52 protein-coding genes, 1 tRNA gene and 1 pseudogene (1 of these 54 cut by a window edge) are annotated in these 56,714 nt (G+C 73.6%); 42 read left to right on the plus strand and 12 right to left on the minus strand.

The window, feature by feature from the left end:
• Positions 1-517, minus strand: the 5' portion of a protein-coding gene (locus tag PATMI_RS0113630) for an NAD(P)H-binding protein (RefSeq protein WP_026911289.1). It extends 404 nt beyond the left edge of the window; 517 of the gene's 921 nt are visible here — the first part of the coding sequence; the start codon lies at positions 515-517; its stop codon lies off the left edge, out of view.
• A 413-nt stretch (positions 518-930) separates the two neighbouring features.
• Here PATMI_RS0113630 and PATMI_RS36725 point away from each other — a divergent pair, with 413 nt between their 5' ends.
• The 9 genes from PATMI_RS36725 (at position 931) to PATMI_RS0113675 (ending at position 10,333) form a co-directional block, all read left to right on the plus strand.
• Positions 931-1,185, plus strand: a complete 255-nt coding sequence (locus tag PATMI_RS36725) for a hypothetical protein (RefSeq protein ID WP_157260767.1) — start codon at positions 931-933, stop codon at positions 1,183-1,185.
• Positions 1,186-1,510: 325 nt separating this feature from the next.
• A complete protein-coding gene (locus tag PATMI_RS0113640) occupies positions 1,511-2,731 on the plus strand; it encodes an acetyl-CoA C-acetyltransferase (protein WP_026911290.1) in 1,221 nt (406 codons plus the stop codon).
• A gap of 43 nt (positions 2,732-2,774) precedes the next feature.
• On the plus strand, positions 2,775-4,994 hold the full coding sequence (locus PATMI_RS0113645; protein ID WP_026911291.1) for a 3-hydroxyacyl-CoA dehydrogenase NAD-binding domain-containing protein: 2,220 nt from the start codon (positions 2,775-2,777) through the stop codon (positions 4,992-4,994).
• Positions 4,995-5,172: 178 nt separating this feature from the next.
• Positions 5,173-5,508 (plus strand): MBL fold metallo-hydrolase, encoded by a 336-nt coding sequence (locus PATMI_RS38535; protein ID WP_026911292.1) that lies wholly within the window; start codon positions 5,173-5,175, stop codon positions 5,506-5,508.
• Positions 5,493-5,963 (plus strand): MBL fold metallo-hydrolase, encoded by a 471-nt coding sequence (locus PATMI_RS38540; RefSeq protein ID WP_084269941.1) that lies wholly within the window; start codon positions 5,493-5,495, stop codon positions 5,961-5,963. The genes PATMI_RS38535 and PATMI_RS38540 overlap by 16 nt, the downstream gene beginning before the upstream one ends.
• A gap of 20 nt (positions 5,964-5,983) precedes the next feature.
• On the plus strand, positions 5,984-6,472 hold the full coding sequence (locus tag PATMI_RS30050; protein ID WP_084269942.1) for an Hsp20/alpha crystallin family protein: 489 nt from the start codon (positions 5,984-5,986) through the stop codon (positions 6,470-6,472).
• Complete coding sequence (gene lon / locus PATMI_RS0113665; protein WP_026911294.1) at positions 6,469-8,940, plus strand: endopeptidase La; 2,472 nt, start codon at positions 6,469-6,471, stop codon at positions 8,938-8,940. The genes PATMI_RS30050 and lon overlap by 4 nt, the downstream gene beginning before the upstream one ends.
• A 117-nt stretch (positions 8,941-9,057) precedes the next feature.
• The gene (locus PATMI_RS0113670) at positions 9,058-9,597 is read left to right on the plus strand and encodes a hypothetical protein (RefSeq protein ID WP_157260768.1); all 540 of its coding nucleotides are present in this window, start codon (positions 9,058-9,060) and stop codon (positions 9,595-9,597) included.
• A 127-nt stretch (positions 9,598-9,724) separates the two neighbouring features.
• Entirely contained in the window at positions 9,725-10,333 is a 609-nt protein-coding gene (locus tag PATMI_RS0113675) for a TetR/AcrR family transcriptional regulator (protein WP_026911296.1), read from the plus strand.
• On the opposite strand, the gene PATMI_RS0113680 is transcribed toward PATMI_RS0113675, so the two are convergent.
• Complete coding sequence (locus tag PATMI_RS0113680) at positions 10,330-10,980, minus strand: class I SAM-dependent methyltransferase (protein WP_026911297.1); 651 nt, start codon at positions 10,978-10,980, stop codon at positions 10,330-10,332. The genes PATMI_RS0113675 and PATMI_RS0113680 overlap by 4 nt on opposite strands.
• Before the next feature lie 227 nt (positions 10,981-11,207).
• Here PATMI_RS0113680 and PATMI_RS0113685 point away from each other — a divergent pair, with 227 nt between their 5' ends.
• A complete protein-coding gene (locus PATMI_RS0113685; RefSeq protein WP_026911298.1) occupies positions 11,208-11,666 on the plus strand; it encodes a hypothetical protein in 459 nt (152 codons plus the stop codon).
• A gap of 162 nt (positions 11,667-11,828) precedes the next feature.
• Here PATMI_RS0113685 and PATMI_RS0113690 read toward each other — a convergent pair whose 3' ends face one another.
• Positions 11,829-13,202 (minus strand): glycine--tRNA ligase, encoded by a 1,374-nt coding sequence (locus PATMI_RS0113690; protein ID WP_026911299.1) that lies wholly within the window; start codon positions 13,200-13,202, stop codon positions 11,829-11,831.
• 103 nt (positions 13,203-13,305) lie between these two features.
• Between PATMI_RS0113690 and PATMI_RS30055 the strand changes: the two genes are divergently transcribed.
• The 3 genes from PATMI_RS30055 (at position 13,306) to PATMI_RS30060 (ending at position 15,360) form a co-directional block, all read left to right on the plus strand.
• Entirely contained in the window at positions 13,306-14,511 is a 1,206-nt protein-coding gene (locus PATMI_RS30055) for an alpha/beta hydrolase (RefSeq protein ID WP_051471614.1), read from the plus strand.
• A gap of 113 nt (positions 14,512-14,624) precedes the next feature.
• Positions 14,625-15,044 (plus strand): FmdB family zinc ribbon protein, encoded by a 420-nt coding sequence (locus PATMI_RS0113705; RefSeq protein WP_026911300.1) that lies wholly within the window; start codon positions 14,625-14,627, stop codon positions 15,042-15,044.
• A 4-nt stretch (positions 15,045-15,048) separates the two neighbouring features.
• Entirely contained in the window at positions 15,049-15,360 is a 312-nt protein-coding gene (locus PATMI_RS30060) for an FmdB family zinc ribbon protein (RefSeq protein WP_169738300.1), read from the plus strand.
• Between the two features lie 30 nt (positions 15,361-15,390).
• Here the strand turns inward: PATMI_RS30060 and PATMI_RS0113715 are convergent, their stop codons facing one another.
• Complete coding sequence (locus PATMI_RS0113715; protein WP_026911301.1) at positions 15,391-16,734, minus strand: LCP family protein; 1,344 nt, start codon at positions 16,732-16,734, stop codon at positions 15,391-15,393.
• Between the two features lie 20 nt (positions 16,735-16,754).
• Between PATMI_RS0113715 and PATMI_RS0113720 the strand changes: the two genes are divergently transcribed.
• Positions 16,755-17,720, plus strand: a complete 966-nt coding sequence (locus tag PATMI_RS0113720; RefSeq protein ID WP_084269943.1) for an ROK family protein — start codon at positions 16,755-16,757, stop codon at positions 17,718-17,720.
• Positions 17,717-18,535, plus strand: a complete 819-nt coding sequence (rsmI, locus tag PATMI_RS0113725; RefSeq protein ID WP_026911303.1) for a 16S rRNA (cytidine(1402)-2'-O)-methyltransferase — start codon at positions 17,717-17,719, stop codon at positions 18,533-18,535. The genes PATMI_RS0113720 and rsmI overlap by 4 nt, the downstream gene beginning before the upstream one ends.
• 6 nt (positions 18,536-18,541) lie before the next feature.
• Here the strand turns inward: rsmI and PATMI_RS30065 are convergent, their stop codons facing one another.
• Positions 18,542-19,927, minus strand: a complete 1,386-nt coding sequence (locus PATMI_RS30065; protein ID WP_036725841.1) for an FAD-dependent oxidoreductase — start codon at positions 19,925-19,927, stop codon at positions 18,542-18,544.
• Positions 19,927-21,615: an acetolactate synthase large subunit gene (locus PATMI_RS0113735; RefSeq protein ID WP_026911304.1), complete on the minus strand. Its 1,689-nt coding sequence runs from the start codon at positions 21,613-21,615 to the stop codon at positions 19,927-19,929. The genes PATMI_RS30065 and PATMI_RS0113735 overlap by 1 nt, the downstream gene beginning before the upstream one ends.
• Positions 21,616-22,707: 1,092 nt before the next feature.
• On the opposite strand from PATMI_RS0113735, the gene metG reads away from it, so the two are divergent.
• From metG to PATMI_RS0113840, 17 genes and pseudogenes are all read left to right on the plus strand, one after another.
• Positions 22,708-24,258 (plus strand): methionine--tRNA ligase, encoded by a 1,551-nt coding sequence (gene metG / locus PATMI_RS30070; RefSeq protein ID WP_036725843.1) that lies wholly within the window; start codon positions 22,708-22,710, stop codon positions 24,256-24,258.
• Positions 24,255-25,010, plus strand: a complete 756-nt coding sequence (locus PATMI_RS0113750; RefSeq protein ID WP_026911306.1) for a TatD family hydrolase — start codon at positions 24,255-24,257, stop codon at positions 25,008-25,010. The genes metG and PATMI_RS0113750 overlap by 4 nt, the downstream gene beginning before the upstream one ends.
• A 116-nt stretch (positions 25,011-25,126) precedes the next feature.
• Positions 25,127-25,861: pseudogene (rsmA, locus tag PATMI_RS38245) on the plus strand (16S rRNA (adenine(1518)-N(6)/adenine(1519)-N(6))-dimethyltransferase RsmA); the annotation flags it as partial.
• A gap of 145 nt (positions 25,862-26,006) precedes the next feature.
• A complete protein-coding gene (locus PATMI_RS38250; RefSeq protein WP_245604321.1) occupies positions 26,007-26,936 on the plus strand; it encodes a 4-(cytidine 5'-diphospho)-2-C-methyl-D-erythritol kinase in 930 nt (309 codons plus the stop codon).
• Positions 26,933-28,525: a DedA family protein gene (locus PATMI_RS38255; protein WP_051471618.1), complete on the plus strand. Its 1,593-nt coding sequence runs from the start codon at positions 26,933-26,935 to the stop codon at positions 28,523-28,525. The genes PATMI_RS38250 and PATMI_RS38255 overlap by 4 nt, the downstream gene beginning before the upstream one ends.
• A complete protein-coding gene (locus PATMI_RS0113780; protein WP_026911309.1) occupies positions 28,522-28,737 on the plus strand; it encodes a hypothetical protein in 216 nt (71 codons plus the stop codon). The genes PATMI_RS38255 and PATMI_RS0113780 overlap by 4 nt, the downstream gene beginning before the upstream one ends.
• 111 nt (positions 28,738-28,848) lie before the next feature.
• Positions 28,849-30,090: a PucR family transcriptional regulator gene (locus PATMI_RS0113785; RefSeq protein WP_026911310.1), complete on the plus strand. Its 1,242-nt coding sequence runs from the start codon at positions 28,849-28,851 to the stop codon at positions 30,088-30,090.
• Between the two features lie 63 nt (positions 30,091-30,153).
• Positions 30,154-30,942 (plus strand): MTAP family purine nucleoside phosphorylase, encoded by a 789-nt coding sequence (locus PATMI_RS0113790; protein ID WP_026911311.1) that lies wholly within the window; start codon positions 30,154-30,156, stop codon positions 30,940-30,942.
• A gap of 208 nt (positions 30,943-31,150) precedes the next feature.
• On the plus strand, positions 31,151-32,809 hold the full coding sequence (locus PATMI_RS37945; protein ID WP_026911312.1) for a hypothetical protein: 1,659 nt from the start codon (positions 31,151-31,153) through the stop codon (positions 32,807-32,809).
• Between the two features lie 113 nt (positions 32,810-32,922).
• Entirely contained in the window at positions 32,923-34,077 is a 1,155-nt protein-coding gene (locus PATMI_RS0113800) for a hypothetical protein (RefSeq protein ID WP_026911313.1), read from the plus strand.
• A gap of 113 nt (positions 34,078-34,190) precedes the next feature.
• A tRNA-Gln gene (locus tag PATMI_RS0113805) sits at positions 34,191-34,262 on the plus strand.
• Between the two features lie 23 nt (positions 34,263-34,285).
• Positions 34,286-35,692, plus strand: coding sequence for a bifunctional UDP-N-acetylglucosamine diphosphorylase/glucosamine-1-phosphate N-acetyltransferase GlmU (glmU, locus tag PATMI_RS0113810; RefSeq protein ID WP_026911314.1), 1,407 nt, complete (start codon positions 34,286-34,288; stop codon positions 35,690-35,692).
• Between the two features lie 287 nt (positions 35,693-35,979).
• Positions 35,980-36,960, plus strand: coding sequence for a ribose-phosphate diphosphokinase (locus PATMI_RS0113815; RefSeq protein WP_026911315.1), 981 nt, complete (start codon positions 35,980-35,982; stop codon positions 36,958-36,960).
• Positions 36,961-37,162: 202 nt separating this feature from the next.
• On the plus strand, positions 37,163-37,453 hold the full coding sequence (locus tag PATMI_RS0113825; RefSeq protein ID WP_026911316.1) for a helix-turn-helix transcriptional regulator: 291 nt from the start codon (positions 37,163-37,165) through the stop codon (positions 37,451-37,453).
• Positions 37,450-38,499, plus strand: a complete 1,050-nt coding sequence (locus PATMI_RS0113830) for a hypothetical protein (RefSeq protein WP_026911317.1) — start codon at positions 37,450-37,452, stop codon at positions 38,497-38,499. Before PATMI_RS0113825 ends, PATMI_RS0113830 begins: the two co-directional genes overlap by 4 nt.
• 109 nt (positions 38,500-38,608) lie before the next feature.
• Positions 38,609-38,923 (plus strand): hypothetical protein, encoded by a 315-nt coding sequence (locus PATMI_RS0113835; protein WP_026911318.1) that lies wholly within the window; start codon positions 38,609-38,611, stop codon positions 38,921-38,923.
• 182 nt (positions 38,924-39,105) lie between these two features.
• Positions 39,106-40,176 carry a cellulase family glycosylhydrolase gene (locus PATMI_RS0113840; RefSeq protein WP_026911319.1) on the plus strand — a complete coding sequence of 357 codons (1,071 nt, stop codon included), beginning with the start codon at positions 39,106-39,108 and terminating at the stop codon, positions 40,174-40,176.
• Positions 40,177-40,225: 49 nt separating this feature from the next.
• Here the strand turns inward: PATMI_RS0113840 and PATMI_RS0113845 are convergent, their stop codons facing one another.
• Positions 40,226-40,513: a DUF4235 domain-containing protein gene (locus PATMI_RS0113845; RefSeq protein WP_026911320.1), complete on the minus strand. Its 288-nt coding sequence runs from the start codon at positions 40,511-40,513 to the stop codon at positions 40,226-40,228.
• Positions 40,514-40,563: 50 nt separating this feature from the next.
• Between PATMI_RS0113845 and PATMI_RS0113850 the strand changes: the two genes are divergently transcribed.
• From PATMI_RS0113850 to pth, 3 genes are all read left to right on the plus strand, one after another.
• Positions 40,564-42,675 carry a glycoside hydrolase family 2 protein gene (locus PATMI_RS0113850; RefSeq protein ID WP_026911321.1) on the plus strand — a complete coding sequence of 704 codons (2,112 nt, stop codon included), beginning with the start codon at positions 40,564-40,566 and terminating at the stop codon, positions 42,673-42,675.
• A 47-nt stretch (positions 42,676-42,722) separates the two neighbouring features.
• Positions 42,723-43,400, plus strand: coding sequence for a 50S ribosomal protein L25 (locus PATMI_RS0113855; protein WP_026911322.1), 678 nt, complete (start codon positions 42,723-42,725; stop codon positions 43,398-43,400).
• A 100-nt stretch (positions 43,401-43,500) separates the two neighbouring features.
• Positions 43,501-44,112, plus strand: a complete 612-nt coding sequence (pth, locus tag PATMI_RS30085) for an aminoacyl-tRNA hydrolase (protein WP_036725849.1) — start codon at positions 43,501-43,503, stop codon at positions 44,110-44,112.
• Positions 44,113-44,168: 56 nt separating this feature from the next.
• Here the strand turns inward: pth and guaB are convergent, their stop codons facing one another.
• Positions 44,169-45,707 (minus strand): IMP dehydrogenase, encoded by a 1,539-nt coding sequence (gene guaB / locus PATMI_RS0113865; RefSeq protein WP_245604168.1) that lies wholly within the window; start codon positions 45,705-45,707, stop codon positions 44,169-44,171.
• A gap of 416 nt (positions 45,708-46,123) precedes the next feature.
• Here guaB and mfd point away from each other — a divergent pair, with 416 nt between their 5' ends.
• From mfd to PATMI_RS30100, 3 genes are all read left to right on the plus strand, one after another.
• Positions 46,124-49,540, plus strand: a complete 3,417-nt coding sequence (gene mfd / locus PATMI_RS30090; RefSeq protein ID WP_036725852.1) for a transcription-repair coupling factor — start codon at positions 46,124-46,126, stop codon at positions 49,538-49,540.
• Between the two features lie 170 nt (positions 49,541-49,710).
• Positions 49,711-50,835 (plus strand): peptidyl-prolyl cis-trans isomerase, encoded by a 1,125-nt coding sequence (locus tag PATMI_RS34650; RefSeq protein ID WP_169738373.1) that lies wholly within the window; start codon positions 49,711-49,713, stop codon positions 50,833-50,835.
• A gap of 115 nt (positions 50,836-50,950) precedes the next feature.
• Positions 50,951-51,853, plus strand: a complete 903-nt coding sequence (locus PATMI_RS30100; RefSeq protein ID WP_051471623.1) for a MazG nucleotide pyrophosphohydrolase domain-containing protein — start codon at positions 50,951-50,953, stop codon at positions 51,851-51,853.
• A 44-nt stretch (positions 51,854-51,897) separates the two neighbouring features.
• Here PATMI_RS30100 and PATMI_RS0113885 read toward each other — a convergent pair whose 3' ends face one another.
• Positions 51,898-52,245 carry a peptidoglycan-binding domain-containing protein gene (locus tag PATMI_RS0113885; protein ID WP_026911324.1) on the minus strand — a complete coding sequence of 116 codons (348 nt, stop codon included), beginning with the start codon at positions 52,243-52,245 and terminating at the stop codon, positions 51,898-51,900.
• 297 nt (positions 52,246-52,542) lie between these two features.
• Between PATMI_RS0113885 and eno the strand changes: the two genes are divergently transcribed.
• The 4 genes from eno to PATMI_RS0113905 all read left to right on the plus strand — a co-directional run bounded on the left by eno (position 52,543) and on the right by PATMI_RS0113905 (position 55,048).
• Positions 52,543-53,826: a phosphopyruvate hydratase gene (gene eno, locus PATMI_RS0113890; protein ID WP_026911325.1), complete on the plus strand. Its 1,284-nt coding sequence runs from the start codon at positions 52,543-52,545 to the stop codon at positions 53,824-53,826.
• A 134-nt stretch (positions 53,827-53,960) separates the two neighbouring features.
• Positions 53,961-54,182: a hypothetical protein gene (locus tag PATMI_RS0113895; RefSeq protein ID WP_026911326.1), complete on the plus strand. Its 222-nt coding sequence runs from the start codon at positions 53,961-53,963 to the stop codon at positions 54,180-54,182.
• A gap of 73 nt (positions 54,183-54,255) precedes the next feature.
• Positions 54,256-54,597 carry an FtsB family cell division protein gene (locus tag PATMI_RS0113900; protein ID WP_157260771.1) on the plus strand — a complete coding sequence of 114 codons (342 nt, stop codon included), beginning with the start codon at positions 54,256-54,258 and terminating at the stop codon, positions 54,595-54,597.
• A gap of 127 nt (positions 54,598-54,724) precedes the next feature.
• A complete protein-coding gene (locus PATMI_RS0113905; protein WP_026911328.1) occupies positions 54,725-55,048 on the plus strand; it encodes a hypothetical protein in 324 nt (107 codons plus the stop codon).
• Positions 55,049-55,148: 100 nt separating this feature from the next.
• Here the strand turns inward: PATMI_RS0113905 and PATMI_RS0113910 are convergent, their stop codons facing one another.
• The 3 genes from PATMI_RS0113910 to PATMI_RS30105 form a co-directional block, all read right to left on the minus strand.
• Complete coding sequence (locus tag PATMI_RS0113910; RefSeq protein WP_026911329.1) at positions 55,149-55,757, minus strand: hypothetical protein; 609 nt, start codon at positions 55,755-55,757, stop codon at positions 55,149-55,151.
• A gap of 106 nt (positions 55,758-55,863) precedes the next feature.
• Positions 55,864-56,118, minus strand: coding sequence for a hypothetical protein (locus PATMI_RS0113915; RefSeq protein WP_026911330.1), 255 nt, complete (start codon positions 56,116-56,118; stop codon positions 55,864-55,866).
• On the minus strand, positions 56,115-56,711 hold the full coding sequence (locus PATMI_RS30105) for a thermonuclease family protein (protein ID WP_051471624.1): 597 nt from the start codon (positions 56,709-56,711) through the stop codon (positions 56,115-56,117). Before PATMI_RS30105 ends, PATMI_RS0113915 begins: the two co-directional genes overlap by 4 nt.
• Positions 56,712-56,714 lie beyond the last annotated feature (3 nt).

The following is a 56,714-nucleotide window of genomic DNA, read 5'->3' on the forward strand; positions in this document are numbered from 1 at the left end:
TCCGCCAAGGCGGCAGCGGGAGCACCGGCACCCGCTCGACGAGCCGGACGAGGAAGCGGAACGAGCGGGACCCCGGCCCGATCGCGATCGACGCCCGCAGGGCGACGGCCTCCGGGGTCGCGGCGACGACCGACCGCTCCACCGCGAGCCGGCTGCGGAGGTGCGACGAGAGCGGCCGGGTCTCGTCGACCATCACGCCGAGATAGACCGTCCGCCGGACGTCGGCCGCCCGCGCGGCCTCCGCGAAGTGCTCCGCGGAGCGCCGCTCGCGCTCCTCGAACGGCAGGCCGTCGGTGGACGCCTCCATCGAGTGGACGAGGTAGTAGGCCACGTCGACGCCGTCGAGCGCCGCATCCAGGCCCTCCCCGGTCAGGACGTCCCCACGGAAGGCGGGGACGTCGTGCGCGACCCGGGAGGGGTCGCGGGCGAACGCGCGCACGTCGTGGCCGGCGGCGACCAGTGGGGGGACGAGCGCCGACCCCGCGAACCCGGTGGCGCCGGTGACGAGGGTGCGCATCACGGCCCATCATGGCGGACCGGTCCCGGTGGGGCGGCCCACCGGCGCCGGACCCGATCCGCCGGGCGGACCGCGCAGCACGACGCGGGGTCCGCGTCAACCGGGACGGACGGACGTTCGTGCGCGACCGGGGCCGACCCTGCACGTTCGCCGCCCCCCGTGCCGGTCCTGCAACGGGCTGTGAACGAAAAGTGACCAACTAGCGGGAACAAGGGTCGCGCTGGGGTGGCGGGTGTGGTTCTATGGCCCTCGTGCCGCAGGACGCGTGTCCTGCAGCACGGAGCAGTACCCACCTCGGCGTCCGTCGAAACCGCGATGCGGTTCGGCAACGCCTCATGCACCCCGACGTCCGGACCCGCAAGGGGACCGTGCGCGGCCCTGCCCGTACCCGACCCAGCACTCGGACCCATTACGTGACCCCTCGTCCAGACGCCCGCACCCGCTCGCGCAGCACCGCCGCAGCCCCCAGCTGCGACGACTGCTTCTTCCGTCGCCACATGCTGTGCGCGCTGGATCGCTCCGAGCCGTGTGCGACGTACCGTCCGGACCGGGACCAGGGGCTGCACCCGCCGCGGCAGATGACGTTCGCGTTCCGTCCCGAGCGCATCACGGGAACGCCCTTCGCGTTCCCGACGGCCGCCGAGCAGGCGCGCCGGTACGCCGCCTGACCCCGCTCGTCGGGCCGCCCCGCGCGGCCTCGCGTGTGTGAAAGCCTGGGCTCGCCGTCCGACCCGGACGGCGAACCTGATGTCCCGATCGAGGGGGAGGCCGGCCGACGCCGCCGTGCCCCGGATGGGCGTACGCGCACCGGCCAGCATGGGCGTCCCGGGTACCGCCGTGGTCGGGCTCGCCCGCCCGGTCCGTGGGTTGGCCAGCCAGCCAGGTAGTATCCGGTCCGCCACCGCCGGGACGCCCGGTGGCCGCATCGCGGACGACGGGGACCCGTACGGGGCCCGGGTGGCAGTCGAGCACAGGCGAGCACAGGAGTTCCACATGGGCAGCACCGAGGCGCTGGTCTTCGAGGCCATTCGCACCCCCCGCGGCAAGGGCAAGAGCAACGGGTCCCTGCACGGGACCAAGCCGGTCGACCTCGTCGTCGGGCTGATCCACGAGACGCTGGGCCGCAACGCGCAGCTCGACCCGACGCAGATCGACGACGTCGTCCTCGGCGTCGTCTCCCCGGTCGGCGACCAGGGCGCGGACATCGCCAAGACGGCGGCGCTGAAGGCCGGCCTGCCGAACACGGTCGCGGGCGTCCAGCTCAACCGCTTCTGCGCGTCCGGCCTCGAGGCCGTGAACACCGCGGCGCAGAAGGTCGCGTCCGGCATCGGCGACGATCTGATCCTGGCCGGCGGCGTCGAGTCGATGTCGCGCGTCCCGATGGGCTCCGACGGCGGCGCCTGGGCGATGGACCCGGAGACGAACTACGACACCCAGTTCGTCCCGCAGGGCATCGGCGCCGACCTCATCGCGACCGTCGAGGGCTGGACCCGCGAGGACGTCGACGCGTTCGCCGCCCGCTCGCAGGAGCGCGCCGCCGCGGCCGAGGACGCCGGGTACTTCAAGGACTCCGTCGTCGCGGTCAAGGACCTCAACGATCAGGTCGTGCTCGACCACGACGAGTTCATCCGTCGTGGCACCACCGTCGACAGCCTGGGCAAGCTCAAGCCGTCGTTCCAGATGATGGGCGAGATGGGCGGCTTCGACGCCGTCGCGCTGCAGAAGTACCACTGGATCGAGGAGATCGACCACGTCCACCACGCCGGCAACAGCTCCGGCATCGTCGACGGCGCCTCGCTGCTGGCGATCGGCAACGCCGAGGTCGGCGAGCGCAACGGCCTGAAGCCGAAGGCGCGCATCCTCTCGACCGCCGTCTCCGGTGCGGACCCGACGATCATGCTGACGGCCCCCGGCCCGGCGTCGAAGAAGGCGCTGGCGAAGGCCGGCCTCAAGGCGTCGGACATGGACCTGATCGAGATCAACGAGGCCTTCGCGGCCGTCGCCCTGCGCCTGATCAAGGACCTCGACATCGACCCCGAGATCACGAACGTCAACGGTGGCTCGATCGCCATGGGCCACCCGCTCGGCGCGACCGGCGGCATGATCCTCGGCACCCTGATCGACGAGCTGCACCGCCGCGGCAAGCGCTACGGCCTGGCGACGCTCTGCGTCGGCGGCGGCATGGGCATCGCGACCGTGATCGAGGCGATCTGAGTCCCGGCTCGGATCCGACGAACCCCGTAGCGAGGAACACCGCATGAGCTTCACGAACACGATCCGCTGGGAGGACGCCGGCGACGGCGTCGTCAACCTCGTCCTCGACGACCCGAACCAGTCCGCGAACACGATGAACGCGGACTACGTCCAGTCGATGATCGCGGCCGTCGACCGTCTCGAGTCCGAGAAGGAGCAGATCAAGGGCGTCGTCATCACGTCCGCGAAGAAGACCTTCTTCGCGGGTGGCGACCTCAACGACCTGCTGAAGGCGACGAAGGCCGACGCCCCCGCGATCGCCCAGAACCTGAAGGACGTCAAGGGCACGCTGCGCCGTCTGGAGCGGCTCGGCCGCCCGGTCGTCGCGGCGATCAACGGCGCCGCCCTCGGCGGCGGCCTCGAGATCGCGCTCGCCACGCATCACCGCGTCGTCGTCGACAGCCCGAAGATCCAGATCGGCCTGCCCGAGGTCTCCCTCGGTCTGCTGCCCGGCGGCGGCGGACTGACCCGCGTGATCCGCATGCTCGGCATCGCCAACGGCCTGATGCAGGTCCTGCTCCAGGGCCAGCGGATGAAGCCGGGCAAGGCGCTCGAGGTCGGCGTGATCTCCGAGCTGGTCGCCACGCCGGACGACCTCCTCCCTGCCGCGAAGAAGTTCATCTCCGAGAACCCCGAGGCCGTGCAGCCGTGGGACGTCAAGGGCTACAAGATCCCGGGCGGCACCCCGAGCAACCCGAAGCTCGCGGCCAACCTCCCGGCGTTCCCCTCGAACCTGCGCAAGCAGCTCAAGGGCGCGAACATGCCGGCGCCGAAGAACATCATGTCGGCGGCCGTCGAGGGCGCCCAGGTCGACTTCGACACCGCCATCGAGATCGAGGGCCGCTACTTCGTGGACCTCGTCACCGGCCAGGTGGCGAAGAACATGATCCAGGCGTTCTTCTTCGACCTCCAGGCCGTGAACGGCTCGCGCGGCCGGGCCAAGGACCGCGAGCACGCCTCCTTCTCCAAGGTCGTCGTCCTCGGCGCGGGCATGATGGGCGCCGGCATCGCGTACCAGTGCGCGAAGTCCGGCATCGAGGTCGTGCTGAAGGACGTCTCGCAGGAGGCCGCGGACCGCGGCAAGGGCTACTCCGAGAAGCTCGTCGCCAAGGGCATCGAGAAGGGCAAGGTCACGCAGGAGAAGGGCGACGCCCTTCTCGGTCGCATCACCGCGACGGACGATCCGGCCAAGGCGCAGGACGCGGACCTCGTCATCGAGGCCGTCTTCGAGGATCCGAAGGTCAAGGCGCAGGTCTTCGCCGAGATCGAGCCGTTCCTGAAGCCCGACGCCCTGTTGGGCTCGAACACGTCGACGCTGCCGATCACGGAGCTCGCCGAGGGCGTGTCCCGCCCGGAGGACTTCGTCGGCGTCCACTTCTTCTCGCCCGTCGACAAGATGCCGCTCGTCGAGCTCATCAAGGGCGAGAAGACGAGCGACGAGACGACGTCGCGTGCGCTGGACCTCGTGAAGCAGATCGGCAAGACGCCGATCGTCGTCAACGACTCGCGCGGCTTCTTCACCTCGCGCGTCATCGGCACCTTCATCAACGAGGGCATCGCGCTGCTCAAGGAGGGCGTGCCCGCCCGCACCATCGAGCAGGCCAGCCTGCAGGCCGGCTACCCGGCCCCGGTGCTCCAGCTGTCGGACGAGCTGAACCTCAATCTGATGGCCAAGATCCGCAAGGCGTCGAAGGAGGCCGCCGGCGACGCCTGGGAGCACCACCCGGCGTTCGACGTGATCGACGACATGATCGCCGCCGAGCGCTCGGGCCGGCTCGCGGGCGCCGGGTTCTACGACTACGAGGACGGCAAGCGCGTCGGTCTCTGGTCGGGCCTGAAGGACAAGTACGGCGCGAAGGACATCGCCGGCGACACGGACCCGGCGACGCTGTCGCTCGTCGACTACGAGGAGCGCATGCTCTTCGCCGAGGCGCTCGAGACCGTCAAGTGCGTGGACGAGGGCGTCCTCGAGACGGTCTCCGACGCCAACATCGGCTCGATCTTCGGCATCGGGTTCCCGGCCTGGACCGGTGGCGTGCTGCAGTACATCAACGGCTACACGCCGGCCGGCGCGAAGGAGGCGACCGGCGTGGCCGGCTTCGTCGCCCGCGCGAACGAGCTCGCCGAGCAGTACGGCGAGCGCTTCACCCCGCCGGCGTCGCTGGTCGCGAAGGCCGAGGCCGGCGAGACGTACTCGGACGAGTCCGTCCTGGCGAAGGCGTAACCCGCTCGGCGCTCGCGCGCCGGCCCGCAGGACCACGACGGCCCGCCTCCCGGCGGGCCGTCGGCGTTCCGGGGCGCTCCCGTTCGACACCGCGTCAACGGTCGTTCCCTGCCGCAACGCCTCGTGAACCGCGGCGTCCCTAGACTGGACAGATCGTGGCGAAGGGTCTCATGTGCGGGTGAGGATTCTCGGGAAGTCGCCCGCGTGGCAGGACGTCGACGGCGCCTGCAGCGGCTACCTCGTCGAGGAGGACGGCTACACGCTGCTGCTCGACTGCGGCAACGGCGTGTTCGGGAAGCTCCGCGCCCACATGGACTACGTCGACCTGGACGCGTGCGTGATCTCGCACTGCCACGCCGACCACACGCTCGACCTCGTCCCGTACAGCTACGCGCTGTCGTTCGCCCCACGCCAGCAGCCCGTCCCGGTGCCCCGTGGCCGGGCACCGACCACCCGGCGCGACCGCAGCTCCACCTCCCGCCCGGGGGCGAGAAGGTCATGCGCACGATCATGACCGCCTGGGGGATGCCGGCGCTCGTCGAGCAGGCCTTCGCGTCCAGCGAGTACGACCCCGAGGGCACGCTGCGGCTCGGGCCGCTGGAGGTCCGCTTCCGTGCGGTGCCGCACTTCGTCCCCGCCTACGCGGTCGAGATCCGCTCGACCGTCACGGGCGGCCGGTTCGTCTTCGGGTCCGACTGCGCGCCGAACGAGGACCTCGTCGAGTTCGCCACCGGTGCCGACCTCTTCTTCGTCGAGGCCACGCTCCCGCGTCCCGAGCGCGCCGGCCCCCGAGGGCATCTGACGGCCGCGGAGGCCGGGGACGCCGCGCGCCGCGCCGGCGTCGCGCACGCCGTGCTGACGCACATCTCCGACGAGGAGGACCCCGTCGTCGCGCTGGAGCGCGCCGTCGAGGCCGCAGGGGACGTCCCGGTCGAGATGGCGGTCCTCGGCGCCACCTACGACCTCTGACGCAGGGGTAGATTCCTCGCATGCGTTCTCGCGAGGGCGACCTGTTCGCCAACTTCGAGCGCGTGCGGCGCGAGATGGACGAGCTCTTCGGGGGCGTGCTCGACCGCGGGCTGCACGGGCGCAGCACCCGCTCGGGCTTCGAGCCGGCCGTCGACGTCTTCATCGAGACCCCCGACGACGGGGACCCACGGGTCGTCGTCCACGCCGAGCTCGCCGGGATCGACCCGGACCGCGTCGCGCTCGAGGTCCGTGGACGCGAGCTCGTCGTCGCGGGCTGCCGGGAGGCGGGGGAGGCCGAGGGCCGCGCCTACCAGCAGGTGGAGATCGGCACCGGCGTGTTCCGCCGGACGGTGGCCCTCGGGGCGGAGGTCCACGCCGACCGCGCCCGCGCCACGTACCGCGACGGCATCCTGCGCGTCGAGCTGCCGCTCCGCGCCGACGACGACGCAGCCACCACCGGGGCCGCGACGGACGACGCCCCGGCACCGCGTGGCGAGGACGACGCGTGATCGAGATCGTCGCCGACCCGACCGCGGCGCAGGAGGTCGTGATCCAGGGTGAGGGCGAGGCCGCCGTCGAGGGGCCGCTGCCCGTCCTGCCGCTCCGCGACGTCGTCGCGGTCCCCGACACGATGCTGCCGCTCGCAGTGGGGCAGGAGCGTTCGGTGAAGCTCGTCGACGACGTGCTCGCCGGCGACCGCCGTCTGGTGCTCGCGACGTCCCGGGACGCGGCCGTCGAGGCTCCGGGCCCGGAGGGCGTCCACGACGTCGGCGTGATCGGGCACATCGTCCGCATGCTCAAGGTCCCCGACGGCACGCTCCGGCTGCTCGTCCAGGGCACCCAGCGGGTCCGCCTGACGCGCTTCACCTCGACCGAGCCCTACCTCGTGGCCGAGGTCGAGGAGCTCCCCGACGTCCTCGGCGACGATCCGACCGCCGAGCCGACCGCCGAGCTGACCGCGCTGATGCGGAGCGTCCAGGAGACGTTCACGAAGATCGTCGAGGCCGTCCCGTACCTGCCGGAGGAGCTCCAGGTCGCGGTCGCGAACATCGACGACCCCGTCGCGCTGAGCCAGCTGATCGCGGGCTCGCTGCGGATCGGCACGGAGGAGAAGCAGGAGCTCCTCGAGCAGGTCGACGTGCAGGCCCGTCTGCGGCGTCTGATGGCGATCCTCGCCCGGGAGCTCGAGGTCATCTCGATCGGCACGGAGATCCAGTCGCAGGTCCAGTCGGAGCTCGACAAGGGCCAGCGCGAGTACGTGCTGCGCCAGCAGCTCAAGGCGATCCGCGAGGAGCTGGGGGAGGACGACCCGCTCGAGGCGGAGCTCGCCGAGCTCCGGGAGCAGCTCGACGCGCTGGACCTGCCGGAGCTCGTGGAGACCCAGGCCGACCGCGAGCTGCACCGCCTGGAGTCGATCCCGCAGGCGTCCGCCGAGCACGGCGTCGTCCGCACGTACCTCGAGTGGATCGTCTCGCTGCCGTGGAACGACCGCACGCGCGACGACCTCGACCTCCACCACGCCCGCGGGATCCTCGACGCCGACCACCACGGCCTCGACGACATCAAGGACCGCATCCTCGAGTTCCTGGCGGTGCGGCAGCTGAAGCCCGACGCCCGTGGCTCGATCCTCTGCCTCGTCGGTCCTCCCGGTGTCGGCAAGACGTCGCTCGGCAAGTCGATCGCCCGGGCGATGGGGCGCAACTTCGAGCGGATCTCCGCCGGCGGCGTGCGCGACGAGGCCGAGATCCGCGGGCACCGCCGCACGTACATCGGTGCGATGCCGGGCACGATCGTCCGCGCGATGCGGGACGCCGGGTCGAACAACCCGCTGCTGATGATCGACGAGATCGACAAGATGGGGTCGATGGGTCCCGGCGGCGCCGGGCCGTCCTCGGCGATGCTCGAGGTGCTCGACCCGGAGCAGAACGACACGTTCCGCGACCACTACCTCGACGTGCCGTTCGACCTCTCGCGGGTCATGTTCGTGACGACCGCCAACACGCTCGACACGATCCCCGGCCCCCTGCTGGACCGCATGGAGGTCATCCGGCTCGCCGGCTACACCGCGCAGGAGAAGCTCGAGATCGCCAAGCGCTACCTCGTGCCCCGGCAGCTGGAGCGCCACGGGCTCCGGCGGTCCTGGCTGACCTTCGGTGAGCCCGCCCTGCGGATGCTGATCGAGGACTACACGCGGGAGTCGGGCGTCCGGAGCCTCGAGCGCGAGATCGGGCGCGTCGTCCGCAAGATCGCGCGGGAGATCGTCGAGTCCGAGCAGGACGACGGCGACGGGACGCCGTCGCGGGCGAAGCGCGTGACCGTCTCGCAGGCCCGGGTCGAGGAGCTCCTCGGGCGCGGGACGTGGGCGAACGCCGACGAGGCCCTGCGCCGGCGCACCCGGCGTGCCGGCGTGGCCACCGGACTGGCGTGGACCCCGGTCGGCGGGGACGTCCTGGTCGTCGAGGCCGCGGCGATGCCGAAGTCCGGCTCGCAGCCGACCCTGACGACGACCGGGCAGCTCGGCGACGTGATGCAGGAGTCCGTGCGCGCCGCGCTCACCTGGGTCCGGGGGAACCTCGCCGTGGTCGCGCCCGACGTGCCGCAGGACTGGTTCTCGCAGCACGACCTCCACGTCCACGTGCCGGCCGGCGCGACGCCGAAGGACGGCCCGTCGGCGGGCATCACGATCGCGACCGCGATCGCGTCGCTCCTGACGGGCAAGGAGGTCGCGCAGCACGTGGCGATGACGGGTGAGATCACGCTCACGGGCGAGGTCCTGCCGATCGGCGGACTGAAGGAGAAGGCGCTCGCGGCACAGCGCAACGGCGTGCGCTGCGTGATCGCCCCGCGGGAGAACGAGCGGGACCAGGAGGACATCCCGGAGCCCCTCAGGTCGCGCATCGACTTCGTGTGGGTGGACCGCGTCGAGCAGGTCCTGGAGGCCGCGCTCGGCGGTTTGCCCGGTCCCGACGCCGGGTAGGGAATCCGGCAGCACTCACCGAGAACCCGCCGCCCGCCGACGTCCGCCGTCGATGGGCGCGGTCCCGGAGCGATAGGCTCTCGGGCGTTCGGCCTCACCACCCCGAGACGGAGGACCATGGCGTTGAAGACGCAGTCCAAGAAGCAGTTGAAGAAGCAGGCCAAGGCCCAGGCGAAGTCCGCTCGCAAGACGGCCAAGTCGACGGGTCGCCGCGCGAAGAAGCAGCTGGCAGCCCGTGAGGACGCCGTGCGCAACCTGATCGAGAACCAGGACCTGCACGACGACCTGCGCAACCTCGCCGAGGCCGCGAAGGCCGCGTACGGCCGCGTGTCGGCCAACCCCGGCGCCCTGCTGCAGGACAAGAAGGTCCACAGCGACGTCCGCGCCGGCACGAGCGCGCTGCTCGACGCGAAGGGCCAGCTCGGCGGCAAGCCGCCGAAGAAGAAGAAGGGCAAGTTCGGCCTGCTCTTCCTGACGCTGATCGGCTCGAGCGTCGCGGTCGTCACCGTCCCCGCGCTCCGGACGAAGGCGCTCGACCTCGTCTTCGGCCCGGAGGAGGAGCTCGACTACTCCGTCGGCGCCGCGGCCGGCACCGCCTCGGCGAACGGCAACGGCGCGACCGCCGGCGCCGCCACCACGCCGGTCTCCGGCAGCTGATCGGCCGGGGACCACGGCCCTCGGTCGAGGGCCAGGTCCCCGGGCCCGCGTGACGATCGACGGCGGCCTCGGGCCGCCGTCGTCGTCCCCGCTGTCGGCTGGCCAGCCAGCCAGGTATCATCCCGGCGTGGCCACGGAGCAGACGAAGCGCCAGCTGGCGACGGACAAGCAGCTGCGCATCGTCGACGCCATGCGGTCGAGCGTCGCGCGTCGTGGCGTCGCGGGGTCCACGTTCGACCACGTCGCCCGCGAGGCCGGCGTCTCACGCGGCCTCCTGCACTACTACTTCGGCTCGAAGGAGCGGCTGCTCGTGGAGGTCGCCAAGCGCGACTCCGAGGTCCGCTTCGCCGCGCTCGCCGACGCGCTGGAGCACGCGAACTCCGCCGCGCAGCTCGTCGACCAGTGGGTCCGCTCGCTCCAGGCGACCGTGAAGCACGAGCCCGAGTTCGTCTCGATGCTGCTCGAGCTCTACACGCTCGCGCAGCGGACGCCGGAGATCGCCGAGGAGCTGACCTCGCTGATGCAGGGGATGTCCGACGCCCTCGCCGCCCGGTCGCGCAAGCTCGAGGCCGACGGCGTGATCCAGCTCGTGGCCGACCCGGAGACCGTGGCCGACGTGATGCTCGGGTTCGGCTACGGGATGGCGCTGCGGCTGCTCGCCGAGCCCGGGCGCGACATGGACGCCGCGATCGAGGTCGCCGCGACCGCCGCCCGCGGCCTCTACATCGACCTCTAGGCCGCGCGCCGCGCCACGCCGAGCGCCATCGGGGCCACCGGCACCGGGGCCCACGTCGGCGCCAACCGGACGTCGCGGTGCGTCACGCGCTCGAAGCCGGCCCGGTCGATCGCGGCGACGGTGTCGCGGTGGGTGTGGCACCCGCCGAACGCCCGCGGCCAGAACGTCGCGTCGACCGTGCGCTGCAGACCGCCGAGCCAGCCGTCGGTGGCGACGTGCTCGTAGTACCGCAGCTCGCCACCGGGCCGCAGCGCGTCGTGCGCGGCGGCCAAGGAGGCGGGCACGTCCGCCACGGAGCACAGGACGAGCGCGCACACCACCGCGTCGTACGGACCGGCGGCGTCGCCGGGAAGGTCCTCGAACGTACCGTCGAGCACGCGGATGCGGGTCCCCGGCACGGCGGTCTCGCGCTTCGCGGCGGCGACGGCCGCCTGCTCGCGGAGCACGCGGTCGGGCTCGACGGCGACGACCTCGGTGACCCCCGCGGGGTAGAGGTCGAAGTTCGAGCCGGTCCCCGCGCCGACCTCGAGCACGCGGCCCTCGAGCCCGGCCAGCAGCTCCTCGCGGGCACGGCGGACGCCCGCGGGTTCGTGGCGCATCGCCCACGACCAGACGCGGGAGAACAGCGGGTGCTCGACCGGTGGCATGGCACGACGCTATCGGGACCGGCGTGGGGCCGTCCGTGGACGATCGGCGGGGGTCAGGGCCTGCACCGAGCGACCCGTGCACTCCAGTGGGCGATACGGACCAGTTCGCCCTGCTCAGGGCCCGGTTCCGCGCCTGACGCCCACCCCGCCGCCCTCCGCGACCGTCGCCGCCGTAGGCTCCCTGCGCGCTCGCGCCCGCGAGCGCTCATCACTGGGGAGAACCACCAATGCGTACACACCTCATCGCGGCACCGCTCGTCGGCTTCGCCCTCGTCCTCGCCGGCTGTGGCGGCAGCGACGACGACAAGGGCCTGAGCAAGGCCGACTACATCAAGCAGGCGGACGCGATCTGCCAGAAGGGCGACGACGCCCAGAACAAGGCGCTGCAGTCGGCGCTCCAGGCGCTCGGCACCGACAGCCCGTCCGCGGAGCAGCAGGCGAAGCTCGCGTCGGAGATCGCGGTGCCGAACATCGAGAACCAGCTGAAGGAGATCAAGGCGCTCGGCACGCCCAAGGAGTCCGGCGACGAGGCGAAGGCGCTGCTGACGTCGCTCGAGGACGCGACGGCCAAGGTCAAGGCCGATCCGTCGACGATCGTCAACGACGGGTCGGGCCCGAGCCCGTTCGCCGACGCGAACGCCAAGGCCAAGGCGTTCGGCCTGACGGTCTGCGGCAGCGACAGCTGAGCCCGTTCGGCGCGCGCTTCCCCGGTCGCGCGCCGGACACCGCTCGCGCGGCGTCGCCCCTCGGGGCGGCGCCGTTCGTCGTTCCGGGTCCTCTGCGGGTGCCCCGGGCCGGCGAGGTGCGCTGCGGCTCCGCCCCGAGACGCTCGGGGCGGGGCCCGCTCCTCACCCCTCCTGCGGCTTCGGCGAGACCCAGTCCTGGGCCAGCCGGCCCGCGAACAGCGCGACGAGGTCGTCGATCGCCACGCGCGTCTGCTCGAGCGAGTCGCGGTCGCGGACGGTGACCGTCCGGTCCTCGAGCGTCTGGTGGTCGACCGTGACGCACCAGGGCGTGCCGATCTCGTCCTGGCGGCGGTAGCGCTTGCCGATCGCGCCGGACTCGTCGTACTCCGTCGTGCCGACGCGGCGGAGGCTGTCGCGGATCTCCTTCGCGAGCTCCGGCTGGCCGTCCTTCTTCACGAGCGGGAAGACGGCGACCTTGATCGGCGCCAGGCGCGGGTGCAGGCGCAGGACGGTGCGGACGTCGCCGTCGATCTCCTCCTCGTCGTACGCATCGACGAGGAAGGCGAGCGTCGCGCGGGCGACGCCGGCGGCGGGCTCGATGACGTGCGGGACGTAGCGCTCCTTCGAGGCCTCGTCGTAGACCTCGATCTTCGTCTTGGCGCCCTTGGCGTGCTGGGTGAGGTCGAAGTCGCCGCGGTCCGCGACGCCCTCGAGCTCGGACCAGCCGATCGGGAAGAGGTACTCGACGTCGGCGGTGCGCGAGCTGTAGTGCGAGAGCTCGTCGTCGTCGTGCGGGCGCAGGCGCAGGTGGTCGGCGCGGACGCCGAGGCCGGTGTACCAGGCAAAGCGGGTCTGCTTCCAGTGCTCGTACCACGCGGTCGACTCCGCGGGCGGCACGAAGAACTCCATCTCCATCTGCTCGAACTCGAGCGTGCGGAAGATGAAGTTGCCCGGCGTGATCTCGTTCCGGAACGACTTGCCGATCTGCGCGATGCCGAACGGCGGCTTCTTGCGCGAGATCGCGAGGACCTGCTTGAAGTCGACGAAGATGCCCTGCGCGGTCTCGGGCCGCAGGTAGACCGTCGACGCCGTGTCCTCCACGGTGCCGATCTGGGTCTTGAACATGAGGTTGAACTCGCGGGGCTCCGAGAGCTCGCCGCCGCAGGTCGGGCAGACGACGAGCGCGGGGTCCTCGCCGGCCTCGACCGCGGCCTCCTGCAGGTGGTCCAGGCGGAAGCGCTTCTTGCACTTGCCGAGGCACTGGACGAGCGGGTCGGAGAAGCCGTCGAGGTGGCCCGAGGACTTCCAGACGGAGGGGTGCTGGATGATCGCGGAGTCGAGCGCGACGATGTCGTCGCGGTCCTGCAGCATCGCCTTCCACCACTCGGCCTTGACGTTCTGCACGAGCAGCACGCCGTAGTGGCCGTAGTCGTACGTGTTGGCGATGCCGCCGTAGATCTCCGAGGCGGGGAAGACGAAGCCGCGCCGTTTGCAGAGCGCGACGATCTTGTCCATGGTGACGACGTCGGAGGGCATGGCGAGAGGGTACGGCCTCGCCCGCGGGGGCCGCGCGTCGGCCGCGGATACCGGCGGGTATCCGAGGTTGCCGTCCGGGTCCGACCGGCGGTAGGATTCTCCGATGCCGCTGCGCCGATCCGTCCGACAGGCCCCGCCCCCGAAGCTCGAGCTGCGTGGGCGGCTCGAGCGCCAGTCCCTCCGCGCGCTCGGTGCGACGGGCGGACCGAACCGCCGGGTCGGGCTCGGCCCGAAGGTCCGACTCGACGGCCAGACGCTCGACGCCCCGGTGCAGGCGATGCTCGGGCTCCGCAGCCGCCTGCGCTACCCGGCGTGGCACGAGCAGCCGGTCGACGACGCGCGCCGGACCATGCGGCACGAGGCGCTCGTCGCCGCTGGTCGCCCGATCGCGGTGGCGTCCGCCGACGACCTCGAGGTCGACGGGGCGACGGGCCCGCTGCCGGCTCGGCTCTACCGTCCGGGTGGCGCCCGCAACCCGGCGCTGACGTGGCAGCCGCGAACGGACCGCCTGCCGCTCCTCCTGTTCTTCCACGGCGGCGGCTTCGTGCTCGGCGACCGCGACTCCCACGACGCGGTCTGCCGCATGCTCTGCTCGGCGGCCGGGATCCTCGTGCTCTCCGTCGAGTACCGGCTGGCCCCCGAGCACCCGTGGCCGGCGGCACCCGACGACGCCGCGGCCGCGTGGTGGTGGACGGTCGACCACGCCGACGAGCTCGGTGCGGACCTCGAGCGCCTCGCGATCGGCGGCGACAGCGCCGGCGGCAACCTGACCGCGATCACGGCGCAGGTCGCCGCGGCGGGGCGGGGCCGCGAGGACGACCCGCGGCCCGCGGCCCAGCTGCTGCTCTACCCGGCGGTCGACTGGACGCGGGAGTACGCCTCGCGGGACCTCTTCGGCCACGGCTTCTACCTCGAGGACGCCTCGATGGACTGGTGCGAGCGCCACTACCTGGGGCCGGCGGGGGCGGTCGACCTCGCCGACCCGCGGATCTCGCCGATCACCGGCGAGCTCCGGGGTCTCGCTCCTGCGCTCGTCGTGACGGCCGGCTTCGACCCGCTCCGCGACCAGGGCGAGGCGTACGCGGCCGCGCTCCGGCAGGCCGGCACGCCCGCGGTGTGCCGCCGCATGCCGGACCTCATCCACGGGTTCGCCAACACGCCCGGGGTCGGGCGGCGCTCGCGGGAGGCGATGCTCGAGGTCTCGTCCCTGCTGCGCGGCATGCTCGAGATCGAGCCGGCGGTGCGGGCGCGCGGGGAGTCGGCGTCCGCTGCGGGAACGGCGCCGGAGGGCGTCGGCGCGGCGGTCTGACCCCGGTCGGACCGGCGCCCGGACGGTCGGCGCGGCCGCAGCGTTGGCACTCTCGACCCCGGAGTGCCAACCTCTGGTTGCCGGGCGGCCCGTGCGCCTATACTCCGAAGTCCATGCCCATCTACGAGTACCGCCGTCCCGACGGGACGACCTTCGACGTCCTGCAGAAGTTCACCGACGACGCGCTGACCCACGACCCCGACACCGGCGTGCCGGTGCAGAAGGTCCTGAGCGCGCCGGCGATCCACTTCAAGGGCGCGGGCTTCCACAACACCGACTACGGCACGAAGAAGCGGCCGGTCGGTGGCGGGGGCGACGGCTCCTCGTCGGACTCCGGGTCGTCCGACTCGTCGTCGTCCTCCGACTCCTCGTCCTCGCCGAGCGCCGCGTCGGACTCGTCGGGGTCGGGCTCGTCCTCCTCCGACGCGTCGTCGGGTTCCTCGTCGTCCTCGGGCTCCTCGTCCTCGTCGTCCGGAGGGGGCTCGTCCGCCCCGGCGGCCGCCTCGTCGTCCTCGTCGTCGAAGTCCGACTAGGGCGATGCCGACGTACGAGTACCGGCGTCCGGACGGCACCACGTTCGACGTCGTCCAGAGCTTCTCCGAGGACGCCCTGACGCACGACCCCGACACCGGGGTCCCCGTCCAGCGGGTGTTCCACGCCCCGGCCGTGCACTACAAGGGCAGCGGCTTCTACGCGAACGACTACGGCACGCGCAAGGGCAACAAGGAGCTCGAGAAGGCCGCGGAGTCGGGCGCCGACGCGCACGACGACAAGTTCCGCAAGCAGCGCGCCGAGCGCAAGAAGGCCGAGGCCGCGGCGCCCAAGCCGAAGCCGCCGAAGGCCCCGTAGGGCCCGGTGCTCCGGCCGCGGGACCCGCGGCTACTTCTCGAACTTCCGGCGGGCGCGCTCGACGGCCTCGGGCGACACGGTCAGCGCCTGGCCGCTCGGCAGGTTCTCCGCACCCGTGGGCTTCAGCACCTGGCTGCTGCCGCCACCCGGCAGGAACTGCGCGACCGCGACGCCGAGCAGGCTGAAGCCGGACATGTCGGTCTTCACGGCCTTCGGGGCCTTCCACGCGATGAACGGCAGCCGGAAGAACCCGGACGGCGAGAGCACGCGCTTCTTCATCGCGCTGACGATCTCCTGCTGACGCCCGGCGCGGTTGACGTCGTCCTGCGCCGCGTCGCACCGGTTCTTCCGGACGCGGGCCAGCGCGAGCGCGGCGGAGCCCTTCAAGGTGTAGGTCTGGCCCTTCTTCAGGCGGAACGACGTGCCGCCGAGGTTCTTCGCCTTCCCGATCGTGACGCCCTTGCCGGGACGCCGCGCGCCGCCGCTGACGTCGGCCGTCAGGCACGTCTTCGCCGTGTACTTCACGCCGCCCATCGCGTCGATCAGCTCCGGGAAGTTCTGGAAGTCGATCGTCGCGACGTGGTTGACCTTGAGGTTCGTCAGCGTGTCGACGGCCTGGACCGCGCCCTTCTCCTTGTCGAAGGCGTAGGCGGCGTTGATCTTCTGCCGGCCGTGGCCGGGGATGTCGACCGCGGTGTCGCGCGGGATCGACAGCTTCGAGTTCTTGAACCCGCCGGTCCGCATGAGGAGCAGCGTGTCGGTGCGGGTCGCCCCGCCGGAGCCCTCCGCACCCGGCTCCTTCGAGCCCTTCGGGCGCGCGTCCGTGCCGAGGATCAGGACGTTCGTCGGCGAGAACGGCGCGCCGCCCCCGCCGAGGAGCTCGTCGGCGTCGCCGGTCTGCTGGTGGATCGTCGCGGAGATCAGGAAGAGGACGATCGACAGGAGGATCCACGCCGCGACGGCGGTGGAGACCCAGCGGAGCACCCGGACCGGCAGGGTGCGCTGCTTGCGGCCGCTGCGCCGGCGCCACCACCGCGGGCCGGGGTCCGGGGCGTCGGGGTCCGTCGGATCGCCGCCCTTCCGGCGCCCCTCGCGGGCGTCGTAGACCGTGTAGCCCGGACCGGAGGCGTCGGGGACCAGGCCGTCCCCCCGTCGACCGGACGACGGCGCCTCGCCCTGCCCGGAGTCGCGCCGGTCGGCCCCGGCCGTGCCACCGCCGCCGGCGCCGGCGCCCGCGCCGGAGGCCGCGTCGCGGCGCCCGTCCTTCGGGCGTGGGGGGCGCGGCTTCCGTCCCGCACGGCCACCGTAGACCGTGTAGGGGGCGTCGTCCGCGCCGGGGCGGCCGCCCTCGGCGTCGTCGTCGGGTCCCTGCATCACGGGATATGGTGCCGCGCGTGCCGGGCGACTGCGTCATCGGGGTGGATCTCGGCGGGACGAAGCTCCTGGCGGGGCTCGTCGGACGCGACCTGGAGGTGCGTCGGCGGGTCTACCGGCTCGCCCCGCCGTCGGACGATCCGGAGGACCTCCTGCAGCAGGTCGTCGACGAGGTCCGGGAGCTGCTGGACAGCGGATCCGTGGCCCCGGGCGACGTCCGCGCCGTGGGCGTCGGGATCCCGTCGCTCGTCGACCGTGCGCGCGGGGTGGCGGTCTCGACGGTGCACCAGCCGCTCGACGGCGTGCCGGTCCGCGACGAGCTGCAGGATCGGCTGCAGCTCCCCGTCGCGCTCGACAACGACGCCAACTGCGCGGTCCTCGCCGAGTGGCGCGCCGGTGCGGCGCAGGGGTGCGACGACGTCGTGCTCCTGACCGTCGGGACCGGGATCGGCAGCGGCGTGGTCACGGGCGGGGTGCTCCTGCGCGGCTCGACGGGCGCGGCGACGGAGCTCGGCCACATGGTCGTCGACTTCGACGGGCCGCTCTGCCAGGGCGCCTGCACGAACCGCGGGTGCCTCGAGGCGCTCGCGTCCGGCAGCGCGCTCGGTCGCGAGGGCGCGCGCTTGGCGGGGCAGCGGCCGGGATCGGCGCTCGCCCGGCTGGCGGGGGAGGGCCACCACATCACCGGCGTGACGGTCACGGAGCAGGCGCGGCTCGGCGACCGTGCGGCCGTGGAGGCGCTCGAGCGCGTCGGGACGCTGCTCGGCGTCGGCATCGCCAACGCGATGAACATCTTCAACCCCGAGCTCGTCCTCGTCGGTGGCGGCGTCTCCGACGCCGGGGAGCTGCTGCTCGCGTCGGCCCGCAGCGAGGCGCGGCGGCGGGCCCGGGCGCCCTCGAACGGCGCACGGGTGCAGACCGCCGCGTTCGGGGCGGAGGCCGGCATGGTCGGCGCCGCCGTCCTCGCGCTGGAGGAGACGTCGTGAGCGGCCGGATCGTGGTCTGCGCGACACCGATCGGGAACATGGAGGACGTGACGGCCCGCGTCCTGCGCGCGCTGGCCGAGGCCGACGTCGTCGCGTGCGAGGACACGCGCCACACCCGTCGGCTGCTCGACCGCCACGGGATCCGGCAGCACACGGTCAGCCTCCACGAGCACAACGAGGCCGAGCGGTCCGGGGAGCTCCTGGACCGCGTCCGGGCGGGGGAGACCGTGGCGCTCGTCAGCGACGCCGGCATGCCGGTGGTCAGCGACCCGGGCGGCCGACTCGTCGCGGCGGCCCGCGACGCCGGCCTCGTCGTCGAGGTCCTGCCCGGGCCGAGCGCTCCGGTGACCGCGATCGCGACGGCCGGCATCGTCGCCGACCGCTGGCGGTTCGTCGGCTTCCTGCCGCGGCGCGGCGACGACGTCGTGGCGCTCCTGGCGCACCCGGAGACGACGGTCGCGTTCGAGTCGCCCAACCGGCTCGTCGCGACGCTGAAGGCGCTGGCGGCCGAGGATCCGACGCGCGTCGTCGCGGTCTGCCGCGAGCTGACGAAGCTCCACGAGGAGGTCGTCCGCGGGCCGGTGGCCGACGTCGCCGCGCGGTTCGCGGAGAGCGGCGTCCGGGGCGAGGTCACGCTCGTCGTCCAGGGCGTCGCGCCGGAGGCCGCCGACGCCGCGGACGACGCCGTCGCGCTGGACGCCGTCGCCCGCCTCGTCGAGGCCGGCGCCCGGGCGAAGACCGCCGCCCGCGTCGTGGCCGAGCTCACCGGCGGCTCGGCCAACGACCTCTACCGCGCCCTGCACGAGCGCGACTGAGGGCGCTCAGCCCTGCGCGGGCTCGAGCCCGAAAGCGGCCTCGGCGCGGTCGGCGATCTCGCCGGCCAGCGCCAGCGACGCCGTCGCCGCGGGGGAGGGAGCGTTGCGCACGTGCAGCGTCGCGGCGTCGTGGTCGAGGACGAAGTCGTCGTGCAGCCCCCCGTCGCGCCGGAGCGCCTGGGCCCGGACGCCGGCCGGTCCCGGCAGCAGGTCCTCGGCGCGCAGCTCGGGGACCATCCGGCGCAGCTCGGCGGCCATCGCCCGGCGGCTGACGGTGCGATGGACCTCACCGCCCGCGGTGCGCCACCACGTGCGGGCCATCCGCCACGTCCCGGGCCAGCGGACCGTGGCGCCGAGATCCGCCCGGCGGACGCGCCCCAGGCGGTAGGCGTCGCGGGCCCCGACGAGCAGCGCGGTCGGGCCGGCGTGGACCTCGCCGTCGACCCCGCGGGTCAGGTGGACGCCGAGGAACGGCAGGTCCGGGTCGGGCACGGGGTAGACGAGGCCACGCACGAGCCCGGCGGCCTCGGGCCGGAGCACGCGGTAGGCCCCGCGGAACGGCACGACTCGGACGTCCTCGTCGCGCACCTCGCGGGGGTGGGGGGCGAGCGCGTCGGCCCAGGCGCCGGCGCAGACGATCGCGCGGCGGGCGACGGTGCGGTCGGCGGCGGACGAGGCGCGCTCCGATCCGTCCGCCCGGCCCGAGGCGACGGACGCTCCGCCGGGGACGGCCGTCGAGGTCGTACGCCCGGCGCCGGGGGCATGGTCGACGAGCACGTGTCCGTCCCGACGCGCGAGCCCGACGACGGACCGACCGAGGTGGAGCGTTCCGCCGAGCGCGCGGACCTCGTCCGCCAGCGCGCGGGTCACGCCGACGAAGTCGACGATCCCGGTGTTCGGGGACCACAGCCCGTCGACGCCGCTGACGTGCGGCTCGTGCTCCCGGATGCCCGCGGCGTCGAGCCGCACGAGGCCGGGGACGCCGTTGGCGCGGCCGCGGCGCTCGAGCTCGTCGAGCCGGGGACGCTCGTCGGGCCGCGACGCGACGACGACCTTGCCGCAGCGCTCGTGGGCGATCCCGTGCTCGGCGCAGAACGCGTACAGGTCGGTGACGCCCTGCACGGCCAGCCGGGCCTTCAGCGAGCCCGGCCGGTAGTACAGGCCGGAGTGCGCGACGCCGCTGTTGTGGCCGGTCTGGTGGGCGGCGACGTGGTCCTCGCGCTCGAGCACGGCGACGCGCAGGCCCGGCCGCCGTCGCAGCGCTTCGCGGGCGACGGCGAGGCCGACGATCCCGGCGCCGACGACGAGGAGGTCGCACGAGCCGGGGGGCGGGTCGGTGGCGTCCTGCGGTGCCCGGTCGGCGGCCGGCCGGGCGTGCGGGTCGGCCGCCACTACAGCGGGTCCTCCAGGTCGCCGAGGCGCTCGGTGAGCCGCAGGTTCTCGGAGTAGTCGACCGGGACGGCGATGACGGTCACGCCGTCGGACGCGAGGCCCTCCTCCAAGGCCGGGAGGAGCTGGTCGGCGGAGGTGATCCGCACGCCCCTGCCGCCGAAGCTCTCGGTGAACGCGACGACGTCGGGGTTGCCGAACTTCACCGACGAGCTGGTGCCGAGCTCCATCTCCATCTTCCACTCGATGAGGCCGTAGCCGTCGTCCTCCCAGACGAGGACGCAGAGCGGGATCTCCTCGCGGACGGCCGTCTCGAGCTCCTGCGCGTGCATGAGGAACGCGCCGTCGCCCGTCGCCGCGAGAACCTTGGCGTCCGGACGCGCGAGCTTCGCCCCGAGCGCGCCCGGAAGGGCGAAGCCCATCGTCGACAGGCCGTTGGAGAGCAGGCAGGCGTTCGGCGCGTACGTCGGGTAGAGCCGGGCCATCCACATCTTCACCGCGCCGGTGTCGGCGAGGACGATGTCGTCGCGGCCGAGCGCCCTGCGGGTGTCCGACACGATGCGCTGCGGCGAGAGCGGGACGCGCTCGTCGTCGGCGTGCTCGTCGAGCTCCTCCTTCAGCAGCGCGGCCACGTGCGGCGTCTCGCGCGGGGCGGGGAGCCGCTCGCCGGTCGCGGCGTTCGCGGCCTCGAGCCCGTCGGTGAGGAGCTCCAGCGAGCGGCCGATCGAGCCGTGCAGGCCGACGTCGACCGGGTAGTGCCGGTCGACCTCGGCCGGGAAGTGGTGGAGGTGGACGATCCGTGCCTCGCCCTTGGGGTTGATCTTCTTCGGGTCGAACTCCTGGAGCTCGTAGCCGACGGCGACGATCGCGTCGGCGGCGTCGAAGCCGAAGTTCACGTAGTCGTGGCGCATGAAGCCGACGGCGCCGAGGCCGAGCTCGTGGTCGTCGGGGAAGACGCCCTTGCCGTGGAACGTGGTGGCGACCGGGATGCCGGTCGACTCGGCGAACCGCAGGAGCTGGTCGGCGGTCGACGTCCCGCCGTGCGAGGCGTCGCGCGCCGCGCCGTGTCCGGCGAGGACGATGGGACGCTCGGCGGCGCGGAGGATCTCGACGGCGCGCTCCACCTGCGCGTCGGTCGGCTCGTTCGGGCGGACGCGGTCGATCCGCAGCGGTGTCAGGTCGTCGGGGACCTCGGCGGCCTCGATGTCCTCCGGGATCGCGAGGTAGACGGCTCCGGGGCGCTCCGTCTGGGCGGTCTTGAACGCCTTGCGGACGATCTCCGGCACCGACTCGGGGGTCGGGACGAGCGCGGACCACTTCGTGATCGGGGCGAACATCGGCACGAGGTCGATGCCCTGGTGGGACTCCTTGTAGGAGCGGTCCCGGCCGACCTGCGCGGAGATCGCGATCAGGGGCGTCGAGTTCGTCGTCGCGTCGGCGACGCCGAGCTGCAGGTTGATCGCGCCGGGGCCGAGCGTCGCGGAGCAGACCGCGGCGCGCTGGGTCAGCCGGCCGTACATCTCGGCCATGAACGACGCGGCCTGCTCGTGGCGGACGAGGACGTACCGGATCTTCGAGTCCGCGAGCGCCTGCACGAAGTGGATGTTCTCCTCGCCCGGGATGCCGAAGACGTACTCGACCCCCTCGGCCTCGAGGCAGCGGACGAGGAGCTGTGCGGCGGTCGCGCTCATGCGGGGGTCTCCTGGGTGGCGATGGGCCGAGTCTATGCGGGGCGTCCGCGGGGCCGTGCGGGCGCCTCGGAGCGGCCCGGTGGCTACCCGGGGACGGTGCCGCGAACCGGCCGGTGCTCGCCGGGTGGGGAGGCGGCCGCCGCCGGAGGGACCCGCCGCCGGAGGTTGCGGCTCCGTGCCGCGGTGCACCGGACACGTGCCGTCGGCGTGCCGGAACGAGGCGTTCCGGTGCGCGGCCTCCGGCCCGGCCTACGGTCGGTGCGTGGTCGATCCGCCGCCGCTCGTCCGCCCCGTCGAGGGCCCGGTGCTCACCCGGTTCAGCTACGACCGGGCCGCGCCGTTCCGACGCGGGCGGCGGCGGGTGGTCCGCCTGCGGACCGTCGCGGGCGTCGTCGTGCGCGCACCCTGCCGGGGCCGCGTGACGCACGCCGGGCGGCTGCCGCGGGGCTCCGGGGTGTCCGTGCGCTGCGGAGCCTGGTCCGTGACCCTCTCGGGCGTCCGGGCCTCGGGCGTCCGCAGGGGCAGGACGGTCGGGGCCGGTACGACCGTCGGTCGCGCCACCGGCCTGCGTGTCGCCTTCGGGGTCCGTCGCGCGGACGATCCGTTCGGCTACGTCGACCCGCTGCCGCTGCTCCGGGACCCCGGGGCGTCGCGCAGGTTCGCGCCGCTCGGACCCGCGCCCCGGACGCCGCGCGGCGCACCGGAGCCGGCCCCCGTGCGCGTCGCGCCGACGGCGGCCCCTGCGGTCGAGCCGGCGCGTGCGCCGTCGGGCGTACCGAACCTGGTGCCCGCACCCGTGGTCACCGGGGTGCCGGCGACCGGGCCCGACACGCCGGTCGTGGCGTGGATCGGTCTGGCCGTCGGGGCGCTCGGCCTGCCGGCGGGGGCGGTCGGGGTGCGGAGGCGTCGGCGCAGGTCCTCGTCGGTCGTGCGCTCCGGGGCGCGGTGATGCCGAAGACCCTCGCGGTGCCCGGGGTACGCCCCTGGTCGGACCTGCGACGGGCGACGGACTCGAACCGGTCTCGCCGCGGGTGAACGGGCACTCCGTGCCCGGACGGCCCGCCGACCCCGCGCCGGTACCCTCCGTCCGGCATGGGCTACTCCGTCACGACCCCGATCTTCTACGTCAACGCGGCGCCGCACCTCGGCCACGCGTACTCGACGATCGTGGCCGACGTCCTGGCGCGCAACCACCGGCAGCGCGGCGACGACGTCTTCTTCCTGACGGGCACCGACGAGCACGGCGAGCCGGTGGCGAACGTCGCCCGGGACCGCGGCATCACGCCGCAGGAGCTCGTCGACGAGAACGCCCCGAAGTTCCAGGCGATGGGCCCCGTGCTGGAGTCCTCCAACGACTTCTTCATCCGGACCTCCGACCCGCGTCACAAGGCCGCGGTGCAGGAGATCCTCACGACGGTCAAGGAGAACGGCTGGGTCTACGAGGGCCAGTACGAGGGCTGGTACTGCCCGAAGTGCGCCGACTTCAAGACCGAGTCCGAGATCGCGGAGGGCAACACCTGCCCGATCCACGGCGTCCCGCTGCTGCGCGAGTCCGAGACCAACTGGTTCTTCAAGCTCTCCGCGTTCCAGGAGCGGCTCGAGCAGCTCTACGCCGACCGGCCGGACTGGGTCGTCCCCCAGAGCCGCCGGAACGAGGCCCTCGCGTTCATCAAGGGCGGGCTGCAGGACGTCTCGCTCAGCCGCAACCAGATCACCTGGGGCGTCGAGGTCCCGTGGGACCTCGACCACGTCTTCTACGTCTGGTGGGACGCGCTCCTGAACTACGTCACCGCGCTGCGCTTCGGCCGCGACGGCGAGGACCTGACGGCGAGCCACTGGCCGGCGACGCACGTCATCGGCAAGGACATCCTGAAGTTCCACACGATCTACTGGCCCGCGCTCCTGATGGCCGCGGAGCTCGAGGTCCCGACCCGGGTGATGGTCGGTGGCTTCCTCCTGGTCGGCGGCACGAAGATGAGCAAGTCGCTCGGCAACGTGCTGGACCCGTTCGACGCGATCGAGCAGTACGGCGCCGACGCCGTGCGCTTCTACCTGCTCCGCGAGGTCGCGTTCGGCAGCGACGGCTCCGTGTCGCTCGAGGGCCTGAAGCTCCGCTACGAGTCCGAGCTGGCCAACGACTTCGGCAACCTCGCGTCGCGCTCGACCGCGATGGTCCGCCGCTACCGCGACAGCGTCGTCCCCGACGTGGCGGTCGACCCCGTCGTGGCAGCGTCCTTCGCCGGGCTCGGCGACACGGTCTCGCGCATGCTCGACGACGGGCAGATCAGCCAGGCGCTCGAGGCGATCTGGGAGCGCGTCCGCCTGCTGAACCGCTTCGTCGAGGAGCAGGCCCCCTGGACGCTCGCCAAGGCCGAGAAGGTCGACCCGACCTCCGAGGGCTTCGACCCCGACGAGCTGACCCGCGCGACCGCCGACCTCGACCGCGTCCTGCGCACCCTGGTCGAGGGCGTGCGCGTGCTCGCCGTCCTCCTGCACCCGTGGCTGCCGTCGAGCACGGTCGTCCTGCTCGACGCCCTGAACGTCCCCGACCTCGCCTGGTCCGGCGCGGAGCTCGGCACCGGCGCGGCCGGCGCGGTCGGCGACCTCGCGCCGCTGTTCCCGAAGGACCGGGCCGCGGCGTGATCGACAGCCACACGCACCTGGACTCCTGCGAGCCCGGAAACGACGAGCTCGTCGGCAACGCCCGCGCGGCGGGCGTCCGCCGGATCCTGACCGTCGGGATGGACGAGGCGTCCAACCGCACCGCGCTCACCGCCGCCGACACCTTCGACGAGGTCTTCGCCGCCGTCGGCCGGCACCCGAACGCCGCGACCGGCTATGACGCTGCGGCCGGCGCCGACCTGCGCGAGCTCGCGGCGCACCCGCGGTGCGCCGCGATCGGCGAGACCGGCCTCGACTTCTTCCGCGAGGGCGCGCCCGGCGACGACCAGCGCGCCGCGTTCCGCGATCAGATCGAGATCGCGCGGGAGACTGCCAAGCCGCTCGTCATCCACACCCGCGCCGCCGACGACGAGACGATCACCACGCTCCGCGAGCACGCCGACGGCGTCGTCGTCCTCCTGCACTGCTTCTCGATGCCCTCCCGGGTCCACGAGTGCCTCGAGCAGGGCTGGTACGTCTCGTTCGCCGGCAACGTCACGTACCCGAAGAACGCCGACCTGGCGCTCGCCGCCGCGACCGTCCCCGACGACCGGATCCTCGTGGAGACCGACGCGCCGTACCTCACGCCGCAGAAGCGCCGCCGGGAGCGCAACCAGACCGCGTACGTCACCGAGACCGCGCGCTTCGTCGCCGCGCAGCGCGGGCAGTCCTACGAGGAGCTCGAGGCCGCCGTGACGGCCAACGCCGCCCGCGTGTTCGGGTGGGACGCGTGAGCGACGACCGGCCGGCAGCCGCCACCGAGCGCGCCGCCCGCGAGGCCGCGGAGGCCGCCGCCGTCGCCGACGTCCTGGCCGGCCCCGGCGGCCCGGTGCAGCCGAGCATCCGGCGGATGGGCGAGCACGGGATCCGCCCGCGGCACGAGCTCGGCCAGAACTTCCTCGTCGACGACAACATCCTCGGCGTCATCGAGCGGCTCGCGGAGCTGCGCGACGACGACGTCGCGCTCGAGGTCGGCGGCGGGCTCGGCGTGCTGTCCGAGCACCTCGCCGCGCGCGTCTCCGGACTGCACGTCGTCGAGATCGACCGCGGGCTCGAGGCGCCACTGCTCGAGGCCCTCGCGCCGTGGGCGGGCGGGGATCGCATCAAGCTCCACTTCGGCGACGCCGTGAAGGTCGACTACGCCGCCTACGACCCGCCGCCGACGGTCTGCGTGTCGAACCTGCCCTACAACGTCGCCGCGACCGTCATCCTGCGGACCGTGGCCGAGCTCCCGACGTGCGACCGCTGGGTCGCGATGGTGCAGAAGGAGGTCGGCGAGCGCTTCGCCGCGCCGCCCGGCACCAAGGCCTACGGCGCCCCGTCCGCCCTCGCGCAGCTCTCGTGCGACGTCAAGGTCCTGCGCGCGGTCTCGCGCCGGATCTTCTCGCCGGTCCCGAACGTCGACAGCGTCCTGCTCGGCCTGCGCCGCGTGCGGCCCCCGGCGCCGAAGCCGGTCCGCGACCTGATCAACGCCGCCTTCCTCCACCGCCGCAAGGTCCTCGCGAAGTCCGTGTCGCTCGGCGCGCCCCGGGACGCCCAGAACGCGCGGCGCGACGCGATCAAGGTGGCGCTGGAGGCCGCCGGCCTGCCGCTCGACGTCCGCGCCGAGCGCGTGCCGGCCCTCGGCTTCGCCGACCTGGCGCGCTCGGCTTCGCCGACCTGGCGCGCGCCGTCGCGGACGCCGACGGCGACCACGCCACGGTGGGGGCGATCGACGCGTGGCGGGCGGCGTGAGCAGCGTCCCGCCGCCGGTCGGCACGGGCGCGCGGACGATCGCGCCGGCGAAGCTCAACGCGACGTTGCTCGTCGGACCGGTCCGCCCGCACGACGGCCGCCACGACCTGACCTCGGTGATGCAGTCGCTGACGCTCGCCGACGACGTCGCGCTGGTCCCGGCACCCGTGGGCGCCCCGGCCGACGACGTCGACTGCCCCGGCGTCGACGGCGACAACCTCGCGCTGCGCGCCCTGCGCGACTTCCGCGCCGCCACCGGCTGGGACGCCCCGCCTCTGACCGTGCGGATCGTCAAGCGGATCCCCGTCGCCGCGGGGATGGCGGGCGGCTCCACCGACGCCGCCGCCGTCCTGCGGCTCGCCGCGCACCTCAGCGGTCGCGGCGACGCGGCGCTGCTGCAGGAGCTCGCCGCCGGGCTCGGCGCCGACGTCCCGCACGGCCTCGAGCCCGGGTTGGCGCTCGCCGCCGGCGCGGGGGAGCGCCTCGAGCGCTTCGACGGGGACCTCCCGGGAGCCGTCGTCGTCGTCCCCGCGGACGTCGGGCTCTCGACCCCGAGCGTGTTCCGCGAGGCCGACGCCCTGCGACCGCCGCGGACCGCCGACGACCTCGAGGCGTGGCGCGTGCGGGTCCTCGACGCGCTTCGCGCCGTCGGGGCGCACGGGGCGACGTACCCGGCCGAGCTGGCCGTCAACGACCTCGGTGCCGCCGCGGTGTCGCTCGCCCCCGTCGTCGGCGCGCACCTCGAGGCCCTCCGTCACGCCGGCGCGGCGCCCGCGCTGGTCTGCGGCTCCGGGCCGACGACCGTCGGGTGGTTCCCCGACGCCGAGGCCGCCGAGGCCGCCGCCGCCAGGCTCGCCGCCGACGGCGTCGACGCGCTCGTCGCGCTGCCGACGTCCGGCGCACCGATCGAGGCCGTGCCGGCGTGAGCGCGCTCGCCGGGTCCTCCGTCCCGCTCGCGGCCGTCGCCCCGCTGTGGCTGTCGCTCGTCGTCCTCGCGCCCGGGCTCTACTGGTTCTTCCGCCGCCGCGGCAAGGCCCCCGGCTGGGCGCTCCCGCTGACCGTCGTCGCCGTCGCGATCGGCGTGGTCGTCGGCGGGGGCATCGTCACGATCCCGTCGCTCGAGGACCTGCCGCTCCAGGAGAAGGTCGGCGACGTCGGGGACGCCGTCGGGCACTGGGGCTACCCGATCGTCGGCGTCCTGGCGTTCCTCGAGACCGGCGCCTTCGTGGGGCTCGTCGCGCCGGGGGAGACGTTCGTCATCCTCGGCGGCGTCCTCTCGGGCGAGGGGACGCTGAGCTACGGCCTGCTCCTGACGATCGTCTGGTTCTCCGCCTTCCTCGGCGACGCCGCCAGCTTCGGCCTGGGGCGGAAGCTCGGTCGCGGCTTCCTCGAGCGCCACGGACCGAAGGTGAAGATCACGGCCGACCGCCTGACGCAGGTCGAGACGTTCCTCGCCAAGCACGGCGGCAAGGCGATCGTGATCGGCAGGTTCATCGGCTTCGTCCGCGCCGTCGCGCCGTTCATCCTCGGGTCCAGCGGCGTCACCTGGCGCCGGTTCCTGCCCTACGCCGTGATCGGCAGCGGGCTCTGGTCGGCGCTGTTCGTCACGCTCGGATACGCCTTCTGGCAGAGCCTCGACAGCCTGCTGGGGTGGGTCAAGCAGGGCGCGTTCGCGTTCGGCACCGTGATCGCGATCGCCGTCGCGATCGTCGCGACGCTCCACTGGCTCGGGGTCGAGGGCAACCGCGACCGCGCCGCGGCCTGGATCGAGGAGGCGAAGACGACCCGGTGGGGGCGCATGCTCCTGGCGGTGTGGCGGCCGGTGTCGGGGCCGGCGCGCTTCCTCTGGCGACGGATCACGCCCGGCGGGTTCGGGCTCGAGGTCACGACGCTCGTGGCCGTCGGGGGCGTCGGCGCGTTCGCGTTCTTCGGCCTCGAGCAGACCTTCGACCGTCGCGGGCCGACCGGGCTGACCACGGGCGACGTCAGCACCCTGGACTGGGTCGAGCGCCTGACCTTCGGCCCCGCCGAGGACCTCTCCCGGATCGGGGTCGTGCTCGGCTCCTACCCCGTCGTCGCGGGACTCGCCGCGCTGGCGGCGGCGTTCCTCGTCGGCCGCCGTCGCGCGGGCGCCGCGATCGCGCTCGTCGCCGCGACCGCCGTCACGCTCGGCGTCGGCGCGATCGTCCGGGCGGGGGAGGACCGCCTCCCGCCGCCGGGCGCCCTCGAGGACGTCTCCGGCTCGAGCTTCCCCTCGCCCGTCGCCGTCGCCGCCGTCGTCTGGGTCGCCGTGGCCCTCGCGGTCAGCCCCGTCGTGCGCCGCATCCCCGGCCGGGTCGGGCTGACCGGGCTCGCCGTCATCCTCGCCGCGCTGATCTGCACCGCGCCGCTCGTCCTCCGGACCGCCTACCTGTCGGACGTCCTCGCGGGGGCGGGCCTGTCGGCGGCGATCCTCGCCGTGGTGGGCGTCGTCGCGATCGTCGTCGGGCACATCCGTCACACTCCCGAGCAATGAACGGGGACCTCGTCACCTACCTCGTGGTCGGGATCGGCGCGCTCGTGTCGCTCGTCACCGTCGTCGGCCTGATCTTCGTGCCGGTCGTCCGGATGTACCCGACGTGGTGGCAGCGCAGCGCGGCCGGGGTGCTCGCGCTCGTCGTCGTCTGGGCGTTCGCGATCGGTGGCATCTACGTCGGCCTGCAGTTCGTGGACCGCTTCCTCAGCTGACCCGGGCCGGGTCCAGCGCGCCCGCCCCTTGCGGCGTCGGGCCTCGTGTGCGCGCCCGCACGCAGGAGGGGGCCCGGGGCGGGCCGGCCCCCCACCGCTACGATCACTCGTGTGAATCCGCCCGACTCGCCGGTGGTCAGTGACGCGGGACCGCTCGACGCCATCGCCGAGGCCGTGTCCTCCGGATCCGGTCTACCGGCCCTCGCCCGCGCCGTGGCGCGGGCCCTCGACGCCGGGCTCGTCGTCGCCGATCGCGGCGGTGCGGTCCTCGCCGTCGCGGCCCGCTCCCGCGACGAGGAGCGTCGGCTCCTCGCCGTCCGCGGCGATCTCGAGTCGCTGACGCTGACGGTGGCGGGGGAGACCGCGGGCAGCGCGGTCCTCCAGCACCGCGGCGAGCCGGACGCCGGCGTCCTCGCGCTCGTGCTGACGGTGCTCGCGCTGGAGGTCGAGCGCGTCCGCGCGCCCGCCCGGGCCAGCCAGGAGGAGGCCGCGGCGTTCTGCTCGGGGCTGCTCGACGGCTCCTTCAGCGACGGGCCGACCATCGTCGAGCGCGGTCAGGAGCTCGGACTCGACCTGACGGAGACCACGGGCGCCCTGGTCGTCCGCGTCCACCCGCACGTCGCCGGCGACGAGGGCTGGCGCGCCCGGGCCCTCGCGGCCGTGGAGCGCGGCGCCCGCGCGGTCAGCCCGAGCTCCCTCGTCGGCGGCCTCGCGCGCCCCGGACCGGCGTGCGAGGTCGTGGCGCTGATCCCCGGCGGCTCCGACGACGCGGTGTCCCGCGCCGCGCAGGCCGCGTTCACGGAGCTCGACGGCGTGCTCCCCGGCCACGGGGTCTCCGTCGGCCACGGCCGCGCGACCGACCAGCCGGCCGACCTGCCCCGGGCCGTGCAGGAGGCCCTCCTCGCCTGCAACGTCAGCGAGGGCGACCCGGAGAACGCGGTCCTCGGCTTCGAGGAGACCGGCGCGTACCGCCTGCTGCTCTCCGCGATGAGCGAGAACCCCGACGAGCTCCGTCGCTTCTACGCCGAGACGATCGAGCCGCTCGCCGCGTACGACGCGCAGTACGAGACCGACCTCGTCGGCACCGTCACGGCCTACCTCGACGCCGACGGCTCCGTCGCCGCCGCCGCGCAGCGCCTCTTCACGCACCGGCACACCGTCCGCTACCGCCTGGAGCGCGTCCGCGAGCTCTGCGGCCTCGACGTCACGTCCAGCGACGGCCGCGAGCGCCTGAGCCTCGGGCTGAAGGCGATGCGGGTCCTCGGACTCGGCCAGCACGACGGGCCGGCGCTCGGCGAGCGGGAGCCCCGCCCGCGCCGCCCGGCGTCGGGCACCCGCCGCACCGCCAGGTGAGCGGACCGGGGCCGGGCGAGGGCCCCGGTGGGCCCCGGCCGGCGCTGTCGTAGCATCGCCCGCATGCGGATCGGCATCGTCACGGGCTCGGGCACCTACGCGCTGGAGGGCCTGGACGGCGAGCGCCGGACCGTGCAGACCACCGACGGCCCGGTCCCGGTGACCGTCGGGACGGTCGGCGGCGTCGAGGTCGTGCACCTCGCCCGGCACCGGGACGGCCACGAGCTCGTGTCGCACCAGGTCACGCACCGCGCGAACGTCCTGGCGTTCCGGGAGCTCGGCGTCGACGCGGTCCTCGCCGTCACCGTCTGCGGCACCTGCGACCCGGACGCCGAGCTCGGCAGCCTCCTCGTCTTCGACGACCTCCACTTCCTCCAGAACCGCCTCGCGGACGGCAGCCTGTGCACGCTCCACACGGAGCCCGGGGCCCCCGGGCGCGGCCACTGGGTGTTCGAGGAGCCGTTCTCGGCGCCGTTGCGCGGGGCGCTCCTGACGGCGGCACGCGACGCCGGCCTCGAGGTCCGGGACGGCGGGTGCTACGGCCACGTCGACGGGCCGCGCTTCAACACGCGGGCGGAGATCAGGGGGCTGGTCGCGGCCGGCGTCACCGCGGTCAGCCAGACCGCGGGTCCGGAGACGACGCTCTTCGGCGAGGCCGGCATCCCGTACGCGCTGATCGGCTTCCAGACGGACTACGCCAACGGGATCAGCGACGTCGCGACGCCGGTGGAGACCCTGATGGAGCTGATCGGGCGCAGCACGGGCTCGTTCTCGGCGGTGCTCGAGCGCGCGATCCCGCTGGTCGCCGCCGACCCGCCGGGGCCGGTCGGCACGAGCATCACCTGGGACTGACCCGGTCGTCTCCGGGAGCGCCCGGAGCCGATCGGTGGGAGCGCCGACGTACGTGTCGGAGCACGCGGAGGGTCTCGGGGCCAGCCCGGAGTGCGCCGCGACGGTTCCCGGTGGCGCCCGGACCGGGGGTGCTGCAGAATAGGTGGCGCGCAAACACTCGCGCCGTCCCCGTCCACCCAGCGTCACCTCTCCCCCGGAGGACACGGCCATGGGCCCCCGATCACCGCTCCACCGTCCCGCGACCGCACCGCGCGTCGGCCGCCGCACCGCGACCGTGCTGGCGGCGTCCGCGACCGCGCTCGTCGCGGCCCCTGCCGCGGGCGCCGCCGTCCACACCGGCCAGATTGCCGGTGGCCCCGCCGGCGGCGCACCGCCCGGCCGGACGATCTCGGACCTCGCGGTCTCCTACGACGACGCCGCCGGGACCCTCACCGGCACGGTCACCATGGCGGGGGCTCCGGCCGCCGGCGACACGGCCGTCGTCACGATCCACCTCGGGACGCCGGACGGCTCGACCTGCGCGGCGCCCCAGGCCCTGATCGCCACGGCGCTCGGCGGCACGGACGCCGCCGCGGGCGAGTCGGGGTCGGGCGCGCAGTTCGGGGCCACCCGCACCACCGACGGCTCCCGCGTGACCGTCACCAGCACCGCGCCGCAGCTCGTCGGCCTCGGCTACCGGTGCTTCTGGGCCCGGGTGAAGAGCGGCGACGCGATCGTCACCGAGACGAACGGCTGGGGGAGGGTCACCACCGCGACGCCGCCGCCCGCACCGACGCCGCCGACCCCGGCACCCGCTCCCGTCCCCGCCCCGCCACCGGTCCCGGCCCCGTCTCCGCCCAAGGCCCCGAAGCTGGCGGTCACGGTCACCGGCGTCCCCCGGACCGTCGCGAAGGGCCGGTGGTACGCGGCGCGGGTCCGCGTGAAGAACGTCGGGACGAGGCAGGCGACGAAGGTCCGGCTGTCGGCCGCGAGGCTGTCGGGCGTCCAGCTGCGCTCCCGCACCGCGTCGTGGCGCTCGATCAAGGTCGGGAAGAGCGTCAGCACCCGCGTGCGCGTCCGCATGACCGGGTCCCTGCCGCAGCGCACCGTGAAGGTCGGCGTGACGGGCTCCTCGAAGCTCACCGCCGCCGCGACGATCGTCCTGCGCCGGAAGGTCGCGGCGCCGAAGCCGACCCCCGCCGGGAAGGGCGGGCCGCTCGCCGGACGGTACTGGTGGGGCTTCGTCAGCCACACCGACCGGGCGTGGGACAACCGCGGCGTCTGGTTCACCGACGGGAAGTGGGCCTACGTCGGGCTGCCCCAGGGCGGGCTCCCGAGGTGCACCGGCCCGAAGCCCACGCTGAACGACGAGGGGAAGCCCACCGGGGACGGCTGCGTCGCCTACACGCTGAACGAGCGGACCGGGACGCTGCGCGTCGGCGACCTGCGGGGCACGTTCCGGAAGGGCGCCCTCGAGCTCGACGACGTGCGGCTGACGGAGCTGGCCGTCCCGAAGGCCGGGTCCCGCTTCGCGGTCAACCTGATCCACCGCGGGTTCAACGGGCTCTGCGGCCTGGTCCTCGGGTGCACGACCTACAGCGAGAGCCTCGCCCTGAACCAGGACGGCACCTTCGCCCGCGCCTCCAGCTCGATCTCGAGCTCCGGCGGCTCCGGCACCGGCGTGCCGTACGTCAACGTCAGCAGCTTCCCGCCGAACCAGCACGGCACCTACGAGATCCTCTCCGCCGGTCGCGCGCGGTTCGCCTACGCCGACGGGACCGTGAGGGTGCAGACGATCGGGATCGACCGGAACACGCAGGGACGGCCCGACCCGGCCACCGGCGGGATCCTGCTCAACGACACCAACTTCTACCCCGACAGCGACTGACCGGACCGGGCGGGCCTCGTGAGCCGATCGTGAGAACCGCTCGCGATCGCCGACCGGGTCCGGTTCAATCCGCGGCGAGCACCGCACCACCGTCCGTCCCAGGAAGCCCGTCCGTGCCCCGATCATCAGCGTCCCCGATCCCCGTCCTGCGACGCGGCGTCGTCCTCCTCTCAGCGCTGCTGACCCTCGCGGTCGCCGCCCCGGGAGCGTCGGCCGCGTCCGGACGCGTCGAGGGCGAGGCCGCGGACGCTCCCCCGAACGAGGCCCCCTCGAAGGCGCTGGACGTGGTGTCCGCGAACGCCGCCTTCAGCCGCACCACCGGCTCGATGCGGGCCACCGTCCAGATGGCCGCCAAGCCGCAGGGCGACGTCGACGTCCAGTTCGGCACCACGCAGCCCGGCGGGGCGTGCGCGACCGAGCTGACGCTCCGCACGAACGTCGTGAAGAAGACCGCGCAGCTGTACGGCAACGCGGGCAACGTCCGCAAGAACGGCAGCCTGAACTACACCGAGGTCGGCACGATCACGACGAAGGTGTCGGACGAGGCCCTCGCCGGCAAGAAGAACATCGACTGCTTCGCCGTGCGGGTCTACGGCGCCGGTGCGAGCCACACGCTCCGGGACTCCCTCGGTCCGGTCCCGATGGCCGAGCGGGCGACCACGCCGCCCACGACGGAGTGCGCCGCGGACGACCCGACGTGCCTGCCGCCCGAGACGTGCCTCCCGGAGGACCCGGCGTGCAACCCGCCGGTGTGCACCACCGAGGCGGAGTGTCCGACGGATCCCTGCTCCCCGGGAGACGTGCCGACGACGGGGACGGACCCGGGGACGGGCGAGATCCCGGTGACGGGGTACTCGGCGACGTCCGGCGGGGCCGTGCGGACGCAGGGCGCGGGGGACGTCGGCGACGGCTGCCCGCCCCCCGACGACGGCCCGGACGGGGGCGCCGCGCCGGACATCTCGGTCCGGTTCTACGGGATCCCCAAGCGCTTGAGGCGCGGTCGGTCCTACGACGTCCGGATCCGGCTGCGCAACGGCGGCGACGCCGACGCCCGCAGCCTCAAGGTCCGCCTAGCGAGGAAGACCGGCGTGGCGATGTCGCGTCGCGTCGCGTCGGTCTCCAACGTCCGCTCGGGCAAGGGCATCACCGTCCACGTCCGGGTCCGGCTCACCTCCGCCCAGGCGAAGCGCACGATCCGCGTCTCGATCTCCGGCGCCGACGTCGACGTGCAGCGCTCGTTCGTCCTGCGGCGACGCGGCGCGAGGTGACCCGCGGCGGGGTCCTCCGGCACCGGGAGACCCCGCCGACCACGTCCGACGACCGCCCGGCGGGAGCAGTAGACGGCCGGCGGTCGGGTGCGCCAGACTGTCGGACCGGCCACTGGGGAGTGGTGTAACGGCAGCACGTCAGCCTTTGGAGCTGTTCGGTCCCGGTTCGAATCCGGGCTCCCCAGCCTCGTCGCATACCCTGCGGCCTGTGAGCACCGAGCACGCCCCGACCGTGATCGTCCTGGCCGCCGGCCGCGGTACGCGGATGCGATCCGCGACCCCGAAGGTCCTGCACGACCTGTGCGGCGTGCCGCTGATCGGCTGGGTGCTGCGGGCCGCGCGCGACGCCGGGGCGGGGCGCACCGTCGTCGTGGACCAGCCGGCGCGCGTCCTCGACGGCCACCTGCCCGACGGCGTCGAGATCGTCGAGCAGCACGCCGACACCCACGGCGACGGCACCGCCGGGGCCGTCACCGCCGCGCTGGCCGCCGTCGACCCCGGTGCGCCCGTCGTCGTGCTCACCGGCGACGCCCCGCTGGTCACCGGCGACGTCGTCCGCGCGCTCCTGGCGACCCACGCCGCGGAGGGCAACGCCGCCACGGTCCTCTCCGCCGAGCTCGATGACCCGGGCCAGCTCGGACGCGTCGTCCGCGACGCCTCGGGTGCCGTCACGAAGATCGTCGAGACGAAGGTCGCGGGCGACGCGACCGCGGACGAGCTCCTGATCCGCGAGGTCAACGCCGGCGTCTACTGCTTCTCCGGCGACCGCCTGCTCGACGCCCTGCCGCGCGTCGGCGACGGCAACGCCCAGGGCGAGCGCTACCTCCCCGACGTCCTCGGCATCCTGCGCGGCGACGGCGACCGGGTCGGGGCCCACCGCGCGCCGACGCCCGAGATCGTCCTCGGCGTCAACGACCGGGCGGAGCTCGCGGTCGTCCGCGAGGTCGCCCAGGCCCGGATCCACGAGGCCCATCTCCGGGCCGGCGTCACGATCGTCCAGCCGGCGTCGACCGTGATCGACGACGGCGTCGTGATCGAGGCCGACGCGGTGATCGAGCCCGGCTGCGTCCTCCGGGGTCGCACGACGATCGCGGAGCGCGCGGTGGTGGGCCCGCACACGACGGCGATCGACGCCACGATCGGCGCCGGCGCCACCGTCCTCCACAGCCACGTCCTCGGCGCCGCCGCCGAGCCGGGGGCGACGATCGGGCCGTTCTCCTACCTGCGCCCCGGCACCGTGCTGCGGGAGAAGGCGAAGGCCGGCGCGTTCGTCGAGATCAAGAACAGCGACATCGGCGCCGGCTCGAAGGTCCCGCACCTGAGCTACATCGGCGACGCCGACGTCGGGCCCGGCACGAACCTCGGCGCCGCGACGATCACCGCGAACTACGACGGGTACCGCAAGCACCGCACCACGGTGGGCGCGGGCGTGAAGACGAGCGTCGACACGACGCTCGTCGCGCCCGTCACGATCGGCGACGGCGCGTACACCGGCGCCGGCAGCGTCATCACGAAGGACGTCCCCGCGGGCGCCCTCGGCATCGCCCGGGCCCGGCAGAACAACCTGGACGGCTACGCGGACCAGGCGGCGGCCCGCGCGAACCCGGAGGGCTGACGACGCGGCGCGCGCCCCGCCCCGGCGGTGCCGTCGGGTCGTCCGCGGGGCACGGGCGCGGCGCCCGCCGGAACCCGCCCGTGAGCAGGAGGAACCGGTGTACGCGCCTCCGCCGCGGGTCGGGGCGGGCCCGGCGGCGTCCGTCACGGGCGCCGACGGCCGAGTAGCCTGCCGGACGGCGAAGGTCGTCCTCGGCCCGCGCCCAGCCTCCTGACTCCTCGCCCTGGATCCGCCTCACCGTGAGCTCCGTCCCGTCGACACTCGCAACGCCCGGCACCAGCCTGCAGCTGGGCTACGACAAGCGACTCATGCTCTTCAGCGGGCGCGCGAACCCCGCGCTCGCGGACGCGATCGGCGGCCGCCTCGGCGTCCAGCCGGGGCCCATCACCCTCAAGACGTTCCAGAACGGCGAGGTCTACTGCCGCTTCGAGGAGTCGATCCGCGGCTCCGACGTCTTCATCGTCCAGCCGACCTGCGGCAACCCGGAGACCGGCATCAGCGCCAACGACGCGCTGATGGAGCTCCTCGTGATGATCGACGCCGCCGTCGGCGCCAGCGCCCACCGCGTGATCGCCGTGACCCCCTGGTACGGCTACTCCCGCCAGGACAAGAAGAGCGCACCGCGCGAGCCGATCAGCTCCCGCCTCGTCGCCCGCATGCTCGAGTCCGCCGGCGCCGACCGCGTCCTGACGATGGATCTCCACGCCGGCCAGGTGCAGGGCTTCTTCCAGATCCCCGTCGACCACATGACGGCGATGATGATGCTCACGCAGTACTTCGTCGACCTGCAGCTCGACGACGAGCTCGTCGTCGTCGCACCGGACGCCGGCCGCGTCAAGCTGAACAAGAAGTTCGCGACCCGCATGAACGCGGACCTCGCGATCCTCGACAAGGAGCGCCCGAAGCAGCAGGTCGCCGAGATCGGCCACGTCATCGGCGACGTGAAGGGCAAGACCGCGATCATCGTCGACGACATGATCGACACGGCCGGCACCCTCCGGGCCGCCGGCGAGGCCGTGAAGGCGGCGGGCGCCTCCCGCGTGTACGCCGCCGCCACGCACGGCGTCTTCTCCGGCAAGGCGTACGAGAACCTCGCCGCCGCGCCGTTCGAGCAGATCGTCGTCACCGACACGATCCCGCTGCGCGCCGGCGCCCCGGACAACGTGCACGTCGTCTCGTGCGCCGCCCTCCTGACCGACTCGATCCGCTCGATCTTCACGGACGATTCGGTCTCCGAGGTCTTCCAGGGCGAGAACCAGCTCTTCTAGGGGCCTCCGGGCTCTGCAGCGGTCCCCCGCGGCGGCGGGGCGGTCACGGTCGATCCGTGGTCGCCCCGCCGCCGTTCGTCGTTCCCGAGCCGGTCCCCTGGTTCCCGATGTCGGCCGTCGTCGTCCGTCCGCGGGAGCGCCAGTTCGTCGTCCTGGAGAATTATGTGTTGTAAAAATACAACGACTCGTCTACGGTGAAGACGTGGGACGCAAGCCGAAGACCGAGGACGCGCCGCTGTACAACCGGCTCCCCGTCCTCCGCGCCGAGCACGGCCTGTCGCGGAAGGACCTCGCGGCGGTCGTCGGCGTGAACTACCAGACGATCGGCTACCTCGAGCGGGGCGACTACAGCCCGAGCCTGGACCTCGCGTTCACGCTCGCCGAGCACTTCGGCCTGCCGATCGAGGCGATCTTCTCCCGGACGCCGTTCCCGCCCATGTCCCAGCAGATGTACGGCGCGCCCGGCGCCGGAACCCAGGAGCAGGACCGATGAGCAGCACGAAGACCCCGGCACAGGACCCGTGGCGCGAGGAGCTCACCCCCAGGGGCCGGGCCAGCCGGCGCCGCTGGACCGTGGTCCTCGCCGTCCTCCTCGTCCTCCTCGGCCTGACGGCCACCAGCGACGGGCTGCACGACGTGCTGCTCCGGGACGGTCCCGGGGCTCGCAGCATCCTCTACGGCGTGATGCTGCTCGTGGTCTTCGGGCTGCTCCGCCGCGGCACGCGGCGCGTGGGCCGGCTCCGCGGCGCCGAGCTCGACGAGCGCGACCGCGCGGCCCGGCACCGGGCGTTCCGCACCGCGTTCGTGCTCTTCCTCGCGGTCGTGGTCGTCACCGCGTGGCTGCTGCCGGAGGTCCTCCCCGAGGCCCGTCGCTCGGAGGACGGCCGCGTCGGGACCGGGTGGGTCCTGGACCGCGACGACCTCCAGGTCCTGATGTGGTGGTTCCTCGCCTGGGCGCTCTTCCTGCCGACGGCGGCCCTCGCCTGGCGTGAGCCCGACGCCCCGGCGTTCGACGACGACGAGGCGGACGAGCCCGGGCCCGTGCTCGGCGACGTCACCCGCGATCTGCTGGTCGCGCTCGCCCTGGTCGCCGGCGCGGCGATCTCGGCCGCGATCGCCGACGACCGGGCGGGCCTGGAGCTGCTCCTGGCGCCCCTGCCGCTCGTCGCGCTGCAGCTGTGGGCGGGGGCCCGGCGGACCCGGCGGACGGGGGCGTCCTGGTCGACGAGCGTCGGGCGGGGCTGGCGGACCGTCCTCCTGATGGTGATCCTCGTCGGCCTGCTCGTGACGGCGGGGCTGCTGGGTGCCGGCGGGGGCTCGTCCGACGGCGGGGACGACGGTCTCGTCGAGCAGCGCGGCCCCGGCGTCTACCGCACGACGGAGGAGGGCGTGACGGACGCGCAGGGCCGCGAGGTCCCGCCGTACCCGTGCACGGTCGTGATCTCCCGCAACGGGAATCAGCTGTTCGGCCCGATCGCCCGGCGCGAGGCACGGCGCATGGGCGAGCCCGTCACCGGGCGGCTCTGTCAGTTCCAGTGAGGGTCGGACCGCGGGCGCAGGCCGGCCCCCCGGAGACGATCGTCGAGCGCCTGCCTCGTGACGCTGAGCGCCCCGCGGTGCACCCGCCGTCCCGCGCTACGCTCGCCGCATGCCGACGACCGCCGCCCAGCTCCTCGCCGAGCGCCTCGGGCTGACCGACGACGAGATCCTCCGGGTCCTCGACGCCGACCCGCTGTCGGTGATCGTCGGCGAGCTCGAGCACAAGCCGCAGCTCGCGCTCCTGCTCACGCTGACGGCCGAGCCGGCCGAGCAGGTCGGGCTCCCGACGCTCCACCGCTGGATGCGCACGTCCGGACCCGCGGGGCGGCCGGTGGAGCTCCTCACCGCCCGGCGCTTCGGGGAGTTCGAGGACGCCCTGGCGACGTTGCGGGACCGCGGCCTCGTGATCCGCAAGAGCTCCTGAGGCCCGTCCTCGCGGGTCGGGAGCGACGCCTGGGCCGCTGTCGCGCGTCCACCGCCGCGACCCGTCGCGGGTCGCGCGCGTCGTCCGTACGTCCGACGCCTTCCCGCGGGCCCCGACCCGGCGTACGCTGGTCCGGCGTTTGGCATCATCCGGACGCCGTTCCCCCGAGAGAGGACCACCACATGTCTCGAACGTCCGCACGAACCCTCGCCGGCGGTCTCGCCGCGCTCTCCCTGCTCGCCGTCGCTCCTGCAGCCTCGAACGCCGCGACCACGAAGGGCCTTCAGGACAACTCGATCCTGAGCGACAACGCCGCCGACCGCGCCGCGTTCTTCGCCGACGCGCGCGCGTCGAAGTCCAAGACGGTCCGCGTCCTCGTGAACTGGGACGGGACGTCGACCTCGGCCCCCGCCGACCAGATCGCGCGCATCCGCCGCGCCGCCACCGAGGGCGGCTCCAGCGTCCGGCTCCTCGTCGGCAGCTACGTGACGATGGGCCGGGGCAAGAAGTCGGGCTCCAAGGTCCCGGCCTCGACCCAGTCGAACTACGTCCTCTTCATGGGCGACATCGCCAGCAAGCTCAAGGACCTGCCGCTCGCCGGCTACCTGACGTTCAACGAGCCGAACTACAAGACCGCCTGGCCGCAGGGGCAGGAGCGCGCGTGGGTGAAGCTCTCCAACCGCGTCTACAAGCAGGTCAAGAAGAGCGACCCCGGCGCCAAGGTGCTCGTCGGCGAGGCCGCCCCGAACACCCGCTCCGGCCAGGCCGGCTCGAACCCGGGCGCGTTCTTCCGCAAGGCGCTGTACCTGAACTCGGCGTTCAAGCCGACCAGCCGGAGCAAGGCGGCGAAGACGAAGCTCCTGGGTGACGGCTTCACCCTCCACACGTACGACTTCTCGCGCTCGCCCACGAAGGCGACGTCCTCGAAGGACCAGTGGACGCACGGCAACCTGAAGACGACCGTCCAGCAGATCAAGAAGCTGAAGAGCGCCGGTCGCCTGTCCTCCGCCGCGGCGAAGAACATCCAGATCACGGAGTTCGCCTACCGCACCGAGGGCAAGTTCAAGACGAAGGACTCCACGGCGGCGAAGTACCTGAAGTCCGCGTTCTCGCTCGCCAAGAAGAACGGCATCAAGACGTTCATCTGGTACCAGCTGCGCGACCCCAAGGGCTCCTCGGACTGGAAGTCCGGCCTCAAGACGGCCGACGGCACGGCCCGTCCGACCTGGAACGCCTGGCTGAAGCTGAAGTGAGCCCCGCGGTGGGGTGCGGTCCGTCCGCGCCCCACCGCCCAGGAGCGGCTCAGGACCCGAGCTGCTCCTGGTCCTCGCGGCGGTCGCCCGGCCACTTCCCGAAGGTGTGCTCGAAGACGTGCATCCCGTAGCGGCTGACCGCTGCCGAGGTGCCCGCGAAGATCGCCGCCTGCAGGGCGGCGGCCGCGATCGCCCGCCCGGCGGGGTCCTCCCGGACCTCCGCGCTGGGCAGGTCGCCGCCGTCCACGCGCTGCCAGACCTGATCGAAGATCGCGGCGGAGGCCCGCGAGGCCACGAGCCCCGCGACGAGGCCGAAGGGCTTGAAGAGGAGCTTCATCGCTCGCGAGAGTAGCGCGGTGTCGTGCCTCGGCGTGCTAGAGAGCAGGGATGCACCGCCCCCTCCGGGTCGCCTCGCGCGTGGCTGCCCTGGCCGTCGTCCTGCCGGCCGTCCTCGCAGCCTCCGCTCCAGCGCAGGACGTCGCCCCGACGACCACCGCGCCCGCGTCACCGGAGACACCACCGGCGCAGGTCGGATCGACGGCCCGGCCGGCCGCCACGCCGCCGACCCCAGGCGGCCGGTACTTCGCCGGACCGATGTACCGCTGGACGATCGGGGGCTCCTGGCTGATCCGCCGCGACCAGGGCGGCGTCGGGGTCAAGAGCGCGTGGCAGCGGCAGGTCGACACCCTCGGCTGGTCCCCCGTCGCGGTCCCGAACGTCTGGAACGCCGGCGACAACAGCAACGCCTCGCAGGTCGGCGGCGTCGTCTGGTACCGCCGGGAGCTGCAGCTGCCGACGATCCCGAAGGGTCGCCGCGGCGGCCTCTTCGTCCTGCGCTTCGAGCGGGTCTCCGTCGGGGCGACGGTCTGGGTCGACGGCGTCCGGGTCCGTGGCCACCGCGGGGCGTACGAGCCGTTCCAGGCGGTGATCCCGAAGGACAAGGCCAAGGACGGACGCGTCGACGTGGTCATCCGCACCGACAACCGGCGCACCGTCGCGGACTTCCCGCCCGGATCCACGCAGAAGGACGGGACGGCCGGCGGCGGCTGGTGGAACGACGGGGGCATCCCGCGCGAGGTCGGGCTCCACTACGCCGACCAGGTCGACCTCTCCAACGTCCAGGTCACCCCGGACCTGCCCTGCAAGGGCTGCGCCGGCGTCGTCCGCTTCCGGGCCACCGCGACGAACTACTCGAGCACCCGTCGCAGGCTGGCGCTCGTCGGCCGCGTCGCCGGCCGCGAGGTGGCGCTCGGCAACGTCTCCCTGCCGCCCAGCCCGTCGCTCGGACGCACGAAGTCGACGGAGGTCCGCGGCGTCGTCAAGGTCCCGAAGCCGCACGTGTGGTCGCCCAAGGACCCGCACCTCTACGAGGCGTCCGTCGAGGGCCGCCTGCTCGACGAGGGCAAGCGGCAGGGCGACCGCGTGATGCGGTACCGCGTCCGGACGGGCATCCGCTCGATCAAGGTCAAGGAGGGGCGGCTCCAGCTGAACTTCGAGAACGTGAACCTCCGCGGCAGCGGCGTGCACGAGATGGACATCCCGAACGGCAGCGCCCTCACCAACGAGGGGCAGGACCAGCTCCTGCAGCAGGTCCGCGACCTCGGGGGCCTCGTGGTCCGCGGGCACTACCCGTTCCACCCCCGCATGCTCGAGGAGGCCGACCGCATGGGCCTCCTCGTCTGGAACGAGATCCCCGTCTACCAGGTCCGCCAGTCCCAGCTGGCCCGCCCGACGGTGGAGGCCGACGCCCTGAACCTCCTGCGCACGACGATCGCGGTCAACGCGCACCACCCGTCCGTCTTCACGTGGTCGATCGGCAACGAGCTGACGACGAACCCCGGGCCGCCGATCGTCAAGTACGTCAAGGACGCCCGGAAGATCGTCGACGAGACCGACCCGACCCGACCGATGGCCTACGCCCGCCAGTCGGGCGTGAAGTACGGCTGCGTCGGCGCCTACGGCCCGGTCGACCTGCTCGGGCTGAACGACTACTTCGGCTGGTACGGCGCGCCGACGGACCCGCTCGCCGACCCCGCCGCGCTGGGGCCGTTCCTCGACGAGCTGCGCAAGTGCAACCCGAACGAGGCGATCATGATCACCGAGACGGGGGCGGAGGCCACGCGGGAGGGCCCGGCGGACGAGGCCGGCACCTACGCGTTCCAAGCCGCCTACGCCGCGCACCACTTCGCGGTCTACCGCGCCCATCCGTGGCTGTCGGGCGCCGTCTGGTGGGGCCTGCGCGAGTTCCGTGTCCGTCCGAACTGGGCGGGCGGCAACCCGACCCCCACCCCGCCGTGGCACGGGAAGGGCCTCCTGGGCCGCGACCTGAGCAAGAAGCCCGCGTGGCAGGTCCTGCACGACGAGTTCTCCGGCCTGGACCAGCTGGCGCCCGCGCCGGCCGGCCCGGTCACGATCCCGCCGTCCCCGCCCGGCCGGTTCGCGCCCAGCGAGTCCTCCGACGGGGACCCGTCCGACGGGGTCGCGTCCCCCGGGGCCTGAGCGTCACGGCGTCCCCGGGAGTTCCCCGCTAAGATCCTCCGTCGCTCATGGCCACGAACTCTTCCTCGCTCGCAGTCGCTTCCCGCGCACCTCTCCACTCGCGTGACGCCCGGCGTGCCCGTCGTCAGGGCAGCGTCCCGGGCGTCATCTACGGCGGGGACGTCGAGCCCGTCTCGATCGCGGTGAACGAGCGCGATCTGCGCCTCACGCTCGCCTCGAAGGGCGCCGTCATCGACGTCGCCATCGACGGCGGCACGAGCGAGCCGGTCGTGCTGAAGGAGGCCCAGCGCCACCCCGTCCGCGGCCAGATCGTGCACGTCGACCTGCTGCGCGTCGACCTCAAGCAGAAGATCCAGACCACGGTCCCGGTCGAGGTCGTGGGCCAGGACGACGCCGAGGCGATGAAGCTCGGCGGCATCGTCACCCAGATCGTGCGCGAGATCACCATCGAGGCCCTCCCGAACGAGATCCCCGAGTCCGTCACGATCTCCGTCACGGACCTCGCCATCGGCGACAACGCCACGGTCGGCGACATCGTCCTGCCGTCCGGGACCACGCTCGTCGACGACCCCGAGCCGATCGCCGTCAGCATCGCCGCCCCGCGCCTGGCCGCCGAGGTCGAGGCCGAGGAGGAGGCCGCGCAGGAGGCCGGCGCCGCCGCGTCCGAGGGCAGCGAGGCCGCCGAGACGACCGTCGGCGACGACGAGTCCGGCTCCGACGACTGACGCCCCGGCCGGGCCGCCGCCCGTCGCCCCGCCGCCGCCGTCCGCGGCGGCCTCCGGGTGACCTGCGGCATCGTGCCCGGCCACGTCGTCCCTCCCTCCGATGGCGCTCCTCGGCGGCACCACGCCCGTCGACTGGCTCGTCGTCGGACTCGGCAACCCCGGCTCGCAGTACGAGCGCACGCCGCACAACGCGGGGTTCCAGGTCGCCCGCGAGCTCGTCCGCCGCTGGGACCTCGGCAAGGGCCGCGCGAAGTTCCGCGGCGAGTTCTGGCAGGGCACCGTCCGCGAGTTCCCGGGCGAGGACCCCACGCGCGTCGCGGTGCTGCTCCCGCAGACCTTCATGAACGAGTCCGGGAGGTCCGTGAGCCCCGCCCGCGGCCAGCTGAAGGTCCCGCTGGAGCGCATCCTCGTCCTGCACGACGAGATCGACCTCGCCTTCGCCGACGTCCGCTGGCGACTGGCTGGCGGGCTCGCCGGCCACAACGGCCTGAAGTCCCTGAAGCGCGAGCTCGGGGAGCCGACGTTCGGCCGCGTCCGGATCGGCGTCGGGCGGCCCGCCTCGACGGACCCGGAGATCGTCTCCGGCTACGTCCTCGGCAAGTGGCGTCAGCCGGAGCACGAGGTCGAGGACCTGATCACGACCTCGGCGGACATCGCCGAGTCGATCGTCTTCGGCCGCCGCGAGCTCGTGGCCGCCAAGCCCAACGGCTGAACGAGTACGGGCCCGCCGTGGCGGGCCCGTCGGGCGCTGCGAAGGGCCGGCAGGCCCTACCGGGGCCGGGCCGCGTAGTTCGGGGCCTCGACCGTCATCTGGATGTCGTGGGCGTGGCTCTCCTTGAGGCCCGCCGACGTGATCCGCACGAACTGGCCGTGGTCCTGGAGCTCGGCGATGGTCGCCGAGCCCGTGTAGCCCATCGCGGCGCGCAGGCCGCCGACGAGCTGGTGCGCGACCGCCTGGACGGGGCCGCGGTACGGGACCTGGCCCTCGACGCCCTCGGGGACGAGCTTGTCGTCACCGGAGACGTTGTCCTGGAAGTAGCGGTCCTTCGAGAAGCTCTGGCGACCCTGCATGGCGCCGAGGGAGCCCATCCCGCGGTAGCTCTTGAACTGCTTGCCGTTGATGAAGACGAGCTCGCCGGGCGACTCCTCGCAGCCGGCCAGCAGGGAGCCGAGCATCACGGACGACGCACCGGCGGAGATCGCTTTGGCGATGTCACCCGAGAACTGGAGGCCGCCGTCGCCGATCACCGGCACGCCGGCGGGGCGCGCGGCACGGGAGGCCTCGAAGATCGCCGAGACCTGGGGGACGCCGACGCCGGCGACGATGCGCGTGGTGCAGATGGAGCCCGGGCCGACGCCGACCTTGACGGCGTCCGCCCCGGCGTCGATCAGCGCCTGGGCACCGCCACGCGTGGCGACGTTGCCGCCGATGACGTCGACCGACGTCTCGCGCTTCACCTGCGCGACGGTCTCGAGGACCCCGCGCTGGTGGCCGTGGGCGGTGTCGACGATCAGGACGTCGACACCGGCGTCGACGAGCGCGTGGGCGCGCTCGCGGCTGTCGGCGCCGACGCCGACCGCGGCGCCGACGAGCAGGCGGCCGGAGCCGTCCTTCGAGGCCGACGGGTACTTCTCGGTCTTCGTGAAGTCCTTCAGCGTGATCAGGCCCGCCAGGCGCCCGTCGCCGTCGACGAGCGGCAGCTTCTCGATCTTGTGCTCGCGCAGCAGGCGCATGGCCTCGTCGCCCGAGGTGCCGGGGGAGGCCGTCACGAGCGGCATCGGCGTCATCACCGAGTGCAGCGGCTGCCCGTGATCGGACTCGAAGCGGATGTCGCGGTTCGTGACGATGCCGAGGAGCAGGCCCTGCTCGTCGCAGATCGGCAGGCCGCCGATGCCGTACCGGCCCATGACGGCGTCGGCGTCGCGGATCGTCGCGTCCGGGCCGATCGTCACGGGGTGCCGGATCATCCCGGCCTCGGACCGCTTGACCGTGTCGACCTGGGCCGCCTGGTCCTCGATCGACTGGTTGCGGTGCAGGATGCCGATGCCGCCCTGACGGGCCATGGCGATCGCCATCCGCGCCTCGGTCACGGTGTCCATCGCGGCGGAGAGCAGCGGGACCTTCAGCTGGATGTTGCGCGTCAGCCAGGTCCCCGTCCCGACGTCGTTCGGGAGGACGTCGGACGGCCCCGGCAGCAGCAGCACGTCGTCGTAGGTCAGCCCCTCGAGCACGAACTTGTCGCTCGGCGTGACCGCCAGGGCGGCGGGAGCGACGTCGCGGGACGTCAGGTGCGATACGTGGGGCATGGCGGCGGGCCTTGGGTCGACGGCGAGAACCCGGGTGCCACGTCGCCGGTCCTGCTCCGACGGCGGCGTGACGTCCGTCTCCAGACGGTAGCGCGCCCGGGGGGCGGAACAGCGTGATCGGGGTCCGGAGCGCATCTTCCCGGGCCGCCGGATCGTCCACGCCGGGCACGCGGCCGCGCGCCGACCGGCGGACGACCGTCCAGGCACGCCCCGGGATGGTCGTCCCGTGCGCCCGCCCACGTCCGGGCCGACCGGGTGGCGCGTACAATCCGTGGGCCCACCGGCGGTCGCCCGGTCGGGCCCCGATCACGGCCGCGCCGGCTCCCGGCGGGGCCTTCTCGCGTCCCGTCGCACCGGCGGGCGCGTCCACCCGCCGGTCCTCCGCGCGGCCTCCCCCCGACCCCCGCACCCGCCGCATGTCGCTCCGCCCGCTGCTCCGCCACCTCGCCGACGAACCCACCGGCGCCCGCATCGCGCGGGAGGGCGGGAAGGTCTTCGTCGCGACGTCCATGCGGCCGTTCGTGGTCGCCGGGGCGCTCGACGGTGTCGACGGCGCGATCGGTCTCGGCCGCCCGGCCCTCGTCGTCGCCCCGGACGACAAGGCCGCCCGCGAGCTCGCCCGCGACCTCCGCGCCTGGCTGCACCCGCGGCCCGTGCGCTTCTACCCCTCGCGCGGCGTGGCGTACGAGTCGCACCTCGCCCCGCCGCCGCACCTCGTCGGCATGCGCGTCGCCGCCCTGGACGCGCTCCTGGCCCCGGACGACGGCGAGCAGGAGCTGCCGGTCGTGGTCGCCTCCGCCGCCGCGCTGTCGGAGACCGTCCCGGACCCGGCGCTGCGCCCGCACGGCTTCCGCCTGAAGACCGGCGAGCTCCTCGACCTCGACGACTGCGCCCACGACCTCGTCGCCTGCGGGTACGCCCGGGTGGACCAGGTCGACGACCGCGGCCAGTTCGCCATCCGCGGCGGCATCCTCGACGTGTTCCCGGCGACGGAGGACAACCCCGTCCGCGTCGACCTCTTCGACATCGAGATCGAGTCGATCCGCGCCTTCTCCGTCTACACGCAGCGCAGCCTCGGCGAGCTCGACCAGGTGGAGGTCGCCCCGGCCGCCGAGCTCGCCGCCGAGCACCGCGGGGACGAGATCGCCCACTCCGTCCAGCTGGCGAAGGAGGGGGAGGAGCGCCCCGACGTCGCGAGCCTCCTGCCCGTCGACCGCTTCGGCCCGTTCCTCGACCTCGTGCCGCAGGACGCGGCGGTCATCATCGTCGCCGACGAGGAGATCGCGCCCGCGCTCCGGGACCAGTGGGACGACGTCTGCGCCGCCTTCCACGACGAGGACGCCGGCCACCTCTACGTGAAGCCCGAGGCGATCCTCGAGGAGCTCGACCGCCGCGCCGAGCTGCGGATCATGAGCCTCCTGCAGGACCAGGACCTCCAGCTCCACGGCCAGTCCGGCGACCTCGCCGCGCGCAACCTCACCGGTGCGGAGACCGAGCTCGAGAAGCTCCTGCGGTCCGGGTACCGCACGGTCGTCACGTGGCGCCGGCAGGGCGACGGCGACCGCGCGGCCTACAACCTCTCCCGCGTCCGGGCCCAGTGGGTCGGCGACGGCGACTTCGACCGGACGCGCGCGGGCTTCGTCATCGCGGACCTCCGCCACGGCTTCATCGCGCCGGGCATGGAGCTCGCCGTCCTCCCGGACCACCGGCTCATGCGCCGGCGGAAGACCGAGGCCGACGACGAGTCCCGCCGCCGCTCGGGCCGCCGCGGCGCGCTGAAGTCCTTCGCGGACCTCCGCACCGGCGACATCGTCGTCCACGAGGACCACGGGATCGCGCGATTCAACGGCTTCGACACGAAGACCGTCGGCGGCATCACCCGCGACTACCTGAAGCTCCAGTACGCGGGCGACGACAAGGTCTTCGTCCCGGTCGACCAGCTCGCGAAGATCACCCGCTACGTCACGGGCGGCGGGGCCGAGCCGACGCTCTCCAAGCTCGGCGGCAAGGGCTGGGAGCTCATCAAGACCCGGGCGCGCAAGGCCGCGCACGAGATGGCGGGCGACCTCATCAACCTCTACGCCGAGCGCCGCGCCCGCCGCGGGTACCAGTTCCCGGCCAACGGCGAGCTCGTCGAGGAGTTCGAGGCGAAGTTCCCGTACAAGGAGACCGTCGACCAGCTCGACGCCATCGACGCCGTGAAGGCGGACATGGAGTCCACGCGCCCGATGGACCGCCTGATCTGCGGCGACGTCGGCTTCGGCAAGACCGAGGTCGCGCTGCGCGCCGCCGTGAAGGCCGCGGCCGACGGCAAGCAGGTGCTGATCCTCGCGCCGACGACGATCCTCGCCCAGCAGCACTACGCGACGTTCGCGGAGCGCCTGCGCGACCTGCCGTTGACGGTCGACCACGTCTCCCGCTTCCGCTCCGCGCCGGAGCAGCGCGAGGTCGTCAAGGCGTTCAACGAGGGCAAGGTCGACGTCCTCGTCGGCACCCACCGCATCCTCGGCCGCGACGTCGCGGGCAAGGACCTCGGCCTGATCGTCGTCGACGAGGAACAGCGCTTCGGGGTCAAGCAGAAGGAGAACCTGCGCCGGCTGAAGCTCAAGGTCGACGTGATCGCGATGTCGGCGACGCCGATCCCGCGCACGCTGCAGATGTCGCTGGCCGGCCTGCGCGACATCTCGACGATCGAGACCGCCCCCGAGGGCCGGCGCCCGGTGAAGACGTACGTCGGCGAGTACGACGAGCAGCTCGTCCGTCAGGCGCTGCGACGCGAGAAGGACCGCGGCGGCCAGTCGTTCTTCCTCCACAACCGCGTCGAGACGATCGACGAGACCGCGGCGCGGTTGCGTGGCCTCTGCCCCGACATGACGTTCGAGGTCGCGCACGGGCAGATGAGCGACCAGCAGCTCGAGGACCACATGATGCGGTTCCTGAAGGGCGACGCCGACGTCCTCGTGTCGACGTCGATCATCGAGTCGGGCATCGACATCCCGCAGGCCAACACGCTGATCGTCGACCGCTCCGACCTCTTCGGCCTGAGCCAGCTCTACCAGATCCGCGGTCGCGTGGGCCGGGGCCGGGACCGCGGCTACGCCTACCTCCTCTACCCCTCGGCGGCGGCGCTGACGGAGGACGCGATGCACCGGCTGACGGCGCTCGCGGACTACACCGAGCTCGGCTCCGGCTTCCAGATCGCCATGCGCGACCTCGAGCTCCGCGGCGCCGGCAACCTCCTCGGCGACGAGCAGTCCGGGCACGTCGCGGCCCTGGGCTTCGAGCTGTACCTCTCGATGCTCGAGGACGCCGTCCGGGAACGCGAGGCCGAGGATCGCGACGGCACCGAGGACGGGGCCGACGAGCGCCCGGAGCCCGTCCGCATGGACGCCCAGGTCTCCGCGTACGTCCCCGCCGACTACGTCCCGTACGAGCAGGCGAAGGTCGACATCCACCGCCGGATCGCCTCGGCGAACGACGTCGCGCACCTCGAGGAGCTCCGCGGCGAGCTCGAGGACCGCTTCGGCGCGCTCCCCGAGCCGCTGCTGAACCTCGTCGAGCTCCAGCGCGCGCGGATCCGCTTCGGCGAGGCCCGCTGCCGCGTCGTGACGCTCCGGGGCACGAAGCTCACGGCGACGCCGATCGAGCTCGACGCCGAGGGCATCGCGCGCCTGAAGGAGGAGGCCGCGTCCGCCGGCCTGCCGCTGAAGTACGAGGGCGGCCACTCGCGGATCACCGCCGTCGTCCCCGCCGAGGGGCCGGAGCGCCTCGAGGCCGTGGTGGCGGCGGCCGACGCCGTCCGCGCCGCCGCGCTCAGCGTGGCGCTCGTCTGACGGCGGTCGCCGGGGGTGGTCAGGGGGACGCCGGGGTGCGATACTCAAGACGCTCTGCGTCGTCTCAGAGACGGGCCTGAGCGCGGACTTAGGTCGGATCGCTAGTCTGCGGCCCGATGCCTCGACACCAGCGTCCCTTCAGAAGCGCGGTCCTCGCGTGCGCCATCGGCGTGCCCGCCGCTGTCGTGCTCGCCGGTTGTGGCGGCGACGACGGCCTTCCCGGCAACGCCGTGGCGAAGATCGGTGACACCACGATCACCAAGGCCCAGTTCGAGTCGGCGGAGAAGCTCCAGCTCCTCGCGGTGAGCCAGCAGCTGACCGCCAACGGCGTGTTCAAGGCGAACCCGCCGAAGCTCCTGAACTTCTCCCCGCCGTACACCGAGTGCACGAACGCGCTGAAGAAGGTGATCCCGAAGGAGCAGCAGGCCCAGGCCGCTCCGGATCAGCTCGTCGCGCAGTGCAAGCCGGTGCTGGAGAACGCCAAGACCAGCGCGATCCAGGCGCTCCTGGTGCGCACGGTCGCCGCCGACGAGGCGAAGAAGTACAAGCTGACGGCCCCGGCGGCCGAGGTGAACAAGCAGGTCGAGGCCCTGTACACCCAGCTCCTGGGCGGCAAGCAGAACCTCGCGAAGTTCACGACGCTGACCGGCGGCACGGTCGACGACCTGAAGGCGGAGTCGACGTCGACCCTGCTGCTGCAGAAGATCCAGGCGAAGATCACGAAGGACAACAGCACGGTCACGGACGCCGACGTGCTCGCGTACTACAACAAGAACAAGAAGCAGTACTCGCAGCCCGAGTCCCGCAACGTCCACATCGTGCTGACGAAGACGGAGGCCGACGCGAAGAAGGCCCGCACCGAGCTCGACGGCGGTGCCAAGTTCGCGGACGTCGCGAAGAAGTACTCGACCGACCAGGTCACGAAGAGCGCGGGCGGCAAGCTCGAGGGCGTCACGAAGGGCCAGCAGGAGAAGGGCCTCGAGGACGCGATCTTCGCCACCGCCCAGACGAAGCTCGCCGGCCCGGTGAAGACCGAGACCGGCTGGTACGTCGTGCGGGTCGACAAGATCACGCCCGCGCAGACGATCCCGTTCGACAAGGTCAAGACGGTGCTGAAGCAGACCGTCCAGCAGTCCAAGCCGCAGGAAGCCCTCCAGAAGTGGCAGGACGACGTCGTCAAGGAGTACAAGAAGAAGACCGACTGCCGCGAGGGCTACAACCAGGCGGTCTTCTGCAAGAACCAGCCGAAGCCCAAGACGACGACCGCGCCGGGCGCGGCGACGACGGGCCAGTAGCACCCGGGGCGCTCGCCGCTGCGGGCCCGACCGGCCGCGAGGCCCCACGGCGACGGGCCGGGCGATCATCGCCCGGCCCGTTCCAGGTCCGGCCCCGGCGACTATCCTCCGCCCGGTGCCGCGAGACGAGATCACCGCCGCCCTCGGAGCCCTGGACGACATCACCCGCAGGCTCCGCATCGAGTGCCCGTGGGACCGCGAGCAGGACGAGCGCACGATCGTGCCGCACACGCTCGAGGAGGCCTACGAGCTCGCCGACGCGGCGAACTCGGGGGACGACGCGAAGCTCCGCGACGAGCTCGGGGACGTCCTCTTCCAGGTCCACTTCCTCTCGCTGCTGCTCGAGGAGCGCGGGGCGGGCGATCTCGCGGCCGTCGCCGCGCACTGCCGCCGAAAGCTCATCCGGCGGCACCCGCACGTCTTCGCCGCGGACTCGCCCGAGATGGCCGAGGTCCGGGCCGCCGACGAGGCCGCGCACGCCGCGGCCGGGGAGCGCGCCAGCGCCCAGCTGCGCGACGTGACGGGCGCCGACGACGTCCTGGCCAACTGGGACGCGATCAAGCAGACCGAGGCGGGCCGCGAGGGCGGCATCTTCGGCGAGGTCCCCGACAACCTCCCCTCGCTCCTGTTCGCGCGCAAGGTCCAGCGCCGCGCGTCGAGCTCGGGCTTCGACCCGATCGACGTCGACGCCGCGATCGAGGCCGCCCACGCCGAGCTCGACCGGCTGGGGGAGACCATCCGCGCCGGTGCCCGGGCCGCGACCTTCCAGGCGCTCGGGGACGCGCTCTTCGCGGTCACGAACGTCGCCCGCAAGGCCAAGGCGGATCCGGAGATCGCGCTGCGCTCCGCGAGCGTCCGGTTCCGCGACCGCGTCCTGCGCGCCGAGGTCCTCGCCGAGTCGGAGGGCCGGGCGTGGGCGGAGCTCGACGACGACGGCCGGCTCGGCTACTACGCCCAGGTCCTGTTCGCCGAGGGCGCCGCACCGGGGGCGGAGCCCCCGGAGGACGACCAGCAGTAGGGACGGTCCCGGCGCCCGCGGTCCCGCGCGGCCGGGCGTCCCGCTCAGGCCGCGCGGTCGGGCGTCCCGAGCAGGACGTCCGCGGTCCGGTGGTCGAGCACGCCGGTGCACGGGAGGTGCCGCGCGCGCTGGAACCGCGCGACGGCGTCGGTGGTCGGGCGGTCCCACCGGCCCGAGGCGTGCCCCGCGGACAACGTCCCCGCCCGCACCAGCAGCGCCTGCGCGTCGCTCGCGGCCAGCGCCGGGACCATGTCGTCCTGCGCCCGACCGGGGACGAGCGCGGTCCCGACCGCCCGCAGCGCCTGCAGGAGCACCGCGCCGGCGGAGGGGGAGGTCGCGGCGCGCGCGTCCCACGGACGGGAGGTCTGGCGGGGGTGGATCGAGGTCGACATGCGGTGCTTCCGGTGGTGGTGACGTCCACGATCGCACCCGACCATGTGCGTCGGCCGAGGGTCGCCTGAACGCTTTCTGAGCGTGCTGCGGGCGGCGTCCGCCGGACCCGTTCCGTCCGGCGCGTCCGACGCGCCGGACGGTGCACGCATCGTGTCGCGGGTACGCCCCGCGGTCGATGGGGGATGGCCCCGGCGGGACCCGCACCGGACCCCGGGGCGGCCGGGACGCCACGGGTCGGGAGGGTGCCGCGGGGGCGGGCCGACGGACGCCGTGGCCACCCGGCAGACTGTGGCGCCATGAGCCAGATCGAGTCCGTCCTCGGCCGCCAGGTCCTCGACTCCCGGGGCAACCCGACCGTCGAGGTCGAGGTGACCCTCGCCTCCGGCGCCACCGCGCGCGCCGCCGTGCCGTCGGGCGCCTCCACGGGCGAGTTCGAGGCCACGGAGCTCCGCGACGGCGGCGACGCCTACCTCGGCAAGGGCGTCCTGAACGCGGTCGCGAACGTCAACGGCGAGATCGCCCAGGCCGTCAAGGGCCGCGACGCGGACGACCAGTCCGGCCTCGACCAGGCGCTGATCGACCTCGACGGCACGCCGAACAAGTCGCGCCTGGGCGCCAACGCCATCCTCGGCGTGTCGCTCGCCGTCGCGAAGGCCTCGGCCGCCGACGCCGGCGTCCCGCTCTGGAAGCACCTCCAGGTCGACGCCCCCGGCGCCGGCGTGACCCTGCCGGTGCCGATGATGAACGTCCTCAACGGCGGCTCGCACGCCGACAACTCCGTGGACTTCCAGGAGTTCATGATCGTCCCGCACGGCTTCGGGAGCTTCTCCGAGGGTCTGCGGGTCGGCGCCGAGATCTTCCACCACCTCAAGGCGCTCCTGCACTCCCGCGGCCTCGCGACGTCCGTCGGCGACGAGGGCGGCTTCGCCCCGGACCTCTCGTCCAACGAGGAGGCCCTCCAGGTCCTCGTCGACGGCATCGAGAAGGCCGGCTACACGCCCGGCGAGCAGGTCGGCATCGCGCTGGACCCCGCCACGTCCGAGATCTTCGAGAACGGGGTCTACGACCTCGCGCACGAGAAGCGCACCCTGACCGCGGACGAGCTCGCCGCCTACTGGGCCGACAAGGCCGGCAAGTACCCGATCCTCTCGATCGAGGACGGCATGGACGAGGAGGACTGGGCCGGCTGGAAGACCCTCACCGAGAAGCTCGGCGAGACCGTCCAGCTCGTCGGCGACGACCTCTTCGTCACGAACCCGGAGCGCCTGAAGCGCGGCATCGACACCGGCACCGCCAACTCGATCCTCATCAAGGTCAACCAGATCGGCACGCTGACCGAGACGCTCGAGGCCATCCGCATGGCCCGCGCCGCCGGCTACACCGCCGTCATGTCGCACCGCTCCGGCGAGACCGAGGACGTCACGATCGCCGACCTCGCCGTCGCCACCGGCTGCGGCCAGATCAAGACCGGCGCCCCGTCCCGCTCGGACCGCGTCGCGAAGTACAACCAGCTGCTCCGCATCGAGGAGGCCCTGGGCTCCAAGGCGGTCTACCCGGGCCGCTCGGTGTTCCGGGGCTGATCGCGCTCCTCGCGGCGGGATCTCGGCGGCCCGGCCTCTCCGCGGCTCCGAGATCCACGGTTCGTTGCGTGCGCAACGGGGTACGTGCGACGCCGAGCGCGGGCACCGCGTCCGTCCCCGGCAGAGAGCACCCCGTGAGCACTGCAACCCGTATCAGGATCGTCCTCCTCCTCGCCGTCGCCGTCGCGATCACATCGAACGTCCTCCGGCTCGTCGACGGGCGACCGCTGAACCTCCTCGACGCGGCGATCGCACTCGTGCTCGCCGTGCCCGTCGCGTTCGCCCTGGACCGTCTGCTCGACGCGGCCCCGCGACTGGGCGAGGGCGACGTGGCGGAGTCCACCTCCAACTCCTGACGCGCTCGCCGGACGCGCTGCAAGCCGTCGTGCGCCGCGAGGAACATGGCGGCCGGGGGCCAAGACCCGTGGCGTGAGCAGCGTTCCCACCGCCACCGGTCGCCCCCGGGGCACCTCCAGGCCGTCCGCCCGCGTGGCGGCCGGTCGCGCACGGTTCGGGCGCATCGCCCTCGTCGTCGTGGTGCTCCTGATGGCCTCGATGTACGTGCGCCCCGCCCTCGACTGGGTGAACGCGCGGAGCGCCGCCGGGGAGCAGGCCCAGCGCCTCGACGCGCTCCGGTCCACCGCGGCGCATCTGGAGCGCGAGAAGGCCCGCCTGAGCACCGAGCGGGGCCTGACCGTGGAAGCACGACGACTCGGGATGGTCCGCGAGGGTGAGCGGGCCTACGTCGTGCGCGGGCTGCCGAAGAACTGATCCCCGGCATCGTCGCCGCGACGCCCACCACCTCCACAGAGGTGGGCGTCGCGGCGTGCCGACGGATCGTCGAGCACGATCCACCCGGTCGCGGGAGGCGAGCGGGTGGATCGTTATCGTCCCCCACGTGCGGTTGACGTTGGCGGTCGAACAGTGGCGGAGCGGCGAGCGGTACGTCCGCGACCTCGAAGGACGCCTCGGCACGAAGGCGGAGGACGTCGTCACCGCGGTCGCCGACGAGCTCCGCCGCCGCCTCGGGGGCGCGTTCACGACGAACGAGCTGGTCGACCTCTACGAGGGCGGGGTCAGCTGGGCGCTCGACCTGGCTTCCCGGGTCGCCCCGGAGGACCCCGACGCCTGGGACTCGCGGATCACCGACGCCGCGTTCCTGCGCTACCTCGGCCAGGCGCAGGACTGGGGTGGCGGCAGGATCGTCGCCCGCGAGGCCTGAAGGGAGATCGTGCGGGCCCCGAACCGCGCGTCTCCGGCACCGGCGCGTCGGACCTCGACGGGGCTCGGGTCACCCGCGATGGGCGCCGACCCCGCGGCGATCAGTCCTCGGAGGAGGACTCGCCCGCGCGGCGGATGATGATCTGGTCGCCCTCGACGACGACCTCGACCGGACGGTGCCCGGCCCAGTGCTCCGCGTAGACCGGGGAGTCGGCGATCGCCGGGTCGAGCCACAGCCCGTAGCCCTCGTCGCCGTGGTCGAACGTGCCCTCGAAGGCGTTCCCGCCACCCTGACCGCGGGCGCGGCGGCTGCCGCTGCGACGGCGGCGACGCGGGCGGTCGTCGTCCTCGTCGTCGTCGCCGGCCTCGGCGCGCGCGGCGGCCTCGGCGGCCTTGCGCTCGGCCCGGGCGGCCTCCTCCGCGGCCTCCTCGGCGGCCTTGCGCTCCGCCTCGGCCTTGCGCTCGGCCTCGGCGGCCTCGAGCTCGGCGGCGATCTGCGCGTCGTCCTCGGCACGCAGGTCCACGTCCTCCGGGGCGACGGCGCCCGCGGGATCGTCGGGCGACGCGGCGGTCAGGCCGTTCTTGTCCTTGAACTCCGCGATCTCCGGCCCGGTCACCTCGAGCTGGTGCGCCACCCACGCGTCGGTGCGGCCCTGGCGCACCCACGTACGGATCTGGTTCAGGTGGGGTCGAAGCGAACGGCGTGCCATGTAGCGGCCCAATCTAGCGCCGATGCGCGGGTCGCTGCGTGGCGACCGCGACCGGTACCCGTCCCGGTGCGGGTATACCCGCGCGCGTCGCCGGTGCCGTCGCGACTCAGGCGAAGACGAGCGAGAGCACGCGGAACATCACGAGCGTCACGAGGATCGCCGTGAACGTCAGCATCCCGAGGAGCAGCAGGTACCGCAGCGCGCGCCGCCGCTTGACCGCGTCGAAGGCGCGCTCGGCCTCGCGGCGCTCGACGTCGCGGAGCATCTTCTCGCGCTGGCGCTGCGCGAGCTCGGTCTCGCGCGCCAGGCGGCGTTCCAGCTCGTCCATCGAGCCGGAGGGGCGTTGGCGGGCCGCGCTCACGCACCCGAGGGTAGAGCATCCCCACACACCGACCACAGCCCGCGCCGGTCCTCGCGGGCGCGTTCCTGGAGGCGCCGGAGCGCCGGGGCGGTGGCCCCGTTGGGGGCGATCGTGAGGACGCGGGCGTAGCCGCCGGCGACCAGGCGCTCGCTCAGCGAGCGTCGCTGGCCCTCGACGACCAGCGCCGCGAGCAGCCGTCCGTACGGGTCGACGCGCTCCCGGTCGAAGACCAGCCGCACCCGCCGGCCTGTCGCCCAGGCGCGGTTGCGGTGCGACGCCTCCGGGCCGAAGCACTGCACCGGCTCGTCGGGGTCGACGGACTCCGGCGTGTCGACCCCGAGGTACCGGACGGTCACGCGCGCAGCACCACGCGCGTCGGAGAAGGCGAGCTCGGCCGTGTCGCCGTCGACGGTCCGCACGACCCGGGCGCGGGCGCCCGGTGCGGCGAGCGCCGCGGCCGCGCGCGCCGCCGCGCCCCGCGGGAGCGGGTCCGGCACCGGCCACAGGCGGACGGCCGCCCACCCGCCGGCGACGGCCGCCACCGCCACCACCAGCGCGGGCGGAGGTCCGGGGCGCGGGGGGACGGAGCGCATCCC

Source organism: Patulibacter minatonensis DSM 18081, assembly GCF_000519325.1.
GTDB classification, from domain to species: Bacteria; Actinomycetota; Thermoleophilia; order Solirubrobacterales; family Solirubrobacteraceae; genus Patulibacter; species Patulibacter minatonensis.

What these genes read in the sequence shown, in the direction of transcription:
- PATMI_RS0113640 (WP_026911290.1), top strand. Translation starts at nt 1,511, where the DNA reads ATGGGCAGCACCGAGGCGCTGGTCTTCGAGGCCATTCGCACCCCCCGC.
- PATMI_RS0113645 (WP_026911291.1), top strand. Translation starts at nt 2,775, where the DNA reads ATGAGCTTCACGAACACGATCCGCTGGGAGGACGCCGGCGACGGCGTC.
- PATMI_RS38540 (WP_084269941.1), top strand. Translation starts at nt 5,493, where the DNA reads ATGCGCACGATCATGACCGCCTGGGGGATGCCGGCGCTCGTCGAGCAG.
- PATMI_RS30050 (WP_084269942.1), top strand. Translation starts at nt 5,984, where the DNA reads ATGCGTTCTCGCGAGGGCGACCTGTTCGCCAACTTCGAGCGCGTGCGG.
- PATMI_RS0113670 (WP_157260768.1), top strand. Translation starts at nt 9,058, where the DNA reads ATGGCGTTGAAGACGCAGTCCAAGAAGCAGTTGAAGAAGCAGGCCAAG.
- PATMI_RS0113680 (WP_026911297.1), bottom strand. Translation starts at nt 10,980, where the DNA reads ATGCCACCGGTCGAGCACCCGCTGTTCTCCCGCGTCTGGTCGTGGGCG.
- PATMI_RS0113685 (WP_026911298.1), top strand. Translation starts at nt 11,208, where the DNA reads ATGCGTACACACCTCATCGCGGCACCGCTCGTCGGCTTCGCCCTCGTC.
- PATMI_RS0113690 (WP_026911299.1), bottom strand. Translation starts at nt 13,202, where the DNA reads ATGCCCTCCGACGTCGTCACCATGGACAAGATCGTCGCGCTCTGCAAA.
- PATMI_RS30055 (WP_051471614.1), top strand. Translation starts at nt 13,306, where the DNA reads ATGCCGCTGCGCCGATCCGTCCGACAGGCCCCGCCCCCGAAGCTCGAG.
- PATMI_RS0113705 (WP_026911300.1), top strand. Translation starts at nt 14,625, where the DNA reads ATGCCCATCTACGAGTACCGCCGTCCCGACGGGACGACCTTCGACGTC.
- PATMI_RS30060 (WP_169738300.1), top strand. Translation starts at nt 15,049, where the DNA reads ATGCCGACGTACGAGTACCGGCGTCCGGACGGCACCACGTTCGACGTC.
- PATMI_RS0113715 (WP_026911301.1), bottom strand. Translation starts at nt 16,734, where the DNA reads ATGCAGGGACCCGACGACGACGCCGAGGGCGGCCGCCCCGGCGCGGAC.
- PATMI_RS0113735 (WP_026911304.1), bottom strand. Translation starts at nt 21,615, where the DNA reads ATGAGCGCGACCGCCGCACAGCTCCTCGTCCGCTGCCTCGAGGCCGAG.
- metG (WP_036725843.1), top strand. Translation starts at nt 22,708, where the DNA reads ATGGGCTACTCCGTCACGACCCCGATCTTCTACGTCAACGCGGCGCCG.
- PATMI_RS0113780 (WP_026911309.1), top strand. Translation starts at nt 28,522, where the DNA reads ATGAACGGGGACCTCGTCACCTACCTCGTGGTCGGGATCGGCGCGCTC.
- PATMI_RS0113790 (WP_026911311.1), top strand. Translation starts at nt 30,154, where the DNA reads ATGCGGATCGGCATCGTCACGGGCTCGGGCACCTACGCGCTGGAGGGC.
- PATMI_RS37945 (WP_026911312.1), top strand. Translation starts at nt 31,151, where the DNA reads ATGGGCCCCCGATCACCGCTCCACCGTCCCGCGACCGCACCGCGCGTC.
- PATMI_RS0113830 (WP_026911317.1), top strand. Translation starts at nt 37,450, where the DNA reads ATGAGCAGCACGAAGACCCCGGCACAGGACCCGTGGCGCGAGGAGCTC.
- PATMI_RS0113835 (WP_026911318.1), top strand. Translation starts at nt 38,609, where the DNA reads ATGCCGACGACCGCCGCCCAGCTCCTCGCCGAGCGCCTCGGGCTGACC.
- PATMI_RS0113840 (WP_026911319.1), top strand. Translation starts at nt 39,106, where the DNA reads ATGTCTCGAACGTCCGCACGAACCCTCGCCGGCGGTCTCGCCGCGCTC.
- PATMI_RS0113845 (WP_026911320.1), bottom strand. Translation starts at nt 40,513, where the DNA reads ATGAAGCTCCTCTTCAAGCCCTTCGGCCTCGTCGCGGGGCTCGTGGCC.
- PATMI_RS0113850 (WP_026911321.1), top strand. Translation starts at nt 40,564, where the DNA reads ATGCACCGCCCCCTCCGGGTCGCCTCGCGCGTGGCTGCCCTGGCCGTC.
- PATMI_RS0113855 (WP_026911322.1), top strand. Translation starts at nt 42,723, where the DNA reads ATGGCCACGAACTCTTCCTCGCTCGCAGTCGCTTCCCGCGCACCTCTC.
- pth (WP_036725849.1), top strand. Translation starts at nt 43,501, where the DNA reads ATGGCGCTCCTCGGCGGCACCACGCCCGTCGACTGGCTCGTCGTCGGA.
- guaB (WP_245604168.1), bottom strand. Translation starts at nt 45,707, where the DNA reads ATGCCCCACGTATCGCACCTGACGTCCCGCGACGTCGCTCCCGCCGCC.
- mfd (WP_036725852.1), top strand. Translation starts at nt 46,124, where the DNA reads ATGTCGCTCCGCCCGCTGCTCCGCCACCTCGCCGACGAACCCACCGGC.
- PATMI_RS0113885 (WP_026911324.1), bottom strand. Translation starts at nt 52,245, where the DNA reads ATGTCGACCTCGATCCACCCCCGCCAGACCTCCCGTCCGTGGGACGCG.
- eno (WP_026911325.1), top strand. Translation starts at nt 52,543, where the DNA reads ATGAGCCAGATCGAGTCCGTCCTCGGCCGCCAGGTCCTCGACTCCCGG.
- PATMI_RS0113910 (WP_026911329.1), bottom strand. Translation starts at nt 55,757, where the DNA reads ATGGCACGCCGTTCGCTTCGACCCCACCTGAACCAGATCCGTACGTGG.
- PATMI_RS30105 (WP_051471624.1), bottom strand. Translation starts at nt 56,711, where the DNA reads ATGCGCTCCGTCCCCCCGCGCCCCGGACCTCCGCCCGCGCTGGTGGTG.